Below are 54,688 nucleotides of genomic sequence, written 5' to 3'. Positions count from 1 at the left end.
CTTTTCAATTTCCATCCAGGCTCCCGGGTGTGACACTTCGTCTCGCGTAGCCGCCTTGCGGTTCTAGCGACTCCACAATCCCAAGAACAAGGAGCCTGAGATGTCCGAGCTCGATACCCGCCGTTTCGTCGCCCGTGACCGGAATTGGCAGCCGAAAGGTTATACCCCGGATTACAAGACCACCATCGCCCGCTCGCCGAGCCAGGCCCTGGTCAGCATTCCGCAGTCCCTCTCGGAGACCACCGGTCCGGACTTCACCCATCTGAAGATGGGCAAGTACGACAACGACCTGCTGCTCAACTTCAACCACGGCGGTCTGCCGGTCGGCGAGCGCGTCATCATGTGCGGTCGGGTGATCGACCAGTACGGCAATCCGGTTCCGCATACCCTGGTGGAAATGTGGCAGGCCAACGCCGGCGGCCGCTACCGTCACAAGAACGACAGCTACCTGGCGCCGCTGGACCCCAACTTCGGCGGGGTCGGCCGTACCCTGACCGACGCGAACGGCTACTACTACTTCCGCACCGTCAAGCCCGGTCCCTACCCGTGGCGCAACGGCCCGAACGAGTGGCGTCCGTCGCACATCCACGTGTCGATCAGCGGCCCGTCGATCTCCACCAAACTGATCACCCAGATGTACTTCGAGGGCGACCCGCTGATTCCGAAGTGCCCGATCGTCCGCACCATCGCCAACCCGGACGCCATCGAGACCCTGATCGGCCGCCTGGACCTGAGCAGCAACGTGCCCATGGACTGCCTGGCGTACCGTTTCAACATCGTGCTGCGTGGCCAGCGCCAGACCTGTTTCGAAAATCAGTGAGTGAGAAGGAGCCGACCATGAAATACGAACTGCTGCCGGAAACCCCCTCGCAGACCGCTGGTCCCTACGTGCACATCGGCCTGGCCGGCGCCGCCGCCGGCAACCCGACCCGCGAACAGGAAATCTGGAACGAAATGGCCAAGGAGGGTGCGCCGGGCGAGCACATCGTCCTGATCGGCAAGGTCCTGGACGGTAACGGCCACCTGGTCCGCGACTCCTACCTGGAGCTCTGGCAGGCCAACCACGAAGGCGTCTACGACACCGCCTACGACCTGGAGAAGTCCTTCAACGGCTTCGCCCGCACCGCGACCACCTTCGATGCCGGCGAGTGGACGGTGAAGACCGTCAAGCCGGGCGTGGTGAAGAACGCCACCGGCAAACCGATGGCGCCGCACATCAGCGTGTCGCTGTTCGCCCGCGGCATCAACATCCAGCTGCAGACCCGCCTCTACTTCGACGACGAAGTCGAAGCCAATGCCGTCGATCCGGTGCTGAACCTGATCGAGCAGCCGGAGCGTCGCAAGACCCTGATCGCCAAGCGCTGCGAAGTGGACGGCAAGACCGCCTACCGCTTCGACATCCGCATCCAGGGCGAAGGGGAAACGGTGTTCTTTGACTTCTGAGGTCATGCACCGACCGGCGCCCGCGCAAGCGGTGCGCCGGCACTTTGCACAACGACTGGCGAATAACGGCCTCTACTTGTAGTTCGCTTTGGCGAACTTCGCGCGCATGCCGATAAAAGTAGACTGATAGTGTGGTCGGCTCGTGCGGATATCGAACGGAACCGACTTGTACGATATGCAAGATGGTAAGTTTGGCGAGCGCTTATCGCTCGAGTGTGGTTGAATTGAGAGGCTTGTTGCCCACTTGATGTCCTCCTTCTTGGAGGACTTTTTTTATCGGGCGGCTTCTGTTTTTCGTTGTTCGCCTTGATATATGAGTTGGTTGTGACGACTGCCGTGAAATAGCAGTAACTGATTGATAAATAATGAAATATAGCCACTCAAGGATTTTTTGTTTTGCGTGGGGAGCTGCAGTGTGAGTGGGGGTTTCCCGTTTGGCTTTGAGGGGGCAGGCTGTTTTGTTCAATGGCCAATAATGGGGTGCTGCTACGCCAAAGAGCCTTGCTTTGTTCTATGGCGATTGCGTTATTCGAAGTGGATGAGCCAAAGGAAATCCTGAACAGAATTTTCCGGGTCTGTTGAAATACGCCCATCCCGCCCTGCGAGTTGTCCGCTGAAGCCGTCGTCCTTCACCGATGCCGAGCGCGGCTCGCCGCAGCACCTACCGAAAACATGGCAAGGGCGGCGTCCTGTACCGAGTCAAATGCCGGATCGAGAAGGCCAAGGCGCAAGTACGGGCCAGAGTCGAGCACCCGTTCCGAGCGATCAAGCGCCCGTTCGGTTACGTCAAGGCGCGCTTTCGCGGTTTGGCGAAGAACAGGGCTTAGCGGGTGACGCTGTTCGCCCTGTCGAGCTTGTGGATGGCGCGAAAGCATCTGCTGGTGGCAGGAGAGGCGCGTCCGTATGTGGGGAGTCTCCCCTGCAAGGCACTCCTCAAGGGCAAAATCATGGATTTGCAGAGCGGTATTGGCCTGAACTTCCGCAGAGCTGCCGTTTTTTGAGCAATTAGGCAGGGAGGCAGGAAATGGCGTGGCTTTTTCAGGCCTACCTTAATGCTATGTCAATAGCAATCCATGATGGCCCCGACAACCTCTCGTGACTGTTCTAGAACTTTCTCCAGAGGTTCTCTTGAGTCAAGGTCAATGATGGGGGCCCCGTTGAAAGATAACTTGGGTACGACCTGGATTTTTTTCTCTAGAGAGGAAATTCGGTGGTCAGGTTTGCGTCTGGCTGCCGTTTCAAGATCGACATTCAGTCGCAGCACAACATCGGGACGAAGTGCCGTCATCTTCCTGTAAAGCCAGAACTCCAGATGCATAAGCATCTTTGCTCCGACGTCCGCAAGCTGCCGGCCGGTTAAAAGTGGGCCGTCCATAGCTCCGGGCTCGGCTATTTGCGGGTAACGATCTGTTAGAATCGCGCGCCCCATGCAATGAAAGAAAAACATTTTCGTGAATCGGAGCACACGTCTCATGGACGCTATGAACATGACCAACGCGACCGGAAAAGATATGCCATTTTGTCGTGCGGATACTCCCGCTTTTCTGATGCGGCTATCAACCTTCTTTCCTAGAGAATGTTGGCGCATCGCTCTTCGCAGGTTGCCCGTCTGTTTGCCTAGATGACACAGGGTCGTAGGGCGATAAGATGACATGAAGCGCAATATTTCGTGGCTTACGGTCGTTTTTCCGCTGCCATCCGAGCCGACGATTGCAATGATCGGAGCCTTTCGCCCCGGTATTCTACGAAAATGCATACTTTTATAGCTCGCCAATTATAGATACCTCATCGCCCAGCGATGTATTTCGTGGCAGCACCTACCGAAAGCGAGTACGGTGCGGTCTGGTATGAGTGGAGTTTAGTCTGGCTGCTGGCAGCGAGACTCAATGAGTCGCACGCGGAAGGAGCAGTGCACCCGCCGGCAGCGTTTCGAGCGCCTGCAACATACCGGTCGGGTGATGATCGGCGATTGGGTCCGGTTCTACAACCGCCAGCGACCGCATCGGGCGCTGAGTACGAGAGCGCCGGCCGAGGCCTGTGCTTTAGACGCATAACTTGTGCGGATTTCGCTGGGTCATTACAAAAGTCCGAATCCTGCTGGCAATTTCATCTGGCAACTTGAATAACTGTTTATCATAGTCGAGCTCATTCCGGATTCGTTTCAGAACGAGGTCGTCATGCATGTCTCCCATGAGGCCATTTATGGTGGCCAGGTAGAAAGAAAGGGCATCAAGCTCGGGAGAGGGATAGAGCGCGCGGCGCGTATCATTCAACGCTGTGCGGCGACTTATGATTTTACGTAGGTCATGAAACTGCCGGGCCGTAAGATATGCCCCTTCTTGCGTAGCATCGGCGAGATGCTGGTTTTCTGCCGCAAGATAGCGCTGGAAGCTTTCGATGGTAGAGGTCTGAGCATCCGCAATGTTCTTACGCAAAGCCTCGAAGAAACCAGTCTGAAGCCGGTACCAAAGCTTGATGCCCAGCTTGAGCGTTCGAATCCTTCGGCCGTGCTTGAAGGCGTCCTGGAAGTCGCCCATGAGCCGGGTAGTGGAATGAAGCATTTCCGGGTAGGAGTGTTGCTCGCTACAGTTAGTGCAGGCAAAACGCATATGCTTGAAGCGTGCGCGTATGAGCTTGAAGCTGGTGGCCTGTTCGGGAGTGGCCGAGCAGCGAATGGCGATGCTAGCAACAAGGCGGCGGGCAGAAGACGCACTCACGCCGGAGGCCAGAAGCTGCCAGGCTAGACGGTAACAGTCAGCCAATTCTGCCGCTGTAAACTCAGGCACGGGCTTTGTTGGGCAATAGGCCTCCAGATCGATATCATCATCATCCAGGATGTTTTGCATTAAAGCCGCAAGCTGAGCTTGGGTGGCTTTTGGGGACTCAAGAGAAAAAGAAGAGCACGACATTAGGGAGCGCTGCCTGTCTGCTTGAAATAGGAATGATTTGACCTGGTAACTTTTTCGGCAGATATTCGAGGTTTATGGATCAAGTGGTCCACGATGCCAAAATCCTGACCGCCGTACCTGCAGGTGGCGATAAGTTTTCTCGGTCGAGAGATGTTGAGTTGGCTGAGCAGTGGATGCTTGATGGCGTGCCTCCAGAATAACCTTGGCCTTTTTCTATAGCTTCAGTGCTGGCAAAATATGATCACCAATTAAAGTTGGTGAATTTGACTTTACCGGCTTTGATTTGTTCTCTAGTATGCTTGATACTTATTCCGTTAGAGTGGTAAAGCTTTACAAAAGATTATCTCATGATTACTTTCAATCATAGTCAGCTTAATGTAAATTTTTATTAAAAATTAGTAATTTTTTAGTGAAACCCCGAAGAAGACTTTCCGGATCTGTTGAAATACGCCTGTCCCGCCCTGCGAGTTGTTCGATGAAGCAGCCGTCCTTCACCGATGCCGACCTGCCGGCAAGCGCAAGCCGGTCCGACGCGAGCGCTTTGTCGTGCCGGCCACCGTCGCGCATGGCAAAGCCCGGTCTTATCGGTACCGGGCTTACGCCAGCGGAGCCTAATGTTCCCGTCGTGCCTGGCTGCGGAATTCGCTGGGCGTCAGGCGGGTGTGGCGGCGGAAGAAGCGGCTGAAATAGCCCTCGTCGGAGAAGCCCAGCTCGTGGGCGATCTCCTTGATGCTGCGACCGGAGTAGGCCAGCTCGCGCTTGGCCTCGAGCAGCAGGCGAGCGTTGATCACCGTCAGCGGGGTCATGCCCAACTGCTCCTGGCAGAGGCGGCCGAGGGTCGCCAGGGTCATGCCGAGTAGGTCGGCGTAGTCGCTGACCGGCCGGTGGCTGCGAAAATGAATCTCCACCTGCTCGCGGAACTGCCGGACCTGCTGGCTGCGCCGGCCGTGCGTCTGCCCCGGAGAGGCTTCGGCCGACTCGCCGAGGCGGAAGATGTTGACGATTAGCGCCAGGAGCAGGGCGGTGCTGCAGGCCGGATGTTCTCGTCCGCGGGCGAGGTACTCCTCTTCCAAGGCGGCGAACAGGGGCTGCAGCGGGTCCTCCGCCGCTCTCCAGCGTGGCAGCTCGATCACCTGGCGGCTGCGCAAGAGCGGCAGCAGGCCGGGGGAGAGGACCTCGGCGACCGATTCCAGCGGCTGCTGCAGAGCGGTGATCACCTTGCCCTCCACCGGGCCCTGCCAGTCGAAGCCGTGCACGCTCTGCGCCGGGATATGGATGATGCAGGGCGCGCGGGCCGCCAGGCGGACGCTGTCGCAGAGCACCTGACCGCTGCCCTGCTGCAGGTAGAGGATCTGCAGCAGGCTGTCGTGGCGGTGTGGCTCGATCGACCAGTCGTGGGCGCCGGAGCGGTTGGAGATGGTTTCCACATGCAGGGATTCGTGCCAGATCGGCTGGGGGGCCTCGCCATAGAGGGTGTAGCTGGGGATCTTGCTCATTGTTGTGGACTCCTTGCCCTCCCTGATTAGCCCGAAGCGGCCGGGCGGGTCAATTCGCCGTTCACCGGCTGTGGACTTTTGCCGCAAATGTCGGGGTGGTTGTCGATTTCGTCCATTCTGGAACGCCGCCGCGTCCTCCTAACATCCGCCTCACGTGCAGAGCCAGCAGGCTCGACGCGCCAACAACAATAAAACGCGGCGCCACGGCGCGCCGCCCTGCGTGAGTGCCGGAGATGGTCATGAACAACAACAACGACAACTGGCTGGGACTCGACTCGGCCGTCTGTGTGGTCACCGGAGCGGCCGGCGGCATCGGCCGCGAAATCGCCGCCGCGCTGGTCGGGCAGGGCGCCCGGGTGGTGCTGCTGGATCGCGATGCGGCCGGCTGCGCGCACCTTGCCGAGCAACTGTCCGCCCGTGCCGCCGAACCCGTCCAGGCCATCGCCTGCGACATCGCCGACCCGGCGAGCGTGCAGCAGGCGGCCGCCCAGGTGGAAAGCCGCTTCGGCCACTGCGACGTGCTGGTCAACAATGCCAGCGTGCTGCAGCCCGGCGGCATCGAAGAGATCACTTTGGAAAAGTGGAACCAGGTGCTGTCGGTCAACCTGAACGGCTACCTGCTCTGTTCCCAGGCGTTCGGCCGCTCGATGCTGGCCCGCCGCTGCGGGCGCATCGTGCACATCGCCTCGATCGCCGCGCATTCGCCGCAGACCTGGAGCGGCGCCTACAGCGCGGCCAAGGCCGGGGTGAGCATGCTCTCCCGGCAGATCGCCAGCGAGTGGGGGCCGCGCGGTGTGCGCAGCAACGCCGTCTGTCCGGGGCTGATCCGCACGCCCCTGTCCGCCGCCTTCTATGCCGACCCGCAGATCGAGCGCCAGCGCTGTGCGATGACCGCCAACGGGCGGATCGGCGAGCCCAGCGACATCGCCGACGCCGTGCTGTTCCTCGCCAGCCCGCGCGCCGACTACATCAACGGTGCCGAGCTGACCGTCGACGGCGGCCTGGAAAGCATGCTGATGGCACTGATCCCGCGTCCCGGCTTCGAATCCCCCGCGACCGCCCGCCAGGGCTGAACCCCGCCACCCTTATCGGCGTGCGCCGCTGCCCGCGCCCCTGCCTGTCCGGCAAGGAGACTGCTCATGACTGTGCAAACCCAAATCCCCACCCTCCAGTGCGACGTGCTGGTCGTCGGCTCGGGAGCCGGCGGCCTGTCGACCGCCATCACCGCGAAGAAGCACGGCCTGGATGTGGTCGTGGTGGAGAAGGAGGAGCATTTCGGCGGCACCACGGCCTTTTCCGGCGGCGTGCTGTGGATTCCCGGCAACCACCTGGCCAGGGCCTCCGGTGTGCGCGATAGTCGCGAGGCGGCGCGCACCTACCTGCAGAACGAGGCCGGGGCCTTCTTCGACGACCGGGCGGTGGATGCCCTGCTCGAACACGGCCCGGAAATGCTCGAGTTCTTCGAGCGCGAGACCGAGGTCAAGTTCGTCCCGACCCTTTACCCGGACTACCACCCGACGCTGCCCGGCGGCGTCGATATCGGCCGTTCGGTGCTGGCGGCGCCCTACGACATCCGTCGGCTCGGCAAGGACATGGCGCGCCTGCGTCCGCCGCTGGAGACCATCACCTTCATCGGCATGATGTTCAACTCGTCTAACGCCGACCTGAAGCACTTCTTCAACGCCACCCGGTCGCTGACCTCGTTCGTCTACGTGACCAAGCGCCTGGCCACCCATCTCAAGGAGCTGGCCCTGTACCGTCGCGGCATCAACGTGACCAGCGGCAACGCCCTGGCCGCGCGCCTGGCCCAGTCGGCGCTGGATCTGAGCATCCCGATCCACACCCGTACCCCTGCCAGCGAGCTGCTGCTGGAGAATGGCCGGGTGATCGGCGCCCTGGTCCGCGGACCGCAGGGCACACAGCGGATCGAGGCGCGGCGCGGCGTGGTACTGGCCAGCGGCGGCTTCTCCCATGATCTGGCACGTATCCACCAGGCCTATCCGCACCTGCGCCGCGGCGGCGAGCACCTCTCGCCGGTGCCGGCCGGCAATACCGGCGACGGTGCCTACCTGGCCGAGTCCGTCGGCGGCAAGCTGGAGCTGCGCTTCCCCGAGGCCGCGGCCTGGATGCCGGTCTCCCGGGTGCCGCTGAGCAAGGGCCGCCACGGGGTCTTCCCGCACCTGCTCGACCGCTACAAGCCGGGCGTGATCGGCGTGCTGCGCGACGGCCGGCGCTTCACCAACGAGTCGGAGTCCTACCACGACGTCGGCGCCGCGCTGATCCAGGCCTGCGAGGGGCAGCGCGAAACCGCCATGTGGCTGATCTGCGACCGCACCGCCATCGGCAAGTACGGCCTGGGCTATGCCAAGCCGTCGCCGATGCCGCTGCGGCCATTGATTCGTAGCGGCTATCTGCTCAAGGGGGCGACCCTCGCCGAACTGGCGCGTCAGGCCGGCATCGATCCCCGCGGGCTGGAGGAGACGGTGCGCCAGTACAACCTCGGCGCCGAGCGCGGGGTGGACAACGAGTTCGGCCGCGGCACCACCGCGTTCAACCGTTACCTGGCCGACCCGGAGCACAGGCCCAACCCGTGCGTGGCGCCGATCGGCAAGGGGCCGTACTACGCGGTGAAGGTGATCATGGGCGATCTCGGCACCTTCGACGGTCTGCGCACCAGCCTCGAGGGCGAGGTGCTGGGCGAGGGCGGCGCGGCCATCCCCGGCCTGTACGCGGTGGGCAACGACCGCGCCAGCGTCATGGGCGGCAACTATCCGGGCGCCGGCATCACCCTCGGCCCGATCATGACCTTCGGCTACCTCACCGGCCGCCATCTGGCCCGCGCCGAGGCGCTGCAACCCGCGACCCGCTACCGGGAGGCCGTGTGATGAACCACAAGCCAATCGTCGACCACCGCATCTACACCATCAAGCCGCGCGGCATGGCCGAGTTTCTCGAGGTCTTCGACCGCCTGGCGATGCCGGTGCTGCTGCGCCACCTGGGCAGGCCGCTGGCCTTCTACACCAGCTGCATCGGGCCGCTGAACCAGGTGGTGCACCTCTGGGGCTACGACAGCCTGGACGACTTCGAGAAGCGCGCCCTGGCCCGCGACGGCGACCCGGAATTTCGAGAATACCTGCAGGCTTCGGCGCACCTGGTGATCGCCCAGGAGACGCGGATCATCCGGCCGGTGCAGTTCAAGAGCCTGCAGTAGACGAGAGCCCTGGCGTCGCCGGTTGCCTTGCCGGCGCCGCCTCATCCGAAAACCTACCGGTTGCGCGCGTCCGGCAGTGCGTGCGCAGCCCCATGCCCGGAGAAAGACCGTTCGCCCTCTGCCAGCCAAGACTCGCCTTCGACAATAAAAACTGAGCCCCAAGGCTCGAGGTGACTTCAAGTGAGCGCAATAAAAACCATGGATGTGCGTGAACTGATCAACGACCGCCCCTTCGGCGGCTTCCAGAAACTGGTGGTGTTCTTCTGCTTCGTCATCATCGCCCTGGACGGCTTCGACGTGGCGGTGATGGGGCTGATCGCGCCCCAGCTGCGCGAGGACTGGGGGGTGACGCCGCAGGCGCTCGGCCCGGTGCTGAGCGCCGCGCTGGTCGGCCTGGCGGTCGGCGCGCTGGTCGCCGGTCCGCTGGCCGACCGCTACGGGCGCAAGATCGTGCTGGTTTCCAGTGTGCTGTTCTTCGGCCTCTGGACCCTGGTCACGGCCTTCTCCAGCGATGTCACTCAACTGGTGGCCTTCCGCTTCCTCACCGGCCTCGGCCTCGGCGCCGCCATGCCCAACGCCGCCACCCTGACCGCGGAGTTCGCCCCGGAGCGCAAGCGCGCCTTCCTGGTCACCGTGGCTTTCTGCGGCTTTTCCTTCGGCGCAGCCGGCGGCGGCTTCCTGTCCGCCTGGATGATTCCCCACCTCGGCTGGCAGAGCGTGCTGATCATGGGCGGGGTGCTGCCGATCCTGGTGGCGCCGCTACTGATCTGGAAGATGCCGGAGTCGCTGAGCTTTCTGGTCAGCCGGCGGGCACCGCGGGAAAGCATCCGGCGGATCGTCGAGCGGATTGCCCCGGGGGTCAGCGATAGCCGCACGGACTTCGTGCTGCCGCGTGCCGTGCAGGGCGAGGGTGGCGCGCGGCTGGTGCTGTCCGCTCACTACCGGTTCGGCACCCTGATGCTCTGGGTCGGCTATTTCACCGCACTGTTCCTGGTCTACCTGTTCAGCAGCTGGTTGCCGACCCTGGTCAAGTCGGGCGGCTACAGCGTCTCCGAGGCAGCCATCGTCACGTCCCTGTTCCAGGTCGGCGGGCCGCTCGGCGCGCTCTGCGTCGGCTGGGCGATGGATCGTTTCCGGCCGCACGGGGTGCTGCTCGTGACCATGCTGGTGGCGGCGCTGGCCATCGGTGCGATCGGCCAGGCGACCCACGATCTGCTCCTGCTCGGCGCCATCGCCTGCGCGGTGGGCTTCTGCCTGAACGGCGGCAGCGTCGGCATGAACGCCATGGCTACCTGTTTCTATCCCACCGAGGCGCGCGCCACCGGAGCCTGCTGGATGAGTGGCATCGGCCGTTTCGGCGCCATCCTCAGTGCCTTCGCTGGCGGCCAGATGATCGCCATGGGGCTGCCGCTCGGCCAGGTGTTCGCCCTGCTGGCGATTCCCGCCGTGCTCTCCGGGCTGGCCCTGGCCGCCAAGGGCCTGGAGCGGCGCGCCGCGCCGCAGCTGCAGGCCGCCTGAAACACCCGGACCGCGCCTGCGCGGCGGGTGCGGCTCCGTTCAGGGCTGGGGGCGTTTCTTTCATGTTCCAAGAGGAGATTCATCGATGCTGGAGGGGAAGGTTGCCGTCGTTACCGGCGGCGGTTCCGGGATCGGCGAGGCGATTGTCCGGCTGTTCGTGGCCGAGGGCGCCCGGGTGGTGATCGGCGATATCGACGCGTCGGCGGCGGCGCTGGCCGCCGAGCTTGGCGATGCGGCGATCTTCATGCGCAGCGACGTGACCTGCGAGGCGAGCGTCGCGGCCCTGATGCAGACGGCGCTGGATGCTTTCGGCCGGTTGGACATTCTGGTCGCCAACGCGGGAATCCCGGAGCAGAAGGCGCCGGTTCACCGGCTCGACCTCGCGGACTGGCAGCGGGTGATCGACATCGACCTGACCGGGGTCGCCCTGTGCAACAAGCATGCTGCCGTACACATGCTCGCGGGGGGCGGCGGCTCCATCGTCAACATGGCCTCGATCCTGGCGCACGTGGGCCAGGAGAACAGCACGGCCTATTCGGCGGCCAAGGCCGCGGTGGTCAACTTCACCCGCTCGGTTGCCCTGACTTATGCCCGCCAGGGCGTCCGTGCCAACAGCGTATCGCCGGGCTATGTCGACACGCCATTGCTTGCCCGGCTGCCGCAGGCGACCCGGGACGCGATTCTGGCCAGACAGCCGGTCGGCCGCCTGGCCCAGCCGCTGGAGATCGCCCAGGTGGTCGCCTTCCTGGCCAGTGATCGGGCCTCGATCGTGACCGGCGCCTGCTTCCAGGCTGACGGTGGCTATACGGCGATCTGACGGGGCCGGAACTGAAGAGGGGAGTTCCGTCTAGAATGACAGTCCTTTGCACCAATACGGGCTGACATCAAATGCACGGAGTCTCCTCCCCTGTTCACCTTGACCCCGATACGGTGCGCGGCCGGCAGTTCAACCGAATCGCAACGGCTTCCGTTCGCCCCGGTGCCCATGGCCCAGTTCGACGACCGGTGACTCGTCGCCTGCGAGCGATCGGCCTCCTCGGACTGTTCGCCCTGCTCGCCGCCTGCGCGCGCGCTCCGGTGTTGCCGCCGGAAACCGAGCGCCTGCCCGAGCGGGTCGAGCTGGTCGGCGTGCCTTTCTATCCGCAGGAGGACTACCAGGGCGGGCCGGCTGCGCTGGCGAGCATGCTCAACCAGCGCGGTCTGGACACCTCGCCGGGGCTGCTCAAGGATCAGGTGCTTTCGTCCGGAGGCAAGGGAGAGAGCCGGCAGGAGGCGATGGTGGCCGCCGCGCGCCGTCACGGAATGCTGGTCCAGCCCCTGGCGCCGCGGCTGGAGAGCGTGCTGAGCGAGGTGGCGGCGGGCAACCCGGTGCTGGTGCTGCAGAACCTCTCCCGCGGTTGGTGGTCGGACTGGCGTTTCGCTGTGGTGGTGGGGTACGACCGGCGCGAGCGGCAGCTCATCCTGCGTTCGGGGACCACGCGCCGGCTGACGACCGATTTCGCCGCCTTCGACCGGGGCTGGGCGAAGGGCGGGCGCTGGGCGGTGCTGACGCTGTCCGCCAACCGGCTGCCGGCGACGGCACAGACGCGCCTCTGACCCCGCCAGGCCCGCAGCGGTGTGCCGGTGCCAGTTTGCCCGTCATCTTGTTCAGACGCCTAGCCGGTCCCGCAGCGTGTAGTACCAAGCGCCGAGGGCGGTGAAGGGTACGCGTAGCAGGCGGCCGCCGGGGAAGGGGTAGTGGGGTAGTGCGGCGAAGGCGTCGAAGCGCTCGGCCTGGCCGCGCAGGGCCTCGGCGAGCAGCCGGCCGGCCAGATGGGTGTAGGTGACGCCGTGGCCGCTGCAGCCCTGGGAGTAGTAGAGGTTGTCGCCGATCCGCCCGACCTGCGGCAGGCGCGACAGGGTGAGGAGGAAGTTGCCGGTCCAGGCGTAGTCGATCTTCACCTTCTTCAGCTGCGGGAAGGTTCTGAGCATCTTCGGCCGGATGATGCCCGCGATGTCCCGGGGATCGCGGGCGCCGTAGATCACGCCGCCGCCGTAGATGAGCCGCCGGTCGGCGGAGAGCCGGTAGTAGTCGAGCAGGTAGTTGCAGTCCTCGACGCAGTAGTCCTGGGGCAGCAGGCTGGCGGCCAGCTCCTCGCCCAGGGGCTCGGTGGCGATCACTTGAGTGCCGCAGGGCATCGACTTGGCCGCCAGCTCCGGAACCAGGTCGCCCAGATAGGCATTGCCGGCCAGCACGACGAACTTCGCCCGAACCCGCCCCTGCGGGGTGTGCACCAGCGGATCGGCGCCGCGCTCGATGCGCACGGCGGGCGACTGTTCGTGGATCGTCCCACCCAGGGCTTCCACGGCGGCGGCCTCGCCGAGGGCCAGGTTGAGCGGATGGATGTGCCCGCCGCTCCTGTCCAGCAGGCCACCGACATACTGCCGGCTGTCCACCACCTCGCGGATGCGTTGGGCATCCAGCAGTTCCAGTTGGCTATGCCCGTAGCGCTCCCAGAGCTTCTTCTGCCCCTCCAGATGGGCCATCTGTCTGGGGGTGAAGGCGGCGAACACGCCGCCGTCCTTCAGGTCGCAGCGGATGCCGTGGCGGGTGACGAGTTCGCGCAGGATGCGTCCGCCCTCGAAGGCCATCTCGCCGATCCGGCGGGCCTGTTCGGCGGGGAGGCTGCGTTCGATCACGTCGATGTCGCGACTGTAGCTGTTGACGATCTGCCCGCCGTTGCGGCCTGATGCGCCGAAGCCGACCTTGGCCGCTTCCAGCAGGACGACGCGAAAGCCGTTTTCCAGCAGGAACAGGGCGGTGGACAGCCCGGTGTAGCCTGCGCCGACGATGCACACGTCGGTTTCGACTTCGCCGACGAGTTCCGGGCGCGCGGGCGTGGGATTGGCCGAGGCGGCGTAGTAGGAGAGAGGGTAGTCGGTGTGCGCCATCTTGCGGCTTCCTGTTCCGGATATTCGACGTCGGATCGATGCTACCGGAGCGGATTTTCCCCGGCTAGCGCGCCGGGAATCCGGTCTGGATTGGAAAAATCATCTTTTTCAGTCGGTTAGCAGAGAAATGTGTTGACAGGCCGGTGCAAGTCCGTAAAATGCGCGGCCATCGACAGGCACATAGCTCAGTTGGTTAGAGCACCACCTTGACATGGTGGGGGTCGTTGGTTCGAGTCCAATTGTGCCTACCAAATCAAAAAGGGTCGCTACGGCGACCCTTTTTTTATGGGGCGCTTGTCAGTGGCGCGGCTTTCTGAAAGCATCCCGCATCTTTACCTCCAGTGACTCCGCTTCGTCCGGGTCGGGCCTCAGGGCTCCTGCCACCGTGGGGCAGGTATATCCGGCGGACCGCTTTACTGGCTCATCCCAACCCATGTGGCCTTTGGTAGGGGTCACCACTAGGAGAGGAGGCGCCATGCCCACCATCACTCTTCCCGACGGCAGTCAGCGCACGTTCGATCATCCGGTTTCGGTCGCCGAGGTCGCTCAGTCCATCGGCGCCGGCCTGGCCAAGGCCACCGTGGCCGGCAAGGTCGACGGCAAGCTGGTCGATGCCTGCGATCTAATTGATCGCGATGCGGCCCTGCAGATCATCACGCCGAAGGACGAGGAGGGGGTCGAGATCATTCGCCACTCCTGCGCGCACCTGATCGGTCATGCGGTCAAGCAGCTCTATCCGACGGCGAAGATGGTGATCGGTCCGGTCATCGAGGAAGGCTTCTACTACGACATCGCCTACGAGCGCCCTTTCACGCCGGACGACATGGCGGCCATCGAAGCGCGCATGCGCGAGCTGATCGATAAGGACTACGACGTCGTCAAGAAGATGACCCCGCGCGAGCAGGTGATCGAGGTGTTCAGGTCTCGCGGCGAGGAGTACAAGGTGCGCCTGGTCGACGACATGCCCGGCGAGCGGGCGATGGGCCTCTACTACCATGAGGAATACGTCGACATGTGCCGCGGTCCGCACGTGCCGAATACCCGTTTCCTCAAGGCCTTCAAGCTGACCAAACTGTCCGGTGCCTATTGGCGCGGCGATGCCAAGAACGAGCAGCTGCAGCGCGTCTATGGCACTGCCTGGGCGGACAAAAAGCAGCTGGCGGCCTATATCCAGCGCATCGAGGAAGCGGAGAAGCGCGATCACCGCAAGATCGGCAAGCGCCTCGATCTCTTCCACGCCCAGGAAGAGGCGCCGGGCATGGTGTTCTGGCATCCCAATGGCTGGACCGTCTATCAGGTGCTTGAGCAGTACATGCGCGGCGTGCAGCGGGAGAACGGCTACCTGGAGATCAAGACGCCGCAGGTGGTCGACCGCAGCCTGTGGGAAAAGTCCGGGCACTGGGCGAACTATGCCGAGAACATGTTCACCACCGAGTCGGAAAGCCGCGACTACGCGATCAAGCCGATGAACTGCCCGTGCCACGTGCAGGTGTTCAACCAGGGTCTGAAGAGCTACCGCGAGCTGCCGATGCGTCTGGCCGAGTTCGGTGCTTGTCACCGCAACGAGCCGTCCGGTGCGCTGCATGGCATCATGCGGGTGCGCGGTTTCACCCAGGACGATGCGCACATCTTCTGTACCGAAGAGCAGATGCAGGCCGAGTCGGCCGCCTTCATCAAGCTGACCCAGCAGGTCTATGCCGACTTCGGTTTCCAGGATATCCAGCTGAAGCTTTCCACTCGTCCGGAAAAGCGCGTCGGCTCCGACGACCTGTGGGATCGTGCCGAGGGAGCGCTGGCCGCGGCACTGGAGACTGCCGGCCTGCCCTATGATCTGCAGCCGGGCGAGGGCGCCTTCTACGGGCCGAAGATCGAGTTTTCCCTGAAGGACTGTCTGGGACGCGTCTGGCAGTGCGGTACCCTGCAGCTGGATTTCAACCTGCCGGTCCGTCTCGGCGCCGAGTATGTCAGCGAGAACAACGACCGCCAGCATCCGGTGATGCTGCATCGGGCGATCCTGGGTTCCTTCGAGCGTTTCATCGGCATCCTCATCGAGCACTACGAAGGCGCTTTCCCGGCTTGGCTGGCACCGACCCAGGCGGTGATCATGAATATCACCGACAAGCAGGCCAGCTTCGCTCTCGAAGTCGAGAAGATGCTCAACCAGAGCGGCTTTCGTGCCAAGTCCGACTTGAGAAACGAAAAGATCGGTTTTAAAATTCGCGAGCATACTTTGCTCAAGGTTCCCTATCTCTTGGTGATCGGAGATCGGGAAGTTGAGACGCGAGCCGTGGCTGTGCGCACCCGCGAAGGTGTCGATCTGGGCTCGATGCCCATCGATGAGTTCCGCGAGATGCTGGCGCAGGCGGTTGCCCGGCGTGGTCGCCAAGAATTGGAGTAATCATTATTAAGCGTGAAATGAGACAAGATAGAAAAGCTCAACCGAAAGCTCCGATCAACGAGAATATCTCGGCACGCGAGGTTCGGTTAATTGGAGTGGACGGTGAGCAGATTGGCATCGTCTCGATTGATGAAGCGCTTCGCGTAGCGGAAGAAGCCAAGCTGGACTTGGTGGAGATCTCCGCTGACGCAGTGCCGCCCGTATGCCGGATCATGGACTACGGCAAGCACCTGTTCGAGAAAAAGAAGCAGGTCGCGGCGGCGAAGAAGAACCAGAAACAGGTTCAGATCAAAGAAATCAAGTTTCGTCCAGGGACGGAAGACGGGGATTACCAGGTAAAACTACGCAACCTGGTACGTTTCCTTAGCGAGGGGGACAAGGCCAAGGTATCCCTGCGATTCCGCGGTCGTGAGATGGCCCACCAGGAGCTGGGCATGGAGCTGTTGAAGCGGGTCGAAACCGACCTCGCCGAATACGGCGCCGTCGAACAGCATCCGAAGATGGAAGGACGCCAGCTGATCATGGTCATCGCCCCCAAAAAGAAAAAATAACCCACCAGGGCACTGGCAGGCCTTGCGGTTATGCGTAATCACTCAATGCGGAGTATCCGAACATGCCAAAGATGAAAACCAAGAGCGGCGCCAAGAAGCGCTTCAAGCCGACTGCGAACGGCTTCAAGCACAAGCACGCTTTCAAGAGCCACATCCTGACCAAGATGACGACCAAGCGTAAGCGTCAGCTGCGCGGCACCTCGCTGATGCATCCGTCCGACGTCGCCAAAGTCGAACGCATGCTGCGCGTTCGTTAATCCCGGTCAAGATTCCAGAAGGTAACTATTCATGGCTCGTGTTAAGCGTGGCGTCATCGCCCGTCGTCGTCACAAGAAAATCCTGAAACTCGCCAAAGGCTACTATGGTGCGCGCTCCCGCGTGTTCCGCGTTGCCAAGCAGGCGGTGATCAAGGCCGGCCAGTACGCCTACCGTGACCGCCGTCAGCGCAAGCGTCAGTTCCGCGCCCTGTGGATCGCCCGTATCAACGCCGGTGCTCGTCAGAACGGTCTGTCTTACAGCCGCCTGATCGCTGGCCTGAAGAAGGCGGCCATCGAGATCGACCGCAAGGTGCTGTCCGATCTGGCTGTGAACGAAAAAGCGGCGTTCGCCGCGATTGTCGAGAAGGCCAAAGCCACTCTGGCTTGACTCCTCGACAATCACCGGGTTCGCCCGGTGTCGAACGTCACCGATAGGGGAAGAGCCCAGTGCTCTTCCCCTATTTCGTATCTGAGAAGGGGTTTTTGCAAAACTGAGTGTTGCGTTCCTGGCAGACCTCCTGCCGAGTGCGACAAGGTCGAAGCGGACGCCAGGACAGTTCTGCAAGGCCCCCTGGAGGTTGTACATGGAAAACCTGGATGCACTGGTCTCGCAAGCGCTCGAGGCCGTGCAACATAGCGAAGACGTCAACGCCCTGGAGCAGCTCCGGGTCCACTACCTCGGCAAGAAGGGCGAGCTGACCCAGCTGATGCAGACCCTGGGCAAGCTCTCGGCCGAGGAGCGCCCGAAGGCCGGCGCCCTGATCAATGCCGCCAAGAGCAGCGTTCAGGATGCCCTCAATGCGCGCAAGGCCGACCTCGAGTCCGCCGCGCTGGCCGCCAGGCTGGCCGCCGAGCGCATCGACGTGACCCTGCCAGGGCGCGGCCAGGCGTCCGGCGGCCTGCATCCAGTGACCCGTACCCTCGAGCGCGTCGAGCAGTTCTTTACCCACATCGGCTACAGCGTCGCCGAGGGCCCGGAAGTCGAGGACGACTACCACAACTTCGAGGCCCTCAACATCCCCGGCCACCACCCGGCGCGGGCGATGCACGATACCTTCTACTTCAATGCCAACATGTTGCTGCGTACCCATACCTCGCCGGTCCAGGTGCGCACCATGGAAAGCCGTCAGCCGCCGATCCGTATCGTCTGCCCGGGGCGGGTCTACCGTTGCGACTCGGATATCACCCACTCGCCGATGTTTCACCAGCTCGAGGGGCTGCTGATCGACGAGGGCATCAGCTTCGCCGACCTCAAGGGCACCATCGAGGAGTTCCTTCGGGTGTTCTTCGAGAAGCCGCTGGGCGTACGTTTCCGTCCCTCGTTCTTCCCCTTCACCGAGCCCTCCGCCGAGGTCGATATGCAGTGCGTGATGTGCGGCGGTCACGGTTGCCGCGTATGCAAGCACACCGGCTGGCTGGAGGTGATGGGCTGCGGCATGGTGCATCCGAACGTGCTGCGCATGTCCGGCATCGACCCGGAAAAGCACCAGGGCTTTGCCTTCGGTATGGGGATCGAGCGGCTGGCCATGCTGCGCTACGGGGTGAACGACCTGCGCCTGTTCTTCGACAACGATCTGCGCTTCCTCGCGCAATTCCGCTAGGGCCGCAACCGTAACCGAATTCTTTGGGAGAACAGGATGAAATTCAGCGAACAATGGCTGCGCGGTTGGGTCAACCCGCAGGTATCCCGCGACGAACTGGTGGCCCGCCTGTCCATGGCCGGTCTCGAGGTCGACAGCGTCACGCCGGTGGCCGGTGCTTTTTCCGGCGTGGTAGTGGGCGAGATCCTCTCCACCGAGCCGCACCCGGATGCCGACAAGCTGCGCGTCTGCCAAGTGAGCAACGGCAGCGAGACTTTCCAGGTGGTCTGCGGTGCGCCCAACGCCCGTCCGGGAATCAGGATTCCCTTCGCCATGATCGGTGCGGTGCTCGGCGAGGACTTCAAGATCAAGAAGGCCAAGCTGCGTGGCGTGGAGTCCTTCGGCATGCTCTGCTCGGCGGCCGAGCTCAAGATCAGCGAGGAAAACGATGGCCTGCTGGAGCTGCCGGCCGCTGCGCCGGTGGGGCAGGACATCCGCACCTACCTCAACCTGGACGATGCCAGCATCGAGGTGGACTTGACCCCCAATCGTGGCGACTGCCTCTCCCTGGCCGGCCTGGCCCGCGAGGTAGGCGCCCTCTATGGAGTTCCTGTCGCCCGCCCGTCGATCACCGCGGTGCTGCCAGTGCATGACGAAGTGCGTCCGGTCGAAGTGCTGGCCCCCCAGGCCTGTCCGCGTTATCTGGGGCGAGTGGTGCGCAATGTCGATCTGTCGCGTCCAACCCCGGCATGGATGGTCGAGCGCCTGCGCCGCTCCGATGTCCGCGCCATCGACCCGGCGGTTGACGTCACCAACTACGTGATGCTTGAGCTGGGCCAGCCGATGCATGCCTTCGATCTCGCCGAAATTCATGGCGGCATCCGCGTACGGATGGCGGAGGAGGGCGAGAAGCTGGTCCTGCTCGACGGTCAGGAGGTCAGCCTGCGTGCCGATACCCTGGTGATCGCCGACCACCAGCGCGCCCTGGCCATTGCCGGCGTGATGGGCGGCGAGCACAGCGGTGTCGCTACCGGTACCCGCGACCTGTTCCTCGAAAGCGCCTTCTTCGACACTATCGCCATCGCCGGCAAGGCCCGTTCCTACGGCCTGCACACCGATGCCTCGCACCGTTTCGAGCGCGGCGTCGACTGGCAGCTGGCCCGCGAAGCCATGGAGCGTGCCACCGCGCTGCTGCTGGAGATCGTCGGTGGCGAGCCCGGCCCCATCGTCGAGGTGGCCGATCAGTCGAGTCTGCCGCAGGTGGCGCCAATCACCTTGCGTGCGGAGCGCATCGAGCAGATGCTCGGCTTGCGGATGGAGGCTGCCGAAGTCGAGCGCCTGCTGGTCGCGCTGGGCCTGAAGGTCGGCGGCGGTGCGGCTGGTGAGTGGCAGGTCGAGGTGCCCAGCCATCGTTTCGATATCAGTCTCGAAGTGGACCTGATCGAAGAGCTTGGGCGCCTGCATGGCTACAACAACCTGCCGGTCCGCTACCCCCAGGCGCGTCTGGCTCCGCAGGCACGCGCCGAAGCCCGTGGCGAACTGCCGGTGCTGCGCCGTCTGCTGGTCGCGCGCGGCTACCAGGAGGCGATCACCTACAGCTTCATCGATCCCAAGCTGTTCGAGCTCTTCACTCCGGGCGTCGAGCCGCTGACTCTGGCCAACCCGATCTCCGCGGACATGGCCGCCATGCGCGCCTCGCTCTGGCCGGGACTGGCCAAGGCGCTGCAGTACAACCTGAACCGCCAGCAGTCCCGCGTGCGTCTGTTCGAGAGCGGCCTGCGCTTCGTCGGCCAACTGGGCGATCTCAAGCAGGAGCCCGTGCTGGCTGGCGCCATTACCGGCAGCCGCCTGCCGGAGAGCTGGAGCCATGGTCGGGAGGCGGTGGACTTCTACGATGCCAAGGCCGATGTGGAGGCTCTGCTCGCGGCTGTCGGGGCTGCCGACGAATACCACTTCGTCGGCGGCGAACATCCCGCGCTCCATCCGGGACAGACGGCGCGCATCGAGCGCGAGGGGCGTCTGGTCGGCTTCCTGGGCGCACTGCATCCCGAGCTGGGCAAGGCGCTGGGGCTGGATCAGCCGGTCTTCCTGTTCGAACTGGTCCTGGCGGAAATTGCCGCCGGTCGTTTGCCGGCCTTCCGCGAGCTTTCGCGCTTCCCCGAAGTACGCCGGGATCTGGCACTGATCGTCGATTCTGAAACCGCAGCGGAAGCCGTACTGCAGGCCATTCGCGAGGCGGCCGGGGAATACCTGAGCGACCTCCGGCTGTTCGACGTCTATCAGGGGAAAGGCATTGATCCACAACGAAAAAGCCTGGCGGTCGGCTTGACCTGGCAACATCCATCGCGCACTCTTAACGATGATGAGGTGAACACCACAACTCAGAACATCCTCACCTCGCTGGAAGAAAGGTTCAACGCGACGTTAAGGAAGTAACGTATGGGGGCTCTGACGAAAGCCGAGATGGCAGAACGTCTCTATGAGGAGCTTGGCCTGAATAAACGGGAAGCCAAGGAGTTGGTGGAGCTGTTTTTCGAGGAGATCAGGCAGGCACTGGAGCACAACGAACAGGTCAAGTTGTCCGGTTTCGGCAATTTCGACCTGCGCGACAAGCGCCAGCGGCCCGGCCGCAACCCCAAGACGGGGGAAGAGATCCCGATTACAGCGAGGCGTGTCGTCACCTTTCGTCCAGGGCAGAAGCTGAAAGCCAGGGTTGAAGCCTATGCTGGAACCAAGCCATAACGACGAACTGCCTCCCATACCCGGGAAGCGCTACTTCACCATCGGCGAGGTCAGTGAGCTCTGTGCGGTCAAGCCGCATGTGCTGCGTTACTGGGAGCAGGAGTTCCCCCAGATCAATCCAGTCAAGCGTCGGGGCAATCGGCGTTACTATCAGCGTCAAGATGTTCTGATGATCCGGCATATCCGGGCCCTGCTGTACGAGCAGGGCTTCACCATCGGTGGGGCGCGCCTGCGCCTCTCCGGCGACGAAGCCAAGGAAGATACGACCCAATATCGGCAATTGATCCGGCAGACGATCACCGAGCTTGAGGATGTCCTCTTGGTCTTGCGCAAATAGCTGGAACCGCAAAAAAAACTTCCACTTTTCAGATGCTTAATATATAGTTTGACCCGCTCCAGCAAGCTGGAGCGTCAAGTCGGGGCGTAGCGCAGCCTGGTAGCGCACTTGCATGGGGTGCAAGGGGTCGAGTGTTCGAATCACTCCGTCCCGACCAATAAATTCAATGACTTAGGCCGGTTGAGCAATCACCGGCCTTTTTCATGTCTGCGATTTGGCTGTTCTGGTGACCGTATGGTGACCGTTTGTACTTGGCTAGTAACAGCAGCACTTGGGGCTTGGCGCGGCTCTACAGGATGTTAGCTTGGCGTCACGGCTCACTGCTAGGAGAGAGCGGTGCGTCTGCCGAATGAGGCTTTAGGTGGGTCTGCAGCATGTAGCTGAACGGAACGGCGATCTCTTCTTCACGCATTGGGTCTGCTTGATGGTGTTGGGTGAGACGCAGAGTGGTTGTCTCGCTGCCTTCTGCCTGCCGTCGAATACGAAAAATGTGTCCCATCGATTTGGCTGATCAGCTTCATGAGCTGCCAAGTTTTTGTGCCGCTGGCGTAGAGTGCAGGAAACATGGCCTGCGACCGCTCGCAAGATCAGGGGCCGCGCAAGACCAGTGCACAGATCGCCCAGATGCTGGGCGTGAGCCAGCGCAAGATCGACAACCTCAAGCGGCGTCCTGATTAGCAATGATGCTCAGCCATCCCGAATCACCCGCAGGGGGTGTGGCGGGCAACGCGCGACCGCCACGAGGAGTCGCGCAGGCAGCGTGCGCAGATCGAATCGGCGGTTGAAACGGAAGGCTCCGGCCCAGCGAGCCCCTGCCAAAGCCACGCCATCGCACCCGGCAGCCGAATGCGCTCAACTTCGATGTGCGTACCTTGCTGTACCAACTGGTTGGCGTCGATTTGATCCAGATACATGGCATCGGCCCTTATCTGGCTTTATGGCTAATCGCCGAGTGCGGCACGGACCTGAATCGCTGGCATACCGCCCATCACTTCACGTCCTGGTTGACCCTGGCGCCTGGCAGCCGTATCAGTGGCGGCAAGGTCCTTTCCGCGCACACGCGAAAAACCAATAACCGGGTCACCGCGCATCTCCGTTTGGCTGCCGCTGCGATTGGGAGAACCAATACCGCGCTGGGTGCCTTTTATCGACGCTTGTCAGCGCGCATCGGCAAAGCCAAGGCAGTCACCGCTACCGCCCGCAAAATCGCCATCCTGTTCTACAACGCAATGCGTTTTGGTATGGCGTATCAAGATCCAGGCGTCGATCACTATGAGCAGAAGTACCGGGAGCGGGTGGTTAAGGGGCTGCACCGTCGAGCAGCGGAGTTTGGCTTCACGCTACAGCCGGCGCAGGGTGTTTCTTAGGAGGCTACCGCGCTCTTGATGTCCGACTCGCTCGATCGGTGAGCCTGATCGGCATGCTGAGCACGCAATTGCCGGTCATCGAGCTATGCCTGACCTTCGGCGTTGGACGTAGCAGCTATTACCAGCAACGCAGCCGGCAGGCCCGGCGCAATCCCCGCCGGGATCGCCTGCGGGCCAGGCTGGTCGTGCTGCACGAGCGTAGCCGGGGCTCGGCAGGAGCCCGCACACTGGCAGCCGCGCTACGCAGTGAAGGCCACGCCGTTGGCCGTTACAAGGCGGCCCGCCTGATGCGGGAGGCCGGTGTGGTCAGCACGCAGCAGCGTCGCCATCGTTATCGACTGGCCGTGGAGGAGTCCGTGATTGCACCCAATCATCTGCAGCGCCGCTTTGATGTGAGTGTCCCCAATCAGGTCTGGTGTGGTGATGTGACGTAGATACCGTCGGCGAATTCAAAGCCCTCCAGGAGCCAATCGCGCGAATCGGGAGGTGCGTGTGATGGCCTGCCCGCGACCGTCCAGCCATTGGACAACCCTTGCCACATTGATGCCTACCGCTGCCAGTGTCTGTTGCAGCGCAGGAGACGGAGGGCTATGGCGTGCCGTTCGGGTTCGAGCAGTATCGGGGGCTGGCCAGGCTCCTCTGCGAACTCAAGGGCAAGGCCATCATCAGCCTGAACGACCACTCTGCGATTCGGGAGTGCTTCGCGGCCTACCACATCGAGGCGACGGACACTCGATACGCGGTCGGTGGGGGGAAGGGAAGTGATGCGAAGGAGGTGCTGATTTTCAGCTGGGACATACAAGGCCGAGCTGGCGGGGCTGTTTTGAAATTCTTTTGTCGCACGAGCAATGAGGGGCGCGTCGTTTATCGCGCCAAACCGCGCCAAGTTTCGCGCGCCCCTACAGCTACAGTCAGTAGTTGACGGCTCGAGTCTCTTGAGGCGCGACCCATAAAATTTTTCATCTAACCCCTTGTGCAGGAAAACTTTTTCTGTAGAATGCGCGCCATCTTCGGAGCGTAGCGCAGCTTGGTAGCGCGTCTCGTTCGGGACGAGAAGGTCGCTGGTTCGAATCCAGTCGCTCCGACCATATCCCGCCTCTAGATTTGATACTAGAGGAACCGGTAAAGCCCGCCTTGTGCGGGCTTTTTCGTTTCCGGCAGGCCGTACTTTTGTGGCTGAAAGTTCCTCTGCACGTTGATCGCAGTAAACGAAACGACTGCCTCGAGACAAGCAGCGTGCTCGATGTCGTTTGACGCGAGCGTGGCAGTGCCGTCAGTTGTGGTGGCTTGCTTCGTTTTCCCCTTCGGCCAGCAATTGCGGTGTGTTCAGGTTGGCTAGCCGGGGGTCCTCTGAAGGGCATTGCAGGGCTGTGGCCTTGTGTGCCAGGAGGGCCCGGCGCGGACTGCGTTCGCCATCTTGCCAGGCTCGCTCAAGGGCTGGTCCCAAGCTCTTGGGCAACAGGCAGAACAGGGGTTCCCACTGTTCGCCTTGGCGTAGCAGCAGAGGCTGGCCTGGGTGGTCGGCGGCATTCTGGCGCATGCTGTACAGCAGCCCTGCATCGAGCCGTGGCGCATCGCAGGGCAGTACCAGCAGCCAGGGATTCCGGGCTGCCGCCAGTCCGGCGCGGATGCCGGCTAGAGGCCCGGGGAAGTCGGGGCTGTCGTCGTGCACCAGGCGGTCGGCATAGGCCGCATAGCGTTCGGTATTGCGATTGCAGGAAACGATCAGCTCATCGGTGAGCGGTCGGGTCAGCGCATGCAGATGGGCGATCAACGGTTTGCCGCGCCATTCCAGCAGCCCCTTGTCTCGACCGCCCATGCGCTGTCCGCGACCGCCGGCCAGCAGCAGCACGGAGCAGGGGGGCAGGGCAGTAGGGACAGTCATCGGATGGCTCCAGCGATGGCGTATGGTATAACTCCGGCCCGACTTCTCGACAACACTGGAAGGCAGCATGAGTCACAAGGTTGAGGCGGCCTTCGTGCCGTTGAACATCGCAGTATTGACTGTCAGCGACACCCGCACTCTGGCAACCGACACCTCTGGTCAACTGCTCGTCGAGCGCCTGAGCGCGGCCGGACACAGGCTGGCCGCGCGGCTGCTGCTCAAGGACGATTTGTACCACATCCGTGCTGTGGTCGCCGCCTGGATCGCCGACAAGGATGTACAGGTCGTGCTGATCACCGGCGGAACCGGTTTTACCGGCCGCGACAGTACCCCCGAAGCGGTGGCCTGCCTGTTCGACAAGCAGGTCGACGGTTTCGGCGAGTTGTTCCGGCACATTTCCATGGCCGAGATCGGTACCTCCACCGTGCAGTCCCGCGCGCTGGCCGGTCTGGCCAATGGCACCCTGGTCTGTTGCCTGCCGGGCTCGACCGGCGCGTGCGCAACGGCTTGGGACGGCATCCTGGCCGAGCAGTTGGACGCCCGCCATCGGCCGTGCAGCTTCGTACCCCATCTGAAACCGGTACCGCTCTGCGAGACACGTGGGTAGGACGATGAAAAAGTCCGCACTGATGTCCGTCGAAGAGGCTCTCGAATGCCTGCTGCAACTGGCCGAGCGGGAGCCGATCGGCGAGTCCGAGCGGGTTGCGCTGGATGATGCCGATGGGCGTGTGCTGGCCGAACCCCTGATCTCTCCCCTGGATCTGCCGCCCTGGCCGAATAGCGCTATGGACGGTTACGCCCTGCGTCTGGCCGACTGGACGGGCGAGCCGCTGACGGTCAGTCAGACGATTTTCGCCGGGCAGGCCCCGGAACCCTTGCGGCCCGGCACCTGTGCACGAATCTTTACCGGGGCCCCGGTACCGGAGGGGGCGGACTGCGTCGAGCTGCAGGAAAACACCGAGCTGCTCGAGGACGGGCGGGTATGCTTCGCCCAGGCCCTGCGTCCGCGGCAGCACATCCGCGAGCAGGGTCAGGAGACCCGCCGCGGCGACACCGTACTGGCCGCCGGCAGTCGTCTGGGGCCTGCGCAATTGGGGCTGGCCGCATCCCTGGGGGCCACAGAGTTGACGGTGCGGCGGCGGCCGCGAGTGGCGCTGCTGTCCACCGGCGACGAACTGGTCGAGCCGGGGCGGCCGCTGGGCCCGGGGCAGATCTACAACAGCAACCGTACCCTGTTGCACAGCTGGCTGAAGCGCCTGGGCTGTAATGTGCTGGATGCTGGCATCCTGCCCGACGACCCTCAGCTGACCCGCGCTCGCCTCGGCGAACTGGGGGGCGCCGACCTGATTCTCTCGACCGGCGGCGTGTCGGTCGGCGAGGCGGACTGCCTCGGTCAGATCCTGCGCGAGGAGGGCGAGTTGGCCTTGTGGAAGCTGGCGATCAAGCCGGGCAAGCCGCTGACCGTCGGTCGTTACCGGGGCATCCCGGTGGTCGGCCTGCCGGGCAACCCGGCCTCCTCGCTGGTCACCTTCGCCCTGCTGGCTCGGCCCTATCTGCTGCGTCGTCTCGGTGTACAGGCCGTGGCGCCGCTGACTTTTCCGGTGCCGGCCGGTTTCGTCTGGAGCAAGCCCGGCAAGCGCCGCGAGTATCTGCGCGCACGCCTGGGGGAGGGGCGGGCCGTGCTCTATCCGAACCAGAGCCCTGGCGTGCTGCTCAGTGCCGCCTGGGCCGATGGGCTGGTCGAGATCCCCGAGAACACGACCTTGGCCGAGGGGGATCCGGTGTGCTTCATCCCCTTGAGCGAAGTGCTGGGCTGACGCTCCGTACGGAACGGCACCGGCTATCCTCCGGCTGTCCATACCGGTAGGGAGCATTTCCGAGGTGGCGATGGGTGAGCGCAAGGCATGGCTGGTGCTGCATGGTCGGCAAGCGACGAACGAGGAGTTGCGGGCCGCCGTCCTCGCCCGGCGCAAGGCCGGCTGGGAGATTGCCGTGCGTCTGACCTGGGAGGCCGGCGATGCCCGCCGGCTGGTCGAAGAGGGGCTGGCGGCCGGCTATCCGACGCTCGTCGCCGGCGGTGGCGACGGCACCTTGCGCGAGGTGGCGGAAGCCATGGCTCTGGCCGGCACTGATGCCAGTCTGGCGATCCTGCCGCTGGGCACGGCCAACGACTTCGCCCGGGCGGCGGGCGTGCCCTTGTCTCCGGCGGAGGCCCTGGCCCTTCTGGAGGTCGCGCCCAGCCCGGTGGATCTCGGCGAGGCGGATGGCCAGCTGTTTCTCAACATGGCCACCGGCGGCTTCGGCTCGAAGGTCACCGCCAGCACCCCTGAAGAGTTGAAGAAGGCCCTCGGCGGGGCGGCGTACCTGCTTACCGGGCTGACCCGTTTCCCCGAACTGGGTGCCTCCTTCGGACGTTTCCGCGGGCCGGGTTTCCGCTGGGAGGGCGAGTTTCTCGCGCTGGGCATCGGCAACGGGCGCCAGGCCGGCGGTGGCAACCTGCTCTGTCCCGAGGCGCTGGTAGACGACGGTCTGCTCGATCTGTGCATCGTGCCGGCGCCGGAGGATGCGGGAAGTCCGCTCAGCACCCTCGGGACGCTGATTTCCCTGCGCATTCTCGGCGTGGAAACCATCTCCATCGGTGCGCGCCTGCCGTGGGTCGAGATCGAGGTGCCGGAAGGTCTGGACCTGAACCTGGACGGCGAGCCGGCAAACAGCCAAGCCTTGCGTTTCAGCGTTCGTGCGGGCGCGCTGCGGATGCATCTTCCGCCCGATTCGCCGCTCTTGCGCGGCAATGCCGGGTCGGCAATTGCAGGGGGCCGATAAGGCGCCCCTGCGTACTGACTGATCGCTATTGATCGTCGAAATAGCGCTCGTGCCACTCCACCAGGGGTTGCGGAGCGTTGAGCTTGTGTCCGTAGATCACCGAGTAGGACAGCACGTTCTGCACGTACTGGCGGGTTTCGTCGAAGGGGATGCTTTCTACCCAGACGTCGAAGGCCAGATGATCGGCGCCGCGCAGCCACTGGCGCACACGGCCGGGGCCGGCGTTATAGGCGGCGGAAGCGAGCACCCGGTTGCCGCCGAACTGGGCATGCACCTGGCTGAGGTAGGCCGCGCCGAGCTGGATATTGGTGTCCGGGTCGTAGACCTGGCTCGGTGAACTCAGCGGGATGCCGAACTTGCGCGCGGTTTCCTGGGCGGTGGCCGGCATCAGCTGCATCAGACCGCCGGCGCCGACACCGGAGCGGGCATCGTTCATGAAAGCGCTTTCCTGGCGGGTGATGGCGAACACCCAGCTCGAATGCAGGCCGCGACTCTGGGCGGCGCGGGTCATGCTGCCCTGGTGGGCCATCGGGAAGCGAATCTCCAGATCGTCCCAGTACTGCGCCTGGCTGATGGTGCGGATGGCCGGGAAGTACCAGCCCATGTCGTAGGCCAGCCTGGCCTGGGCGACCATTTCCTCGCGGCTGAACAGGCGACTGACGTGATACCACTCGCGGCGCGCGTCGACGATCTGTCCCCGGGCGTAGAACTCCAGGGCCCGGCGGATGCCCGCGGCGTTGCGGACCTTCTGCACCACCCGGGGATCCAGTGCCATCGGCTTGTGGTTCAGCTGGTAGGGCACCTGGAGGCGATCGGCGGCGAGAAAACCGTAGAAATCCCGTTCGCGGGCGACCGGCTGGTAGAGTCCGGTCGCCTGTTGGCTATGCGGCTGAGCCAGTTGCAGGCTGCGTGCCTGCCAGTAGCGCCAGCGGTTGCTGCTGGCGAGTTCCTGGGGCATCCGGCTGGTCAGGCGATAGGCCTCGTCCCAGCGGCCGAGGCGCAGCAGCAGGCGGGCGCGCCATTCGGCCACGATCTTGTCGCGCAGTTCCGGATCGTATTCGGCCATCACCTCGAGGGCCCGGCTGTCGAAGCGCTTGGCCAGGGTCAAACCGATTTCCCGGGCGATCGCCACCTTCTCTTCACCGGAGAACGGCATGCGCCGAGCGTAGCCGTCGAGCAGGGCCAGGGCCTTGTCCGGGTCCTGGCGGGCCATGCGGCGCAGGCCGAGCCCGACCACGTCGGCTATCCGCTCGCTCGCCGGCGCGAAGCGCGAGTCCTGGCTCAGCAGCAGTTGCGGCTTCTGCCCCACCTCCACCATCAACAGGCCTTCGCGCTCGAAGGCGGGGGCGCTTTTCGCCAGGTGGGTGGCCAGGCCGTAGTTGCCCGCGTCGGCGGCCAGCCGGAGGCGTTGCCAGCGCTTCTGGTCGGTCAGTTGGCCGTCGGCGGCCCAGAGTCCGAACAGTGTGTCGCAGGCTTCGGGTTGCGATTTGCCGACCAGCCAGAACTTCTCGGCGGTCGCATAGCCTTCGGCCTTATGGCCGTGGCCGAGCTGGTACTGGCCGTACAGGCAGTCCAGCTCGGTGAAGTTCAAGGCCGGGTCGTAGTAGTCGACGAAGGTCCGCCAGTCGCCGCGCTCGGCCAGCCAGCGCAGCCAGCGCAGTTTCATCCAGCCGACCTGTGGCAGGTCGCCATGTTCGGCGAGGAATTTCTCGATTTCCTCGTCGCTGGCGCTCTTCAGCCGGGCGGTCAGTTCGTCGTAGGCCAGATAGGGCTCCAGCGGATAGTCGCGCAGGGCCTGGCGGTTGCGCAGGTAGGGGCCGGCATCACCCCTGGCCAGCGCCTGCTTGGCCTGGTCGTAGAGGATGCGCTGCTCGCCGAGCGATGCTGCCTCGGCGCGAGTGGAGGCCAAGGGGATCAGGGACAGGCAGAAAAACAGGCTGAGCAATCGACTGCGCATGGCGCTTCTCGGGGAAGGAGTGGCGACGTAAGAAGCTAATGGAACTCTTATCTAGTTTAGCTGTAGCGCCCGGTGTATTGACAGCGTACCGAAAAGCCTTTCGGGGAGCGCGGTCGAATGGCCGGGCGTGGCCAGCGTCCGGGCCTGATAGAATGCTCGCCGATTTTTCTCGAGACCTTGCCCATGACTCTGCTCAAGTTCACCGACGTTTCCCTCGCCTATGGCGCCATGCCGTTGCTCGACAAGGTGTCCTGGCAGATCGCCCGCGGCGAGCGTGTCTGCGTCATCGGCCGCAACGGCACCGGCAAGTCCAGCATGCTGCGTCTGGTCAAGGGCGAGCAGAGCGCCGACGATGGCGAGATCTGGCGCGCGCCGGGGCTGAAGATCGGCGAACTGCCGCAGGAGCTGCCGCGTGCCGACGAGCGGACCGTGTTCGATGTGGTCGCCGAGGGCCTGGCCGGGGTTGGCGACCTGCTCGCCCAGTACCATCACCTGAGCCAGAGCATTCACAGCGACGCCGACCTGGACAAGCTCATGCACGTCCAGCAGGAGCTGGAGGCGAAGGATGGCTGGCGCCTGCAGCAACTGGTCGACAGCACCCTGAGCCGCCTGCAGCTGCCGGCCGACAAGACCCTCGCCGAGCTGTCCGGCGGCTGGCGCCGGCGCGTGCTGCTGGCCCAGGCGCTGGTGTCCGAGCCCGACCTGTTGCTTCTCGACGAACCGACCAACCACCTCGACATCGGCGCCATCGCCTGGCTGGAAGAGGCCCTGAGCGGCTTCAACGGCGCCGTGCTGTTCATCACCCACGACCGCGCTTTCCTGCAGAACCTGGCGACGCGTATCCTCGAGCTGGATCGTGGCCATCTGATCGACTGGAACGGCGACTACGCCAGCTTCCTGGTGCACAAGGAGCAGCAGCTCGCCGCCGAGGAGGCTGCCAACGCGCTGTTCGACAAGCGCCTGGCCCAGGAGGAAGTGTGGATCCGCCAGGGCATCAAGGCCCGCCGCACCCGCAACGAGGGCCGCGTTCGCGCACTCAAGGCGATGCGTGCCGAGCGCTCCGAGCGCCGCGAGCGCCAGGGCAAGGCCAGCTTCCAGGTGGAGACGGCGGAGAAGTCCGGCAAGCAGGTGATCGTCGTCGAGCACGTCGGCTTCGCCCACCCCGGTGGCGAGCCGCTGATTAGCGACTTCTCCATGGTTCTGCAGCGTGGCGATCGGATCGGCCTGCTCGGCGCCAACGGTACCGGCAAGACCACTCTGCTCAAGCTGCTGCTCGGCGAGCTGCAGCCCACCAGCGGCCGCATCGACGTCGGTACCAAGCTGGAGGTGGCTTATTTCGACCAGTTGCGCCACCAGCTGGAGCCGGAAAAGACGGTGATCGATAACATCGCCGAAGGCCGCGAGTTCATCACCATCAACGGTCAAAACCGCCATGTGCTGAGCTATCTCGGCGATTTCCTGTTCAGTCCGCAGCGCGCGCGCACCCCGGTCAAGGCGCTGTCCGGCGGCGAGCGCGCGCGCCTGCTGCTGGCCAAGCTGTTCAGCAAGCCGGCCAACCTGCTGGTGCTCGACGAGCCGACCAACGACCTGGACGTGGAAACCCTGGAGCTATTGGAAGAAATCCTGCTGGACTTCCCCGGCACCGTGCTGATGGTCAGCCACGACCGGGCTTTCCTCGACAACGTGGTGACCAGCACCCTGGTGTTCGAGGGCGAAGGCCGGGTCCGCGAATACGTCGGCGGCTACCAGGACTGGCTGCGCCAGGGCGGCTCGCCGCGCCTCTTGGGCGTCGGCGAACGCCAGGGCCGGGACGAGGCGTCGAAAAAGGAGGCTCCGGCTGCCGTCGCGGCGGAAACTGCCAGCCCGTCGACGGTCAGCAAGAAGAAGCTGAGTTATAAACTGCAGCGCGAGCTGGAGGCGCTCCCCGGCCAGATCGAGGCCGTGGAAGCGGAACTGACCGCGCTGCAGGGACGCATCGCCGATCCGGCCTTCTACCAGCAGCCGGCGGAGCAGGCCTCGGCCACCCTGGCGCGTCTGGAAAGCCTGCAGCAGGATCTGGACCGCCTGCTGGAGCGCTGGGCGGAGCTCGAGGAAAGCTGACCTGCTCGCCGGACCGGGCGCGCGGCGAGGCAGCCGGGCGCCGCGGTTTTCCTCTCAGCGACCGGCCGGAAGACAGTATGGCAATCGAATATCACATCACCCTGGATGAGCAGCACGCCTTCAGCTATCGCATCGAACTGGAGCGAGGCTATGACCGCACGCACGCCGAGGCTGCGCCCGGCTGGACGCGCCTGGAATACCAGCAGTGCAGCAACTGCCCGCTGAGTCCGGCGCAGTACAGCCACTGCCCGGCGGCGCTCGACCTGCAGGGGGTGATCGAGGACTTCCTGGGCCTGCCGGCGTTCCAGAAGGCGCAGGTCCGGGTGTGCACGCCGGAACGGGAGTATCGCAAGCAGGTCAGTCTGGAGGAGGGCGTGCGTTCCCTGCTCGGGGTGATCATGGCGACCAGCGCCTGTCCCCGGCTGGCTCGCCTGCGGCCCATGGCGCAGCAGCATCTGCCGTTCGCCAGCCAGCAGGAGTTCGCCCTGCGCGCGGTATCGCTCTACCTGGCGCGGCAGTATTTCAACTGCCGGGAAAGGCGCCACGCCGACTGGGAGTTGAAAGGCCTGGTGCGCCTCTTCCAGCAACTGCAGCTGGTCAACCAGGCGTTTTGGCAGCGCATCCATGCCACCTGCGGCGGCGACTCGAATCTCAAGGCCTTCCTGACCTTCTTCTCCATGGCTTCCAGCATGAGCTATTCGCTGGAGATCCAGCTCGCGAAGATCCGTCCGCTGGTGATGAGCGCCGACGAGGACTGAGCGCGGCCCCTCTCCCGGCCGGGAGAGGGGCGATTCTTCACTCGGGTTTCTTCAGGCGTACCGCCAGCACGTCGCAGGGCGCGCCGTGCAGCAGGTCGTTGGCGGTCGAGCCGAGCAGCAGGGCGAGGCCGTGGCGGCCATGGCTGCCGACCACGATCAGGTCGCATCCCTGCTCCCTCGCCAACTGGTGGATTTCCTGGCGCGGCTGGCCGAAGAGGATATGCCGTCGCTCGGGCAGCAGTTCGGGATACTGGCTGGCGAAGGCTTCGACCCGCTCGCGCGCCTGATCGGTCTGTTGCTGCTGCAGCGTCGACAGGTCCATCGGCACGTCTCCGCCGAAGGCCATGGCCATCGGCTCGACGATATGCACCAGCGACAGCCGGGCCTGGAAGCAGTTGGCTAAGCCGATGGCGCGGCGGATGACCGGATGGCACTCGTCGGTGAGATCGACGGCGGTCATGATGTGTTGGTAGGGCATGGTCGTGTCCTGTGCGGTGGGCCTGCAGCAAGTATGACGCCCGATCGCCAACAGAAAAGTCTCCGGCGGCACTAATGCGCGATTCCTTGAGCCATGGCAAGGCGGCGTGGGGGGCCGGCCGCCTCCGGCAAACGCGCAACGCAGTGTCCGGGCCAAACAGTGGAGGGGGCTGGTATCGTGCATGCCGTCCCTGCTGGCGCCGACCCAGCGCGGCATGCGGCGCTACGGCACCCGGAGGGGGGGATGGACATCCGGTGTTGCGGTTCTGGCAGACCTGACTGGCAGATAGCCTACGCCGCCTCGCTCAGCAGTTCGCATTCTTCGGCGCAGTGCTGGCAGGTCTGGGCGCATTCCTGGCACTCGGCCAGGCGCTGCCGGGCGCATTCCTCGGCGCAGGCTTCGCAGGTCCGCGCGCACAGGCGGCAGAGGATTTTCGCCCATTCGCTTTCCCGCACCATCAGCAGGGCGGTCAGGCGGCAGACGTCGGCGCAGTCCTGGCTGAGTTCCATGCAGCGGCTCAGGGTTTGCGGATCGGTTTGCCGGCAGGCCCTGGCGCACTCGTCGCAGGCGACGGCGCAGGCGCTGCAGGCCCGGATGCCGGTCGCGTAATCCACCATGGTCATGGCTACCTCCTCGCTGCGCTGACCCTACCCAAAAATCGACCAGCAGTCCGGCGCCGGGTTCATGGGCAGGTGACGGACGGCCATAGCGCTTCAGGCGTTCTGGATGGCGCCGGCGACGCAGCGCTGCCAGGCGTCGAGGAACTCCTCGGGCCGGCCGCCGGGATGGAATACGCGACCCCAGATCCGCGCTTGTCCCGGCAGGTCGTCGGCGCTGGGCAGGGGCAGTTGCTGCGCCTCCACCAGCAGCCAGGCGATGGCGGTGGCGTAGCGCAGGTTGACCGTCAGCTCCAGGTGCGGCGAAATCAGGAAGGCATGCTGGCTGGCCAGGCCGCGGACATGGCTGGCCAGGTCCGGGTTCAGGGCCAGGTAGCGGTCCCAGAGCTGCAGGTGGCTGGCTTCGCGGATGCCGTAGAGACCGTGGCCGTGGTGCCGGTGCAGGGCTGCGCCCAGCGCCGACTGGGTGGCCGCGATGCCCAGCAGCAGGGCTTCGGCGGCATCGGAGGAGCGCCCGAGGTAGAACAGGGTCGGGCGGATCACATGCTTGCTCAGTTCGCTGGCTGCAATGCCCATGGTGGATCTCGCAAGGAAAGGTGTCCGGCGGGGCTTTGGAAGAATTATCGGTCCGGATGAAGCGCCTCGCTGGAAGCGGGTGTGGAGCCTCGAGGTGCTCCGCCGACCGCTTGAGTTGAAGTCTAGTGCGATCTTTGGGCTGTAAATTACTGTTTTTAAATTATTTCCACTTGGGCTTTTCCGGGCCATATAGCGGCCGGTGCTTAGACCGGCCGCTATATGGCTCCCGACGGGACGGCTCAATCCCCCGTGGCGATGGGTCTGGAGTGATCGGTCAGCCACTCGCTCCAGGAGCCGGCGTAGAGTGGTGCCAGCGGGTAGCCGGCGAGGCTCAGGGCGAACAGGTTGTGGCAGGCGGTGACACCCGAGCCGCAATAGGCGACCAGTTGCTGGGGGGGGCGTTCGCCGAGAAGGTTGGCGAAGCGCTCGCGCAACTGCTCGGCCGGCAGGAAGCGGCCGTCGGCGCCGAGGTTTTCGGTGAAGGGCGCGCAGTGGGCGCCGGGGATGTGCCCGGCGACCGGGTCGAGGGGCTCCACCTCGCCGCGGAAACGGGGCAGGGCGCGGGCGTCGAGCAGGGTCAGTCGCACATCGCCGAGGCGCGCCAGGAGGTGCTGCGCCTCCACCAGCAGGTCGGGATCGGGCTGGCCCTGGAAGGTGCCGGCGGCCGGGGCGGGCAGCTCGGCGGTCAGCGGCAGGCCGGCGGCGCGCCAAGCGTTCAGGCCGCCGTCGAGGATAAACACGCCGTCGTGCTTGCCGAGCCAGGCGAGCAGCCACCAGGCACGGGCGGCGAAGGCGCCGGGGCCGTCGTCGTAGAGCACCACCGGGCTGGCGTTGTCGATGCCCCAGGCGCGCAGGCGTTCGACCAGCAGGAGCGGATCGGGCAGCGGATGGCGGCCGGTTACGCCCTTCTGTACCGGGCCGGAGAGGTCGCGTTCCAGGTCGGCGAAGCGGGCGCCGGGGATGTGCTCCTGGGCGTAGCTGCGCGCGCCGTAGGCCGGGTCTTCGAGGGCAAAGCGGCAGTCGAGGATGCGCAGGTCCGGCTGGTCGAGGCGGGCCGCCAGTTGGGCGGGGCTGAGCAATTGCGCGTGGGACATGGGGGGCTCCTTGTCGTTCGGTGGGGGAGTTTCCGGAGGCTGCGAGTCTGCGGTCCGCCGCGGAAAACGCCAAGCCGTTCGGGGTGAGCGCCGATGCCGTTTGGCCGGGCCCGGAGCGCTGGATATACTGCATGTCCTCTGGCGACCGTGCGCCGTATTTCACAGTATGGATGCTGCCGCGCCAGCCGTGTCCGACGCCGGGTTCGCCCCGCCACCGTCCGTGCGCTGCGCTGTTGCTGCGGCCAGTCAACAAGGAGCCTTCGTGGCCATCGATATTCATTGGATCCGCGACGACGCGAGCCTTGCCAGCCATTGCGCGAGCTGGCGGCAGTTGCCCTTCGTCGCCCTCGATACCGAGTTCGTGCGGGTCGACACCTTCTATCCGCAGACCGGCCTGGTGCAGGTCGGCGATGGCCGCAGCGCCTACCTGGTCGACCCGTTGACCATCGGCGACTGGCGGCCGTTGGCCGGGCTGCTGGAGGACCCGGCGGTGGTCAAGGTGCTGCATGCCTGCAGCGAGGACCTGGAGGTGCTGCTGCGCCTGACCGGCAGCCTGCCGCAGCCGCTGTTCGACACCCAACTGGCCGCCGCTTACCTCGACCTGGGCTTTTCCATGGGCTACTCCCGGTTGGTCCAGGCGGTGCTGGGCATCGAGCTGCCCAAGGGCGAGACCCGTTCCGACTGGTTGCAGCGCCCCTTGAGCGAGCTGCAGATCCGCTATGCCGCCGAGGACGCGGTGCACTTGGCGGAGCTCTATGTCGCGCTGGTCGAGCGGTTGCCGGAGGACAAGCGCGCCTGGACCCTGGAGGACGGCACCGAGCTGGTCGCCAACCTGCGCCGCGAGGTGGCGCCCGAGGAGCTTTACCGCGAGGGACGGCTGGCCTGGAAGCTGAGCCGCCAGCAGCTCGCCGTGCTGCGCGAGCTGTATGCCTGGCGCGAGCGCGAGGCGCGCCGGCGCGACCAGCCGCGCAACCGTATCCTGCGCGAGAACAGCCTGTGGCCGCTGGCGCGCTTTCAGCCGACCGATCTGGTCGGTCTCGGGCGGATCGAAGACATGCACCCGCGCACGGTGCGCCAGGATGGCGAGACCCTGCTCCGGCTGATCGCGGAAAGCGGCGCCACGCCGCCGGAGAGCTGGCCGGAGCCGTTGCCCGAGCCGCTGCCGATGGAGGCCTCGGCGCTGCTCAAGAAGCTGCGGGCGTTCGGCCAGGCCGAGGCCGCACGCCTGCAGATTGCTCCGGAGCTGGCACTGCGCAAGAAGATTCTCGAAGCCCTGCTGAAAAGCGGCTTCCCCAACGGCCCCTACCGGCTGCCCGATACGCTGCGCGGCTGGCGCCGCGAGCGTCTGGGCCAGGCCCTGCTCGACTGCCTCGGCGGAGAACGACCATGAAGTGCATCTGTTCCATCTACAAGAGTCCGCGGCGTCGGGAAATGTATCTCTACGTGGAGAGGAGGGACGCCCTGGAGCGGGTGCCCGAAGCCCTGCTGGCGGCTTTCGGCACGCCGCAGCACGCTTTCGACTTGGTGCTCTCGCCCGAGCGGACCCTCGCGCGCGAGGATATCCACAAGGTATTGGAGAACCTCGGAAAGCAGGGCTACCACCTGCAGATGCCGCCACCGGATGAGGTGGACGACTACATCGAGCACCTGCCGGACGAGCTGTTGCGGCTGAACGACCCGCTCTGAGGGCGCTACCCGACCGCTCGACGCCGTCCGGTCTTGGCCGGATCTCCGGTACTGGCTAGACTTCCCCCCTTTTCACGGTGGCGGTAGTTCCCATGGCGGCGAAAGTCGAACCCTTCTGGAAGCGCAAGACCCTCGACCAGCTCGACTCCGCGGAGTGGGAGTCGCTGTGCGACGGTTGCGGCCTGTGCTGCCTGCAGAAACTCGAGGACGAGGAGGACGGCGGCGTCTACTACACGCGCATCGCCTGCCGCCTGCTCGACCTGGAAACCTGCCGCTGCCGCGACTATGCCAACCGTCGCCGCTCGGTTCCAGACTGCATCCAGCTCACTCCGGCCCAGGCCGGCGCATTCCAGTGGCTGCCGCCGACCTGTGCCTATCGGCTGGTCGCCGAGGGGCAGGACCTGCCGCTCTGGCATCCGCTGGTCTGCGACGATCCCCAGGCGGTCCATCGCGAGCGGATCTCCCAGGCCGGGCGCATGCTCAGCGAAACCACGGTGTCCGAGGACGACTGGGAGGACTACCTGATCTTTCGCGCCGGCTGAGCCGGCGACCGGCGGGCTCGAGGGCCGACCCGCTGCGACGCTTCCCTCCGCGCCCGGCCAGGCGGCACACTTGCCCCGTCCGTCCCGCCAAGGAGCTTTCCCATGCCTGCCCGCCCGAACCTGCCGTTCTGCGCCGTCCTGCTGGTCGCGGCCGCCCCCTCCTGGGCGGCGAACAAGGTCGATCTGGACTACCACGTGCGCTTTCTGCCGCAGAGCGACCAGGCCGAGGTGCGTCTGACCCTGGAGCAGGGCAGCGCGGTTCGCAGCCTGCGCTTCGAGCTGGGTGAGCAGGGCCGCTACAGCGATTTCCAGGCCGACGGGCAGTGGCAGCAGGAGTCGCCCGGCACCGGTACCTGGCGGCCGGGGGAGGGCAAGAGCAGTCTGAGCTACCGGATGCGGGTCGACCACGTGCGCGCCTCCGGGCGCTTCGATGCGCGGATGACCGAGCACTGGGCGCTGCTGCGCGGCGACGACTTGGTGCCCAGCGCCCATCTGGAGCAGCAGGACGGCGTGGAGCTGGTGGCACGCCTGGAGTTCGAGCTACCCGAGGGCTGGAAAAGCGTCGAAACCGGCTGGCCGCGCATCGGCAAGAACCGTTTCCGCATCGACAGTCCGGCGCGGCTGTTCGACCGGCCGACCGGCTGGTTGCTCGCCGGCCGGCTCGGCGTGCGGCGTGCCACCCTGGGCGACACCGAGGTCAGCGTGGCGGCGCCGCTCGGCGAGGGCGTGCGGCGGATGGACATCCTGACCCTGCTGACCTTCGTCTGGGACGAATACCAGGCGGTGTTCCTGCGCGAGCCGGGCAAGCTGCTGGTGGTCGGTGCCGGCGATCCGATGTGGCGCGGCGGCTTGTCGGCGCCCAACTCCCTGTACATGCACGCCGACCGTCCGCTGGTCAGCGAAAACGGCACCAGTTCCCTGTTGCACGAACTGGTGCACGTGTTCGCCCGGATTCACGATGTCGACGAAAGCGACTGGATCAGCGAGGGGCTGGCCGAGTACTACGCCATCGAGCTGCTGCGCCGCGCCGGCGGACTCGGCCAGGATCGCTACGAGAGGGTTGCTCAGCACCTGGCCGACTGGAGTCGCAAGGTCCAGAGTCTGCGCGGCGAGCGTGTCAGCGGCGCGGAAACCGCCCGTGCCGTGCTCCTGCTGCAGCAGCTCGACGGGGAAATCCGCACGCGCAGCGAGAATCGCCATTCGCTGGACGATGTGGTGCGGGGGCTGATGCGCATGGAGCGGGCCGGTACCGACGACTTCATCGCGATCAGCGAAAACCTCATGGGTGGCAAGTCGCAGGTGCTGGATACGCCGCTGCTGGCGATCGAGAAGCAACCCTGAGAAAAATGTTCGATTTTGTGAGGTTCATTACAAATCGGTACGTCCATGTAATCTTTACCCCAGCCGCAATCTGCGAGGCAGCGGCTTGGGCGTCAAGAAATCTTTCCAGATCGGCCATTCTTCGTTGTATGGCAAAATGCCATGACAGGGCATGTGAATTGCAGCGTTTCGGCAGGCGTTATTGACTGTTTTCTTGTCTTGCCGAGGTACGTGCAAAAATGGCTTACAACATTACCTGGACGGCCGAGTTCGAAACCGGCATCGCGATCATCGACGATCAGCACAAGCACATTTTCGACTACCTGAACGAGATCGACCGGGCGATTGCCTGCAAGTCGGTCGAGGAAATCGAGCGGGTGATCAAGGCGATCATCGACTACTCCATTTCCCACAACACCTTCGAGGAAAGCCTGATGGAAAAGGCCGGCTATCCGCTGCTCGAGGCCCATCACCAGGTGCACGAGCGCTTCAAGGAGCGCGCCCACGCCTACGGTGCGCGCTTCGAGAAGGGTGAGGACCCAATCCGCCTGGCACGGGAAGTGCGAGGCGATATCGGCCTGTGGCTGACCAACCACATCAAGCGCGACGACAAGCACTACGTGAGCGATGTGAAGCGCAGCCTGGAGGGCGGCTTCGTCGCCCGGATGCTGGCCAAGTTCTTCTAAGCGGCGAGGCGCCCGGCGGCGCGAGGGCGTCCTGGCGCGACCCTCAGCGCTGGCTGTCGGCCAGACCCAGCACCTTGAGCAGGAAGGCATATTCCAGGGCCACGTCCTTCAGCGCCTGGTAGCGCCCGCTCATGCCACCATGGCCGGCGCCGAACTCGGTCTTCAGCAGCAGCAGGTTGTCGTCGGTTCGGCTGGCGCGCAGCTTGGCGACCCATTTCGCCGCTTCCCAATACTGCACCCGGCTGTCGTGATAGCCGGCCACCGCGAGGATCGCCGGGTAGGCCTGGGCGCGCACGTTCTCGTAGGGCGCGTAGGCCTTGATCCGCGCATGGACCTCGGGATCGTGCGGGTCGCCCCACTCGTCGTATTCGGTGACGGTCAGCGGCAGCTCGGGATTGTGCATGGTGTTCAGCACGTCGACGAAGGGCACCTCGGCGATCGCCGCGGCGAACAGCTCCGGGCGCCGGTTGAGTACGGCGCCGATCAGCAGGCCGCCGGCGCTGCCGCCGCTGATCGCCAGGCGGTCGGCAGAGGTAAAGCCCTGGGCGATCAGGTGTTCGGCCACGGCGATGAAGTCGCCGAAGGTGTTTTCCTTGTGCTCCAGCCTGCCGGCGCGATACCAGGCCTCGCCTAGCTCGCCGCCGCCGCGCACGTGGGCGATGGCGAAGACGAAGCCGCGCTCCAAGAGGCTCAGTCGGGCATGCGAGAACCAGGGGTCGAGGCTTTCGCCATAGGCACCGTAGCCGTAGAGGTAGAGCGGGGCGGGCCGGCCCAGGGTGTCGCGGCGGGCGACCAGGCTGATCGGGATGCGCGCCCCGTCCGCGGCCTCGGCCCAGAGCCGCAGGCTCTGGTAGTCGTCGGCATTGAACGGGCCTTCCACCGGGGTTTCCTTGAGCACCTGCTGGGCGCCGTCGACCAGGCTCAGTTGGCGGATCTGCGACGGGCGGTTGAGTGCCTCGTAGCGCAGGCGGATCGCCGCGCTGTCGAACTCCAGGCTGTCCTGGACGTCCAGGCTGTAGGCGGCGTCCGGCAGCTCGACGCGATAGGGTGTGGCCTCGGCCGGGTGTACCTCGACGATCGGCAGGCCCTGCTCGCGCAGGCTGAGAACGAAGCCGCCGGCATTCAGGCTGAGGTCCTCGATCATTCGCGCTGCGTCGTGGCCGATCCGCGGCCGCCAGTGCTCGCGGCTGGGCGAGCCTTCGGGCGCCTGGTAGACGGCGAAGTTGATGCCGTCCTGGTTGCTGCGGATCAGCCAGCCCCAGTCGCCGTCGATGCGACCGTGGTCGGGGTAGTACTCGTGGCCCTCCTGGCGCGGCGCCAGGCAGATGAAGGCTTTCTCTGGGCGCTCGGCGTCCAGCACCCAGGCCTCGCAGGTGGTCTTGCTGTTGCTGAGGAGAACCAGCTGGCGCTCGGAGCTGGCGCGGTAGCAGTGGATGAAGAAGCGCCCGTCCGGCTCGTTGAACACCAGCTCGGCTTCGTCGGCGCCGAGCCGGTAGCGGTACAGCTTGTGCGGGCGCTGGGTGTCGTCCAGCTCGGCGAAGAACAGCGTTTCGCTGTCGTTGGCCCAGGTCATGCTGCCGTTGCAGTCTTCGAAGGGCAGCTCGTGGAGCTCGCCGCCGTCCAGCTCCTGGACGAACAGTCGGTAGATCTCGTCGCCGCTGGTGTCCAGGCTGTAGGCCAGACGAGCATGGTCGGGGCTGATCTCGAAGGCGCCGAGCGACAGGTAGCCGCCGTCGGCCAGGGCGTTGGGGTCGAGCAGCAGTTCCTCGCATCGCTCGTCGGTCCGCAGCGAGCCGTCCGTCGGGCGCGGGCAGCGGTAGTGGCGCGGGTATTCGTCGCCGGCCGTGGTGCGCTGGTAGTACAGGTAGGGGCCCCAGGGCACCGGCAGGGAGAGGTCGGTTTCGCGAATGCGGCCCTTGATCTCCTGGAACAGGGTTTCGCGCAGCGCGCCGACATCCGCGAGCTCGGCCTCCAGGTAGGCGTTCTCGGCCTCCAGGTAGGCGAGCACCGGCGGCTTGTCGCGCTGCTCCAGCCAGCGGTAGGGATCGGCGGGATGGTTCCCGACACGGGCGAGGGGGGCTTGCGGCATGGTGGCTCCTGGCGTCCGACCGCGCGGCTTCCGGCAGTGGCGCCGCAGCGGGGAAATGTCGTTATCATAAGCACCCTTCCGCCAGTCTCACACCGCCATGATCGAGAACGACTATCTGCTTGCCTGGGCCGTCTACGGCATCGCCGCACTCGGCTGCCTGCTGGTCTGGTTCCGGCTGACCCGCTGGATGTGGCGCGGGTTGCGCGAGCCCTTGCGGCTGATCGTGGCGGTGCTGCTGCTGACCCCGACCATCGTCGATCCGGGCAAGGAACTGTTCGCCCCGGCCGTCGCCATCGCCGCCCTCGACCTGCTGTTTGGCGTCGGTAACAATGCCTGGCGTGCGGTGGCCGATCTGGCGCTCTACGGGATGATCGCCGTGGCTGCGTACCTGCTGCTGGCGGCGCTGCGCTGGGTGCTCTGGCGCCGCCGCGGGGCCGGGGTGTCCCCGGCGGTCGACGACGAGCCGACCGTGCGCGAACTGATGGCCCGCGGCGAGGCCGGCGGGAGCCCGGGGCGGCAGGGCCTGCGTGTCGAGCCGCGGCTCTGAAACCGGACCACAGGCGTCTGCGAGGGGGCCCGCGATGTGCGAACTGCTCGGCATGAGTGCCAACGTCCCGACCGATATCGTCTTCAGCTTCACCGGCCTGATGCAGCGCGGCGGGCGCACCGGCCCGCACCGCGACGGCTGGGGCATCGCCTTCTACGAGGGACGCGGCGTGCGGCTGTTCCAGGACCCGGCGGCGAGTGCCGATTCCGAGGTGGCCCGGCTGGTGCAGCGCTATCCGATCAAGAGCGAGCTGGTCATCGGCCATATTCGCCAGGCCAACGTCGGGCGGATCTGCCTGGCCAACACCCATCCCTTCGTGCGAGAACTCTGGGGCCGCAACTGGTGCTTCGCCCACAACGGGCAACTGGCGGACTTCCAGCCGCCGGCGGGGTTCTACCGGCCGGTGGGGGACACCGACAGCGAGCGGGCTTTCTGCGATCTGCTCAACCGGCTGCGCGAGGCCTTTCCCGAGCCGGTCGACGTCTGGACGCTGCTGCCGACCCTGGTGGGCGCCTGCAACGAATACCGCGGCAAGGGCGTCTTCAACTGCCTGCTGGGCAACGGCGACTGGCTGTTCAGCTTCTGCAGCACCAAGCTGGCGCAGATCACCCGTCGCGCGCCCTTCGGTCCGGCGCGGCTGAAGGATGCCGACCTGACCGTGGACTTCCAGGCCGAAACCACCCCGAACGACGTGGTGACGGTGCTGGCCACCGAGCCCCTGACCGCCAACGAGACCTGGCTCGCCCACCGGCCGGGCGAGTGGACGCTCTGGCGGCTCGGCGAGTGCGTTTCCCGCGGCGAGGTCGCGCCCGTCTGAGCCGAGCGGCGGGCCGGGCTCACTTGGCCAGAAAGCGCATGCTTTCTTCGAGGCCGCTCAGGGTCAGCGGGTACATGTGCTGTCCGACCAGCTCGCGGACGATCTGGATCGAGCTGCCGTAGTTCCAGACGCGCTCGGGGGACGGATTGATCCAGACGAGCTTGCGGTAGGTTTCCGTGAAGCGTTGCATCCACGCTAGGCCGGGTTCCTCGTTCCAGTGCTCGACGCTGCCGCCGGGCTGGAGGATTTCGTAGGGCGACATGGAGGCGTCGCCGACGAACACCACCTTGTAGTCCGGGCCGTACTTGTGCAGCAGGTCGTGGGTCGCGATGCGCTCGGAATGGCGCCGGCGATTGTCGGTCCACAGGCTCTCGTAGACGAAGTTGTGGAAGTAGTAGTGTTCCAGGTGCTTGAACTCGCTGCGGCAGGCGGAGAACAGCTCCTCGCAGACCTTCACGTGGGCGTCCATCGAGCCGCCGATGTCCAGCAGCAGAAGCAGCTTCACCCTGTTGTGCCGTTCCGGGCGCAGCTGGATGTTGAGCAGGCCGGCATCCCGCGCGGTGTGGGCGATGGTGGCGTCGAGATCGAGCTCCTCGGCGGCCCCTTCGCGGGCGAAGCTGCGCAGGCGGCGCAGTGCCATCTTCAGGTTGCGAGTGCCCAGCTCGACCTGGTCGTCGAGGTTGCGGTATTCGCGCTGTTCCCAGACCTTGACCGCCTTGCCCTGACGCGCCCCGGCCTCGCCGACGCGGATGCCTTCGGGGTGGTAGCCGCCCGAGCCGAACGGGCTGGTGCCGCCGGTGCCGATCCACTTGCTGCCGCCGGCGTGCCGCTCCTTCTGCTCTTCGAGGCGCTTCTTGAAGGTCTCGAGCAACTGTTCGAGGCCGCCGAGGGACTGGATCTGCGCCTTCTCCTCGTCGCTCAGCAGGCGCTCGAACTCCTTGCGCAGCCATTCCTCGGGAATCAGCGCCTCGAGCAGGGCATCGAGGTTCTCCAGCCCCTGGAAGTAGGCGGCGAAGGCCCGGTCGAACTTGTCGAAATGCCGTTCGTCCTTGACCAGGATGGTGCGGGCCAGGAAGTAGAAGGCATCCATGTCGGCGAACACCAGCGGCTGCTCGAGCGCCTCGATCAGGTCGAGCAGCTCGCGCAGCGAGACCGGCACCTTGGCCGCACGCATTTCGTTGAACAGGTTGAGCAGCATGAACAGGCTCCCGTGGGGGTTCCGGGCTACCGGTTGGCGCGGCGGGTCATGAAGGCCAGGCGTTCCAGCAGTTGCGTGTCCTGCTCGTTCTTCACCAGGGCGCCGGCCAGCGGCGGGATGGCTTTGGTCGGATCGCGCTCGCGCAGCGCCGCGAGGTCGATGTCGTCGGCCAGCAGCAGCTTCAGCCAGTCGACCAGCTCGGAGGTGGAGGGTTTCTTCTTCAAGCCGGGAATCTCCCGCACGTCGAAGAACAGGTCCAGCGCCTCGGCCACCAGTTGGCCCTTGATGCCGGGGAAGTGCACGTCGACGATCTTCTGCAGAGTCTCGCGGTCGGGGAAGGCGATGTAGTGGAAGAAGCAGCGGCGCAGGAAGGCGTCGGGCAGCTCCTTCTCGTTGTTCGAGGTGATGACCACGATCGGCCGCTGGTGGGCCTTGACGGTTTCGCCGGTCTCGTAGACGAAAAACTCCATGCGGTCGAGTTCCTGCAGCAGGTCGTTGGGGAACTCGATGTCGGCCTTGTCGATCTCGTCGATCAAGAGGACTACCCGCTCCCCGGCCTCGAAGGCCTCCCACAGCTTGCCCTTGCGGATGTAGTTGCGCACGTCGTGGACCTTGTCCACGCCCAGCTGCGAGTCGCGCAGGCGACTTACCGCATCGTATTCGTAGAGGCCCTGCTGGGCCTTGGTGGTGGACTTGATGTGCCAGGCGATCAGCCGGGTGCCCAGGGACTCCGCCAGCTGTTCGGCGAGCAGGGTCTTGCCGGTGCCCGGCTCGCCCTTGACCAGCAGAGGGCGCTGCAGGGTGATGGCGGCATTGACGGCGAGCTTGAGGCTGTCGCTGGCTACATAGGTGGAGGTGCCCTGGAACTTCATCGTGAATCCTCGCATGCTGGCGCCGGTGTGCGCCGGCCTTCCTTCGTTGAGCCTGGGGTCGACTATAGCGCGCAGGCGCCGGGGCGGGAACGACGGGATCTGGACGGCGTTTGTGCCGCGACTTAGGCTTGCGCATCCTAAGCGCATACATCAATAAGGAACGCGCCATGAGCCGCATCTATGCCGACAACGCACAATCCATCGGCAACACGCCGCTGGTCAAGATCAACCGTCTGGCCCCGCAGGGCGTGACCATTCTGGCCAAGATCGAGGGACGCAACCCGTCCTATTCGGTCAAGTGCCGGATCGGTGCCAATCTGGTCTGGGACGCCGAGGCCAGTGGGCGCCTGAAGCCCGGCATGACCCTGGTCGAGCCGACCTCGGGCAATACCGGCATCGGCCTGGCCTTCGTCGCCGCGGCGCGTGGCTACAAGCTGATCCTGACCATGCCGGCGTCGATGAGCCTGGAGCGGCGCAAGGTGCTCAAGGCCCTGGGCGCCGAGCTGGTGCTCACCGAGCCGGCCAAGGGCATGAAGGGGGCCATCGAGAAGGCGACCGAGATCGCCGCCTCGAATCCCGAGCTGTATTTCATGCCGCAGCAGTTCGACAATCCGGCCAACCCGGCGATCCACGAGAAGACCACCGGCCCGGAAATCTGGAACGACACCGATGGTGCAGTGGATGTGCTGGTCGCCGGGGTCGGCACCGGCGGCACCCTCACCGGCGTGTCCCGCTACATCAAGCAGACCTGCGGCAAGCCGCTGCTCTCGGTGGCCGTCGAGCCGGCCGGCTCGCCGGTGATCAGCCAGACCCTGGCCGGCGAGGAGGTCAAGCCCTCGCCGCACAAGATCCAGGGTATCGGCGCCGGCTTCGTGCCGAAGAATCTGGACCTGTCGCTGGTCGACCGGGTCGAGCGGGTCACCGACGACGAGGCCAAGAGCATGGCCCTGCGCCTGATGCGCGAGGAGGGCATCCTCTGCGGGATTTCCAGCGGCGCGGCGATGGCTGCCGCGGTGCGTCTGGCCGAAACCGAGCCGTCGCTGCAGGGCAAGACCCTCGTGGTGATCCTGCCGGACTCCGGCGAACGCTACCTGTCGAGCATGCTGTTCGAGGGGCTGTTCAGCGAGCAGGAACTGCTCCAGTAACGGCCGGCGAGGTGCAGTGGGGCCATCTTCCGCTGCGTTTGTGGGCGAAGCTGCACGATTCGCCGCTCTGCCTTTTTGATTCGGGTCAGGCCCCCGGAGGGAAACTGGGGCTATCCTGAAAAAAGATGGTGCAGGTTGCCCCTGCAGCCGCTGCCACACTTGGTCGTTACCGGAGGACTGGTCATGAACGCTTGGCTCAATCGTTTACTTGCCGATCTCGCTACCCTGTTCGGTCTGGATGCCGCCGGGCGCCTGCAGCCCATCCCCCTGGAAAGCGACGAACGTCGCCGTCTGGCCGAGGAGCGCGCCCGCCGCCGCTGATCGTCGACATGGCCAGGGCGCCGGCTGGCGCCTTGTCCCGTTTTCCGTGCCGCTTGAGCTGTGGCAGACTGCTCCGCCGAGGAGAGTCCATGCCGCGTTCCTGTTGTCCCCGTTGTGCACGTCCGCTGAGCCACTGCCTGTGCGCGCTCGTTCCCCGATTGTCCAGCCGTACCCGGGTGCTGATCCTGCAGCATCCGGCAGAGGCGTCCCATGCGCTGAATACCGCACGGCTGGCCGCGCTGGCGCTGAGCAATGGCGAGTTGCGGGTGGGCGAGACCTTCCCCGAGCTGGCGGCGGAGCTGGCGCACGGCACCTACCGCCGCTGCTTGCTGTTTCCGGGTACACAGGCCATGCCGCTGGCCGAGTTGGTGCAGGACGGGCGCCCCCTGCAGTTGATCGTGCCGGACGGCACCTGGCGCAAGGCGCGCAGGATTCTCCATGTCAATCCGTCGCTGGCGGCCCTGCCGCGGGTCGCCCTGCCGGAGGGGTTGCAGTCGCGCTACCGGCTGCGCAAGGCGCCCATGGCCGGGGCTCTGTCGACCCTCGAGGCCATCGTCTGCGCCCTGAACATTCTCGAAGGGGATGCGCGCTTCGATGCCATGCTGCGTCCCTTCGAGGCACTGATCGAGGGGCAGATCGCGGCGATGGGGGAAGCGGTCTACCGGCGCAACTATGCTGGCGGCCCGGAGAGGTAGGTCAGCCGGCCCGTACCGGTCGGGTCTTCTGCCTGAGGATGTAGCGCGTGACCAGCACGGCGCTGGCGAGCATGAAGAGGCGGGCAGAAGCCAGCGGGATCAGGTAGCAGGACAGCAGAATGCTCGTCCACATCAGGCCGACCGCGTAGACCTTGCCCTTGAGGGGAATGCCTTCGCCGTCGAGGTAGTCGCGGACCCAGGGGCCGAGGTGGGGATGGCCGATCAGCCAGAAATAGAAGCGCTGCGAGCTTCGCATGAAGCAGGCCGCGGCCAGCAGCAGGAAGGGCGTGGTCGGCAGCAGCGGCAGGAAGATGCCGATCACCCCCAGCGCCAGGCTGAGCAGGCCGATGGCCTGCAGGGCGTGGCGTACCAGGCGGGAGCGGCTTTCGCGGACGGTCCGCGGCATCCCCTCGCTCTCAGTGATGACGCGGCTTGAGCAGCGCGGGTTTTTCCTCGGGGGCGTGGCAGAGCAGGAACAGCGTGGTGAGCAGGTCCGGAATCTGCTGGATCATCTCGTCCACCAGCTTGCGGTCATGGGCGATTTCCGCGAAGTCCGGCTGGTCCTCGAACAGGCCGGAGGCGATCATGATCGGCAGCAGCAGCTCGCTGACTTCCTCCTCGGACTCCTCGAACCAGGCTTCCTCGCGCAGGAAGACCCCCTCCATGAAGCCGATGCACCAGCCGCGCAGGTCGGAGTCGTCGGGGCTGTCGCCTAGGTCGAGTTCGCAAGGCAGCTCGGGGTCTTCGTCGCTGGCCAGCTGGCGAGCGATGTGCGCCTTGAGCTGGAGCAGCGTGGCCTCGATCTCTTCCCGCTCGGCATCGCTGCGATAGTGCGGCGGCTCGGCGAACAGGGCGTCGATCCACTCCTGCTCGGGCACGGGGTCCGGGCAGATCGACAAAGCCGTCAGGTAGCCATGGGCAGCGACGTAGTCCAGAGCCTCTTCGTGCAGATCGTCGGCGTCGAGAAAGGCTTGCAGGCGGGACAATTGCTCGGCGAAGGACATGGCGCGACTACCTTGAAGGTTGGGGAGGCTGGATTTTAGCCCGGATAACGCCCGGCGGCGTGTCGCGGCGCGGTTTTTTTCGTGGCCGGTCGCAGGGGCAACGCGCGGTCGCCGCCGAAGCGAGGCCGCCAACCGGGCGCTCACGTATAATGCGCCGTTTCATGGCGGCCCCGTCCGGAGCCGTGCAGCCGACTCAACCCGACGAGCCGCCCGGCCTCGTTGCTCCGCTTGGAGTGTCCATGCTCGAACAGGCCCAACGCATCCTCAAGGACGTCTTCGGTTACGACGCGTTTCGCGGCAACCAGGCGGCAATCATCGAGCGCGTCGCCCGCGGCGACGACGCCCTGGTGCTGATGCCGACCGGCGGCGGCAAGTCGCTCTGCTATCAGGTCCCGGCGCTGCTGCGCGAGGGGCTGGCGGTGGTGGTGTCGCCACTGATCGCGCTGATGGAGGATCAGGTTTCCACCCTCGACGAACTGGGTGTGCCGGCGGTGGCGCTGAATTCCACGCTGAGCGCCGACGAGCAGCAGGAGATCGCCGAGCGGATCCGTCTGGGCGAGATCAAGCTGCTCTATCTGGCCCCGGAGCGTCTGGTGCAACCGCGCATGCTGGCCTTCCTGCAGCGTCTGCCGATCGCCCTGTTCGCCATCGACGAGGCCCACTGCGTGTCTCAGTGGGGGCACGATTTCCGGCCCGAATACCTGCAGCTGGGTCAGCTCGCCGAGCTGTTCCCGCAGGTGCCGCGCATCGCCCTGACCGCCACGGCGGACAAGCGCACCCGCGAGGAAATCGTCCAGCGCCTGCACCTGGAAAATGCCGAGCGCTTTCTTTCCAGCTTCGACCGGCCGAACATCTTCTACCGCATCGTCGCCAAGGATCAGCCGCGCAAGCAGCTGCTCGGCTTTCTCGCCGAGCGGCGCGGCGACGCCGGGATCGTCTACTGCATGTCGCGGAAGAAGGTCGAGGAAACCGCGGCCTTTCTCAGCGAACAGGGTTTTCCGGCGCTGCCGTACCACGCCGGACTGTCCAACGAGCTGCGTGCCCTCCACCAGAAGCGCTTCCTCAACGAGGAGGGGCTGATCATGGTGGCGACCATCGCCTTCGGCATGGGCATCGACAAGCCCAACGTGCGCTTCGTCGCCCACCTCGACCTGCCCAAATCGCTGGAGGCCTATTACCAGGAAACCGGCCGGGCCGGGCGCGACGGCCTGCCGGCGGACGCCTGGATGGCCTACGGCCTGCAGGACGTCATCTTCCTCAAGCAGATGCTCAGCAGTTCCGAAGGAGACGAGCGGCACAAGCGCATCGAGCAACACAAGCTCGACGCCATGCTGGCGCTGTGCGAGGAGACCCGTTGCCGCCGCCAGGCGCTGCTGGCCTATTTCGACGAGGAGCTGGCCAAGCCTTGCGGCCATTGCGACAACTGCGTCGACGGCGTGCAGACCTGGGACGCCACCGAGGCCGCCCGCCAGGCACTGTCGACCATCTATCGCAGCGGCCAGCGCTATGGCGTCGGTCATCTGGTGGACATCCTGCTCGGCCGCGACAACGACAAGGTGCGCGGCTTGGGCCATCAGCATCTGTCGGTGTTCGGCGTCGGCAAGGCGCGCGGCGAAGGGGAGTGGCGCACGCTGTTCCGCCAACTGGTCGCCCGTGGCTTGGCCGACGTGGATCTGGACGGCTACGGCGGCCTGCGCCTGAACCAGAGTTGCCGGGCACTGCTGCGCGGCGAGGTGAGCCTGGAACTGCGCCGTGACCTCAACAAGTCGCAGACGCCGCGGCCGACGGCCAGCGCCGCCAGCCAACTGGTCCGGCATGACGAGCGCGAGCAGTGGGAGGCGCTGCGCACGCTGCGCCGCAAGCTGGCGGAAGAGCACTCGGTGCCGCCCTATGTGATCTTCCCCGACGCCACGCTGCTGGAAATGCTGCGCAGCCGGCCGCGCTCGCTGTCCGAGATGGGGCGGGTCAGCGGCGTCGGTGCGCGCAAGCTGGAGCGCTATGGCGAGGCTTTCCTCGAGGTGCTCAACGAGGCCGGCGAGGCGCCGAAGCCGGTGACCGACCTGCGCCACGAACTGGTCAGCCTGGCCCGTGCTGGCATGACGCCGGCGCAGATCGCCCATCAGTTGGACTGTACGGAAAAGAACGTCTACAGCCTGCTGGCCGAGGCCATCGGCCGTCGTCAGCTGACCCTCGAACAGGCGCTCGACCTGCCCGAGGAGTTGCTCGGCGAGATCCACGATGCCTTCCTCGACGGCGACGGCGAGCTGCCGCCGGTCGCGGCACTGGCCGAGCGGTTCGGCGGGCGGGTTCCGCAGGGGGTGCTGCTCTGCGTGCGTACGGCCCTGCAGGCCGAGTTCGAGCCCTGAGCGGCGCGTTGCGCCGAGGCGGCCTTTTACATCTTCTGACTAAAAAGTCGCGTGGCATATTGTTCGGCTTGCGGTTACGGTTAGCTTACTAATAATTAGTCCAAGTACCGGTGCGAGCTTTTCTATGACCTACTTGAATCAGCATCGTTTTGCGATGCAACTTGCTCAGTTGTCGCGTGCCTGGCGTGCCGAGCTGGATCGCCGGCTGTCCGGAATGGGGTTGTCGCAGGCGCGCTGGCTGGTGCTGCTGCATCTGGCCCGCTTCGAGGCCCGCGTCGGCAAGTGGCCGACCCAGCGCGAGCTGGCCAAGAGCGTGGCGGTCGAGGGGCCGACCCTGGCGCGGCTGCTGGATACCCTGGAGGCGCAAGGGCTGGTCAGACGCCAGGCGGTGGCCGAGGATCGGCGGGCCAAGCAGATCGTGCTGGACCCGGTGGCGCTGCCGATGATCGAGAAAATCGAGGCGATCTCCTCCGAGTTGCGCCAGGAGCTCTTCGACGGCATCGATCCGGAGGAACTGCGCCTCTGCCAGCAGGTGCATGCGCGGATTCTCGCCAACCTGGAAAAGCTCTGAAGCGCCGCGCCCTGGCTGCGGCAGTCCGGGGCGCTCGGCCGGCAGGGACGCATACCCGTGCCGCGGCGCTATCCTGGTAGCTAGCCGTCACAGTTTCCCGGAGGCGCCATGAGTACGGCCAAGCCGGAAATCGTCATCACCTACTGCACCCAGTGCCAGTGGCTGCTGCGTGCCGCCTGGCTGGCCCAGGAGCTGCTCAGCACCTTCGGCGAGGATCTCGGCAGGGTCAGCCTGGAGCCGGGCCGCGGCGGGGTGTTCCGCATCGCCTGCGACGGCGTGCAGATCTGGGAGCGCAAGGCCGACGGCGGCTTTCCCGAGGCCAAGGTGCTCAAGCAGCGCGTGCGCGACCGGATCGATCCGGGACGCGATCTCGGCCACAGCGACCGATCCTGAGTCCCGCTGCGGCGCCTGGGCGGGCGCTGTCACCGAATCGACCCGGCACCGTCACGGCGCCTTCATCCCCGGCGCGGAAGATCGGTTAAACCCTGCCGGAGATCGCCCATGAGCAGCGCCCAATCCTTCCCGCCGAGCGACAAGCAATCCGTCCGCACGCTCTGGATTTCCGATGTCCACCTCGGTACGCGGGACTGCAAGGCCGAGCATCTGGCACGCTTTCTCAAGCGCTATCGTGCCGATACCCTCTATCTGGTCGGCGACATCATCGATGGCTGGCGGTTGCGCAGTGGCATCTACTGGCCGCAGGCGCACACCAATGTCATCCGTCGCCTGCTGACCCTGAGCAAGCGCGGCACCACGGTGATCTACGTCACCGGCAACCACGACGAGTTCCTGCGCCGCTATTCCGCACTGGTGTTGGGCAACATCCAGCTGGTCGACGAAGCCGAGCACGTCACCGCCGATGGCCGGCGGCTGCTGGTGATCCACGGCGACCAGTTCGACGTGGTCACCCGCTGCCACAGGTGGCTGGCCTTCCTCGGCGACTCCGCCTACGGCGTCACCCTGGTCCTCAACCGCTGGCTCAACCACTGGCGCGAGCGCTGGGGCTACGGCTACTGGTCGCTGTCGGCCTTCCTCAAGCACAAGGTGAAGACCGCGGTGAACTTCATCGGCGACTTCGAGGAGGCCATCGCCCATGAATGTCTGCGCCGCGGCTTCAACGGCGTGGTCTGCGGGCACATCCACCATGCGGAAATCCGTCGCCTGGGCGCGGTGGAGTACCTCAACTGCGGCGACTGGGTGGAGTCCTGCACGGCGCTGATCGAGCATTGGGACGGCACCATCGAGCTCTATCGCCTGGCCGATGAGCAGGCGCTCCTGGCACGGCGGGGAGCGGAACTGGCGAGCGTCGTCGGGACGGCCGCATGAGGATTCTGCTCGTCAGCGATGCCTGGCTACCGCAGGTCAACGGCGTGGTCACCAGCCTGCAGTCGCTGATCGGTGAGTTGCGCGAGCTGGGCCACGAGGTGAAGCTGCTGTCGCCTGCCGACTTCCGGGCCCGACCCTGTCCGACCTATCCGGAGATTCCGCTGGTCTGGGATCTCTGGCGGGTGGGGCCGGCGATCCGCGCGTTTCGCCCGGATTGCGTGCACCTGGCCACAGAGGGACCGTTGGGCTGGGCCGCCCGGCACTGGCTGACGAGACGCGGGATGGCCTTCTCCACGGCCATCCACACCCGTTTCCCGGAGTATGTCCATACCCGCTGGCCGTGGTTGCCGCTGCGCTGGGGCTATGCCCTGCTGCGCACCTTCCACCGGCCGAGCCGCGCGGTGCTGGTGAGTACCGCGCGCTTGCGCGAGGAGTTCCGGCACTGGCGCCTGCCGCGCCTGGTCATCTGGCGCAAGGGCGTGGATACCCGTCTGTTCGTTCCCCTGCGGGAGCGGCCGAAACCGGAGCGGCCGATCTTTCTCTATGTCGGGCGCATCGCCCCGGAGAAGAACCTGGAGGCCTTCCTGGCGCTCGACCTGCCGGGCGAGAAACGGGTGGTCGGCGACGGGCCGCAGCGCGCGGAACTCGAAGCGCGCTATCCCGAGGCGAGCTTTCTCGGCTATCGCCATGGCCGGGAACTCGCCGCGGCCTATGCGGAGGCCAGCGTGCTGGTGTTCCCCTCGCGTACCGACACCTACGGCCTGGTGATGCTGGAGGCGCTGGCCTGCGGCACCCCGGTGGCGGCGTTTCCGGTGCCGGGCCCGTTGGACGTGGTGGAGGCGGGGGTGAGCGGTGTGCTCGACGAGGATCTTGGCCAGGCCTGCCTGGCCGCGCTGACTCTGGACCGCACGCGCTGTGCCGAGCTGGCCGGCCGGCAGTCCTGGCGCGCCTCGGCACTCGAGTTCCTGGCCCATCAGGTGCTGCTGGATGGCGAACCGTGCATCCGGCCGCCGGCGCGGGCGGGATTCCACGCGGATGTCCTGGCCGATTAGGGGCGGCGCCGTATCGGTACCCCGAGCGCCGAAACTACCCTGTCGAAGCCAGCAGGCAGGTCGCTGAGTTCGCGGCGAAAACGGCCTGCGCCGCCCGGTACGTGTCCGCCTCGGGCCATGGCGAGGATGCCGGTTCGCTTCACGGACGCGGGAAAGCCTGCCGAGTACCATCCGGCTCATCGGAGCCTTCAGCTGCTGCCGGTTCGCCTGGCGCTTCCACCCGGGGGCGTCAGGTTGTCGGCTGCCTGTTCGGCAAGCTGAAGTATTATTGGCAGATCGTCACGCGTCATTGGACGAAGGCCCGTCATTTCAAGGGCGTGTGGCCTTCGCGGCTGTTCTGCCATGGCTACGCTGGTACGTCGACACGCCCTCGCATAAGGACACGCTCTTGATCCCCCGTTACGAACCGACCTTCGCCGAGCGCTATCCTGTTCCGCTGTTCGTCGCTCTGTTGGATCTGCTGATTGTCGTGGTGGCAGGCTTTGCGGCGTACTACCTCCGCTTCGACGATTTCGACATGTCCGGGCGCTACAACACCGCGACCTCGCTGGGGGGGATCGTCGTGGTGTTCTGTCTGGCGCTGGGCGGCGTCTACGGTTCCCAGCGAGGCCAGCCGTTCCTGCGTCAGTTCCGCGTGCTGACCATCGCCTGGCTCGCCGCATCGGGCATCCTGCTCTCGCTGTCCTTCCTGCTCAAGGTGTCGGAAAGCTACTCGCGACTCTGGTTCGTCAGCATGCTGCTGATCGGCTGGGGTCTGTGCCTGCTGCTGCGTTTTTCCGCCTTTCTGCTGCTGCGTCGCTTGCGGGGGGCCGGCAGGAACCTGAAAACCGTGCTGCTGGTGGATTCGGGCGGGCTTTCCGCAGGCCAGTTGAACAGCGGCCACATACGGGAAGAATACGGCTTCAAGGTGGTCTTTACCCTGCGCTTCAGCAATGACGAGGGGTGGCTGGACAGCCTGGTCGCCAAGGTGAACGAGCATGGGGTGCACGAGGTCTGGCTCTGCCTGCCGCTGAGCGAAGGGGGCGCCGTCCGTTCGGTCCTCTATGCGCTGCGCCACCATACGGTGGCGATACGCTTCATTTTCCATAGAAAGGGTTGAAACCACCGGCTTTCAGCCGGTTAGCTTTAGCCTCCGGAGGCGGATACGGAGGGCTGAGGGGTGGAATACCGATACGGGAGTCACACGGTCTACCAGATCGAATATCACTTCGTGTGGGTGACGAAGTATCGCTACAAGGTGCTGAGTGGTGAGGTGGCGGAGCGAGTGCGGGAGTTGGTGCGGCAAACGTGTGAGGCGTTTGAGATCCGGATAGTGAAGGGCGTGGTGAGCAAGGAGCACGTGCACATCTTGGTGAGTAGCCCGCCGGGTTTGGCGCCGAGCGAGATCATGAGGCGGATCAAGGGTCGAACGGCGAGCCGGTTG

General features: G+C 65.3%; 55 protein-coding genes, 3 tRNA genes and 4 pseudogenes. 46 read left to right on the top strand and 16 right to left on the bottom strand.

Annotated features, from left to right (window positions below; translation table 11 throughout):
* The first annotated feature begins 100 nt into the window (after positions 1–100).
* From pcaH to BMY22_RS14495, 3 genes and pseudogenes are all read left to right on the top strand, one after another.
* On the top strand, positions 101–820 hold the full coding sequence (gene pcaH / locus BMY22_RS14505; protein WP_090622044.1) for a protocatechuate 3,4-dioxygenase subunit beta: 720 nt from the start codon (positions 101–103) through the stop codon (positions 818–820).
* 17 nt (positions 821–837) lie between these two features.
* The gene (pcaG, locus tag BMY22_RS14500; protein WP_090622042.1) at positions 838–1,443 is read left to right on the top strand and encodes a protocatechuate 3,4-dioxygenase subunit alpha; all 606 of its coding nucleotides are present in this window, start codon (positions 838–840) and stop codon (positions 1,441–1,443) included.
* Between the two features lie 644 nt (positions 1,444–2,087).
* Positions 2,088–2,342, top strand: a pseudogene (locus BMY22_RS14495) (transposase); the annotation flags it as partial.
* A 161-nt stretch (positions 2,343–2,503) separates the two neighbouring features.
* Here the strand turns inward: BMY22_RS14495 and BMY22_RS24910 are convergent.
* Entirely contained in the window at positions 2,504–3,217 is a 714-nt protein-coding gene (locus tag BMY22_RS24910) for a nucleoside/nucleotide kinase family protein (protein ID WP_244158876.1), read from the bottom strand.
* A 112-nt stretch (positions 3,218–3,329) separates the two neighbouring features.
* Between BMY22_RS24910 and BMY22_RS25375 the strand changes: the two genes are divergently transcribed.
* Positions 3,330–3,497 carry an integrase core domain-containing protein gene (locus BMY22_RS25375; protein ID WP_090623223.1) on the top strand — a complete coding sequence of 56 codons (168 nt, stop codon included), beginning with the start codon at positions 3,330–3,332 and terminating at the stop codon, positions 3,495–3,497.
* Here the strand turns inward: BMY22_RS25375 and BMY22_RS14480 are convergent.
* Complete coding sequence (locus tag BMY22_RS14480; protein WP_244158875.1) at positions 3,486–4,289, bottom strand: hypothetical protein; 804 nt, start codon at positions 4,287–4,289, stop codon at positions 3,486–3,488. The genes BMY22_RS25375 and BMY22_RS14480 overlap by 12 nt on opposite strands.
* 674 nt (positions 4,290–4,963) lie before the next feature.
* A complete protein-coding gene (locus BMY22_RS14475; protein ID WP_090623219.1) occupies positions 4,964–5,848 on the bottom strand; it encodes a helix-turn-helix domain-containing protein in 885 nt (294 codons plus the stop codon).
* A gap of 239 nt (positions 5,849–6,087) precedes the next feature.
* Between BMY22_RS14475 and BMY22_RS14470 the strand changes: the two genes are divergently transcribed.
* The 6 genes and pseudogenes from BMY22_RS14470 to BMY22_RS14445 form a co-directional block, all read left to right on the top strand.
* Entirely contained in the window at positions 6,088–6,921 is an 834-nt protein-coding gene (locus BMY22_RS14470; protein ID WP_175559844.1) for an SDR family NAD(P)-dependent oxidoreductase, read from the top strand.
* An 84-nt stretch (positions 6,922–7,005) separates the two neighbouring features.
* Positions 7,006–8,733, top strand: a complete 1,728-nt coding sequence (locus BMY22_RS14465) for an FAD-dependent oxidoreductase (RefSeq protein ID WP_208599290.1) — start codon at positions 7,006–7,008, stop codon at positions 8,731–8,733.
* Positions 8,733–9,059 carry an NIPSNAP family protein gene (locus BMY22_RS14460; RefSeq protein ID WP_090623213.1) on the top strand — a complete coding sequence of 109 codons (327 nt, stop codon included), beginning with the start codon at positions 8,733–8,735 and terminating at the stop codon, positions 9,057–9,059. The genes BMY22_RS14465 and BMY22_RS14460 overlap by 1 nt, the downstream gene beginning before the upstream one ends.
* A gap of 180 nt (positions 9,060–9,239) precedes the next feature.
* A complete protein-coding gene (locus BMY22_RS14455) occupies positions 9,240–10,577 on the top strand; it encodes an MFS transporter (RefSeq protein WP_090623211.1) in 1,338 nt (445 codons plus the stop codon).
* An 85-nt stretch (positions 10,578–10,662) separates the two neighbouring features.
* Entirely contained in the window at positions 10,663–11,394 is a 732-nt protein-coding gene (gene chcB2, locus BMY22_RS14450; protein ID WP_090623208.1) for a cis-4-hydroxycyclohexanecarboxylate dehydrogenase, read from the top strand.
* Positions 11,395–11,627: 233 nt separating this feature from the next.
* Positions 11,628–12,158: pseudogene (locus tag BMY22_RS14445) on the top strand (PA2778 family cysteine peptidase); the annotation flags it as partial.
* Between the two features lie 66 nt (positions 12,159–12,224).
* On the opposite strand, the gene BMY22_RS14440 reads toward BMY22_RS14445, so the two are convergent.
* Positions 12,225–13,508 (bottom strand): NAD(P)/FAD-dependent oxidoreductase, encoded by a 1,284-nt coding sequence (locus BMY22_RS14440; protein WP_090623207.1) that lies wholly within the window; start codon positions 13,506–13,508, stop codon positions 12,225–12,227.
* 174 nt (positions 13,509–13,682) lie between these two features.
* Here BMY22_RS14440 and BMY22_RS14435 point away from each other — a divergent pair.
* The 10 genes from BMY22_RS14435 (at position 13,683) to BMY22_RS14390 (ending at position 21,530) form a co-directional block, all read left to right on the top strand.
* A tRNA-Val gene (locus BMY22_RS14435) sits at positions 13,683–13,759 on the top strand.
* Between the two features lie 224 nt (positions 13,760–13,983).
* Positions 13,984–15,906, top strand: coding sequence for a threonine--tRNA ligase (thrS, locus tag BMY22_RS14430; RefSeq protein ID WP_090623204.1), 1,923 nt, complete (start codon positions 13,984–13,986; stop codon positions 15,904–15,906).
* Complete coding sequence (gene infC, locus BMY22_RS14425; protein ID WP_170849397.1) at positions 15,906–16,457, top strand: translation initiation factor IF-3; 552 nt, start codon at positions 15,906–15,908, stop codon at positions 16,455–16,457. Before thrS ends, infC begins: the two co-directional genes overlap by 1 nt.
* Before the next feature lie 62 nt (positions 16,458–16,519).
* Positions 16,520–16,714 carry a 50S ribosomal protein L35 gene (gene rpmI / locus BMY22_RS14420; protein WP_039804765.1) on the top strand — a complete coding sequence of 65 codons (195 nt, stop codon included), beginning with the start codon at positions 16,520–16,522 and terminating at the stop codon, positions 16,712–16,714.
* A gap of 31 nt (positions 16,715–16,745) precedes the next feature.
* Positions 16,746–17,102 carry a 50S ribosomal protein L20 gene (gene rplT / locus BMY22_RS14415; protein WP_090623200.1) on the top strand — a complete coding sequence of 119 codons (357 nt, stop codon included), beginning with the start codon at positions 16,746–16,748 and terminating at the stop codon, positions 17,100–17,102.
* A 196-nt stretch (positions 17,103–17,298) separates the two neighbouring features.
* On the top strand, positions 17,299–18,315 hold the full coding sequence (gene pheS, locus BMY22_RS14410; protein ID WP_090623199.1) for a phenylalanine--tRNA ligase subunit alpha: 1,017 nt from the start codon (positions 17,299–17,301) through the stop codon (positions 18,313–18,315).
* 36 nt (positions 18,316–18,351) lie between these two features.
* Entirely contained in the window at positions 18,352–20,730 is a 2,379-nt protein-coding gene (pheT, locus tag BMY22_RS14405) for a phenylalanine--tRNA ligase subunit beta (RefSeq protein ID WP_090623196.1), read from the top strand.
* Between the two features lie 3 nt (positions 20,731–20,733).
* Entirely contained in the window at positions 20,734–21,036 is a 303-nt protein-coding gene (ihfA, locus tag BMY22_RS14400; RefSeq protein ID WP_011913482.1) for an integration host factor subunit alpha, read from the top strand.
* Positions 21,017–21,373 (top strand): MerR family transcriptional regulator, encoded by a 357-nt coding sequence (locus tag BMY22_RS14395; RefSeq protein ID WP_090623194.1) that lies wholly within the window; start codon positions 21,017–21,019, stop codon positions 21,371–21,373. The genes ihfA and BMY22_RS14395 overlap by 20 nt, the downstream gene beginning before the upstream one ends.
* Before the next feature lie 80 nt (positions 21,374–21,453).
* Positions 21,454–21,530, top strand: a tRNA-Pro gene (locus BMY22_RS14390).
* Between the two features lie 517 nt (positions 21,531–22,047).
* Here the strand turns inward: BMY22_RS14390 and BMY22_RS23830 are convergent.
* Positions 22,048–22,174, bottom strand: a pseudogene (locus tag BMY22_RS23830) (IS1595 family transposase); the annotation flags it as partial.
* Between BMY22_RS23830 and BMY22_RS14385 the strand changes: the two are divergent.
* From BMY22_RS14385 to BMY22_RS14370, 4 genes and pseudogenes are all read left to right on the top strand, one after another.
* Positions 22,174–22,740: pseudogene (locus BMY22_RS14385) on the top strand (transposase); the annotation flags it as partial. The pseudogenes BMY22_RS23830 and BMY22_RS14385 overlap by 1 nt on opposite strands.
* Positions 22,741–22,778: 38 nt before the next feature.
* A complete protein-coding gene (locus BMY22_RS14380) occupies positions 22,779–23,174 on the top strand; it encodes an IS3 family transposase (protein WP_090623192.1) in 396 nt (131 codons plus the stop codon).
* Positions 23,175–23,335: 161 nt separating this feature from the next.
* Positions 23,336–23,662, top strand: a complete 327-nt coding sequence (locus BMY22_RS24905) for a DNA adenine methylase (RefSeq protein WP_244158873.1) — start codon at positions 23,336–23,338, stop codon at positions 23,660–23,662.
* Positions 23,663–23,751: 89 nt separating this feature from the next.
* A tRNA-Pro gene (locus BMY22_RS14370) sits at positions 23,752–23,828 on the top strand.
* Positions 23,829–24,013: 185 nt separating this feature from the next.
* On the opposite strand, the gene mobA is transcribed toward BMY22_RS14370, so the two are convergent.
* Positions 24,014–24,625: a molybdenum cofactor guanylyltransferase MobA gene (gene mobA / locus BMY22_RS14365; RefSeq protein WP_090623190.1), complete on the bottom strand. Its 612-nt coding sequence runs from the start codon at positions 24,623–24,625 to the stop codon at positions 24,014–24,016.
* A gap of 67 nt (positions 24,626–24,692) precedes the next feature.
* Between mobA and moaB the strand changes: the two genes are divergently transcribed.
* The 3 genes from moaB to yegS all read left to right on the top strand — a co-directional run bounded on the left by moaB (position 24,693) and on the right by yegS (position 27,448).
* Positions 24,693–25,232: a molybdenum cofactor biosynthesis protein B gene (moaB, locus tag BMY22_RS14360; RefSeq protein ID WP_090623188.1), complete on the top strand. Its 540-nt coding sequence runs from the start codon at positions 24,693–24,695 to the stop codon at positions 25,230–25,232.
* A gap of 4 nt (positions 25,233–25,236) precedes the next feature.
* Positions 25,237–26,442 carry a molybdopterin molybdotransferase MoeA gene (locus BMY22_RS14355; protein WP_090623186.1) on the top strand — a complete coding sequence of 402 codons (1,206 nt, stop codon included), beginning with the start codon at positions 25,237–25,239 and terminating at the stop codon, positions 26,440–26,442.
* A 70-nt stretch (positions 26,443–26,512) separates the two neighbouring features.
* On the top strand, positions 26,513–27,448 hold the full coding sequence (gene yegS, locus BMY22_RS14350; protein ID WP_090623184.1) for a lipid kinase YegS: 936 nt from the start codon (positions 26,513–26,515) through the stop codon (positions 27,446–27,448).
* Between the two features lie 25 nt (positions 27,449–27,473).
* Here yegS and BMY22_RS14345 read toward each other — a convergent pair whose 3' ends face one another.
* Entirely contained in the window at positions 27,474–29,405 is a 1,932-nt protein-coding gene (locus BMY22_RS14345; RefSeq protein ID WP_090623182.1) for a transglycosylase SLT domain-containing protein, read from the bottom strand.
* Between the two features lie 183 nt (positions 29,406–29,588).
* On the opposite strand from BMY22_RS14345, the gene BMY22_RS14340 reads away from it, so the two are divergent.
* Positions 29,589–31,505 carry an ATP-binding cassette domain-containing protein gene (locus BMY22_RS14340; protein ID WP_090623227.1) on the top strand — a complete coding sequence of 639 codons (1,917 nt, stop codon included), beginning with the start codon at positions 29,589–29,591 and terminating at the stop codon, positions 31,503–31,505.
* A 77-nt stretch (positions 31,506–31,582) separates the two neighbouring features.
* Positions 31,583–32,263, top strand: coding sequence for a DUF6901 family protein (locus tag BMY22_RS14335; RefSeq protein WP_090623180.1), 681 nt, complete (start codon positions 31,583–31,585; stop codon positions 32,261–32,263).
* A gap of 37 nt (positions 32,264–32,300) precedes the next feature.
* On the opposite strand, the gene BMY22_RS14330 is transcribed toward BMY22_RS14335, so the two are convergent.
* The 4 genes from BMY22_RS14330 to BMY22_RS14315 all read right to left on the bottom strand — a co-directional run bounded on the left by BMY22_RS14330 (position 32,301) and on the right by BMY22_RS14315 (position 35,028).
* Positions 32,301–32,741: a universal stress protein gene (locus BMY22_RS14330; protein ID WP_090623178.1), complete on the bottom strand. Its 441-nt coding sequence runs from the start codon at positions 32,739–32,741 to the stop codon at positions 32,301–32,303.
* A 290-nt stretch (positions 32,742–33,031) separates the two neighbouring features.
* The gene (locus tag BMY22_RS14325; protein ID WP_090623176.1) at positions 33,032–33,364 is read right to left on the bottom strand and encodes a four-helix bundle copper-binding protein; all 333 of its coding nucleotides are present in this window, start codon (positions 33,362–33,364) and stop codon (positions 33,032–33,034) included.
* 90 nt (positions 33,365–33,454) lie between these two features.
* A complete protein-coding gene (locus BMY22_RS14320) occupies positions 33,455–33,934 on the bottom strand; it encodes a hypothetical protein (RefSeq protein WP_090623173.1) in 480 nt (159 codons plus the stop codon).
* Positions 33,935–34,173: 239 nt separating this feature from the next.
* Complete coding sequence (locus tag BMY22_RS14315) at positions 34,174–35,028, bottom strand: sulfurtransferase (protein ID WP_090623172.1); 855 nt, start codon at positions 35,026–35,028, stop codon at positions 34,174–34,176.
* A gap of 262 nt (positions 35,029–35,290) precedes the next feature.
* Here BMY22_RS14315 and rnd point away from each other — a divergent pair, with 262 nt between their 5' ends.
* The 5 genes from rnd (at position 35,291) to BMY22_RS14290 (ending at position 39,262) form a co-directional block, all read left to right on the top strand.
* The gene (rnd, locus tag BMY22_RS14310) at positions 35,291–36,418 is read left to right on the top strand and encodes a ribonuclease D (protein WP_090623169.1); all 1,128 of its coding nucleotides are present in this window, start codon (positions 35,291–35,293) and stop codon (positions 36,416–36,418) included.
* Positions 36,415–36,714 carry a YcgL domain-containing protein gene (locus BMY22_RS14305; protein ID WP_090623166.1) on the top strand — a complete coding sequence of 100 codons (300 nt, stop codon included), beginning with the start codon at positions 36,415–36,417 and terminating at the stop codon, positions 36,712–36,714. Before rnd ends, BMY22_RS14305 begins: the two co-directional genes overlap by 4 nt.
* Positions 36,715–36,806: 92 nt before the next feature.
* Positions 36,807–37,256: a YcgN family cysteine cluster protein gene (locus BMY22_RS14300; protein WP_090623164.1), complete on the top strand. Its 450-nt coding sequence runs from the start codon at positions 36,807–36,809 to the stop codon at positions 37,254–37,256.
* A gap of 102 nt (positions 37,257–37,358) precedes the next feature.
* Entirely contained in the window at positions 37,359–38,597 is a 1,239-nt protein-coding gene (locus BMY22_RS14295) for a M61 metallopeptidase family protein (protein WP_090623161.1), read from the top strand.
* Positions 38,598–38,815: 218 nt separating this feature from the next.
* Positions 38,816–39,262 (top strand): bacteriohemerythrin, encoded by a 447-nt coding sequence (locus tag BMY22_RS14290; RefSeq protein WP_090623159.1) that lies wholly within the window; start codon positions 38,816–38,818, stop codon positions 39,260–39,262.
* 43 nt (positions 39,263–39,305) lie between these two features.
* Here the strand turns inward: BMY22_RS14290 and BMY22_RS14285 are convergent, their stop codons facing one another.
* Positions 39,306–41,351 carry a S9 family peptidase gene (locus BMY22_RS14285; protein ID WP_090623157.1) on the bottom strand — a complete coding sequence of 682 codons (2,046 nt, stop codon included), beginning with the start codon at positions 41,349–41,351 and terminating at the stop codon, positions 39,306–39,308.
* 97 nt (positions 41,352–41,448) lie between these two features.
* Here BMY22_RS14285 and BMY22_RS14280 point away from each other — a divergent pair, with 97 nt between their 5' ends.
* Together BMY22_RS14280 and BMY22_RS14275 are read left to right on the top strand one after the other, a co-directional pair.
* Positions 41,449–41,898: a hypothetical protein gene (locus tag BMY22_RS14280; protein WP_090623155.1), complete on the top strand. Its 450-nt coding sequence runs from the start codon at positions 41,449–41,451 to the stop codon at positions 41,896–41,898.
* Between the two features lie 34 nt (positions 41,899–41,932).
* Positions 41,933–42,715 carry a class II glutamine amidotransferase gene (locus tag BMY22_RS14275; RefSeq protein ID WP_090623153.1) on the top strand — a complete coding sequence of 261 codons (783 nt, stop codon included), beginning with the start codon at positions 41,933–41,935 and terminating at the stop codon, positions 42,713–42,715.
* Between the two features lie 19 nt (positions 42,716–42,734).
* On the opposite strand, the gene BMY22_RS14270 is transcribed toward BMY22_RS14275, so the two are convergent.
* Both BMY22_RS14270 and BMY22_RS14265 read right to left on the bottom strand, forming a co-directional pair.
* Entirely contained in the window at positions 42,735–43,913 is a 1,179-nt protein-coding gene (locus tag BMY22_RS14270; protein ID WP_090623151.1) for a vWA domain-containing protein, read from the bottom strand.
* Positions 43,914–43,939: 26 nt separating this feature from the next.
* Positions 43,940–44,785, bottom strand: a complete 846-nt coding sequence (locus BMY22_RS14265; protein ID WP_090623148.1) for an AAA family ATPase — start codon at positions 44,783–44,785, stop codon at positions 43,940–43,942.
* Positions 44,786–44,952: 167 nt separating this feature from the next.
* Here BMY22_RS14265 and cysK point away from each other — a divergent pair, with 167 nt between their 5' ends.
* From cysK to BMY22_RS14255, 3 genes are all read left to right on the top strand, one after another.
* Positions 44,953–45,930: a cysteine synthase A gene (gene cysK, locus BMY22_RS14260; RefSeq protein ID WP_090623147.1), complete on the top strand. Its 978-nt coding sequence runs from the start codon at positions 44,953–44,955 to the stop codon at positions 45,928–45,930.
* Between the two features lie 183 nt (positions 45,931–46,113).
* Entirely contained in the window at positions 46,114–46,251 is a 138-nt protein-coding gene (locus BMY22_RS24400; RefSeq protein WP_165493812.1) for a PA1414 family protein, read from the top strand.
* Between the two features lie 89 nt (positions 46,252–46,340).
* Positions 46,341–46,946 (top strand): tRNA-uridine aminocarboxypropyltransferase, encoded by a 606-nt coding sequence (locus BMY22_RS14255; protein ID WP_090623146.1) that lies wholly within the window; start codon positions 46,341–46,343, stop codon positions 46,944–46,946.
* Position 46,947: 1 nt separating this feature from the next.
* Here BMY22_RS14255 and BMY22_RS14250 read toward each other — a convergent pair whose 3' ends face one another.
* The gene (locus tag BMY22_RS14250; RefSeq protein ID WP_090623143.1) at positions 46,948–47,352 is read right to left on the bottom strand and encodes a YbaN family protein; all 405 of its coding nucleotides are present in this window, start codon (positions 47,350–47,352) and stop codon (positions 46,948–46,950) included.
* A 10-nt stretch (positions 47,353–47,362) separates the two neighbouring features.
* The gene (locus tag BMY22_RS14245; protein ID WP_090623141.1) at positions 47,363–47,950 is read right to left on the bottom strand and encodes a UPF0149 family protein; all 588 of its coding nucleotides are present in this window, start codon (positions 47,948–47,950) and stop codon (positions 47,363–47,365) included.
* Positions 47,951–48,189: 239 nt separating this feature from the next.
* Here BMY22_RS14245 and recQ point away from each other — a divergent pair, with 239 nt between their 5' ends.
* The 7 genes from recQ to tnpA form a co-directional block, all read left to right on the top strand.
* Positions 48,190–50,316, top strand: coding sequence for a DNA helicase RecQ (recQ, locus tag BMY22_RS14240; protein ID WP_090623139.1), 2,127 nt, complete (start codon positions 48,190–48,192; stop codon positions 50,314–50,316).
* A gap of 124 nt (positions 50,317–50,440) precedes the next feature.
* Complete coding sequence (locus tag BMY22_RS14235) at positions 50,441–50,887, top strand: MarR family transcriptional regulator (RefSeq protein WP_090623137.1); 447 nt, start codon at positions 50,441–50,443, stop codon at positions 50,885–50,887.
* A 108-nt stretch (positions 50,888–50,995) separates the two neighbouring features.
* Complete coding sequence (locus BMY22_RS14230) at positions 50,996–51,280, top strand: Rdx family protein (protein ID WP_090623135.1); 285 nt, start codon at positions 50,996–50,998, stop codon at positions 51,278–51,280.
* 108 nt (positions 51,281–51,388) lie between these two features.
* Positions 51,389–52,213, top strand: a complete 825-nt coding sequence (locus BMY22_RS14225) for a UDP-2,3-diacylglucosamine diphosphatase (RefSeq protein ID WP_090623133.1) — start codon at positions 51,389–51,391, stop codon at positions 52,211–52,213.
* Positions 52,210–53,265 (top strand): glycosyltransferase family 4 protein, encoded by a 1,056-nt coding sequence (locus BMY22_RS14220; protein WP_090623131.1) that lies wholly within the window; start codon positions 52,210–52,212, stop codon positions 53,263–53,265. The genes BMY22_RS14225 and BMY22_RS14220 overlap by 4 nt, the downstream gene beginning before the upstream one ends.
* Positions 53,266–53,653: 388 nt before the next feature.
* Positions 53,654–54,364, top strand: a complete 711-nt coding sequence (locus BMY22_RS14215) for a Rossmann-fold NAD(P)-binding domain-containing protein (protein WP_090623128.1) — start codon at positions 53,654–53,656, stop codon at positions 54,362–54,364.
* 60 nt (positions 54,365–54,424) lie between these two features.
* Positions 54,425–54,688 (top strand): IS200/IS605 family transposase (gene tnpA, locus BMY22_RS14210; RefSeq protein ID WP_143068498.1); only part of this gene is annotated, 264 nt, incomplete at its 3' end.

The organism is Azotobacter beijerinckii (assembly GCF_900110885.1).
GTDB classification, from domain to species: domain Bacteria; phylum Pseudomonadota; class Gammaproteobacteria; order Pseudomonadales; family Pseudomonadaceae; genus Azotobacter; species Azotobacter beijerinckii.
Note: the sequence above shows the minus strand (reverse complement) of the source record. Positions and strands in the feature narration are given on the sequence as shown.

Coding starts and splice junctions, on each gene's coding strand:
- BMY22_RS14235 (WP_090623137.1), top strand. CDS start 50,441: ATGACCTACTTGAATCAGCATCGTTTTGCGATGCAACTTGCTCAGTTG.
- BMY22_RS14250 (WP_090623143.1), bottom strand. CDS start 47,352: ATGCCGCGGACCGTCCGCGAAAGCCGCTCCCGCCTGGTACGCCACGCC.
- pcaH (WP_090622044.1), top strand. CDS start 101: ATGTCCGAGCTCGATACCCGCCGTTTCGTCGCCCGTGACCGGAATTGG.
- BMY22_RS14340 (WP_090623227.1), top strand. CDS start 29,589: ATGACTCTGCTCAAGTTCACCGACGTTTCCCTCGCCTATGGCGCCATG.
- BMY22_RS14335 (WP_090623180.1), top strand. CDS start 31,583: ATGGCAATCGAATATCACATCACCCTGGATGAGCAGCACGCCTTCAGC.
- ihfA (WP_011913482.1), top strand. CDS start 20,734: ATGGGGGCTCTGACGAAAGCCGAGATGGCAGAACGTCTCTATGAGGAG.
- BMY22_RS14280 (WP_090623155.1), top strand. CDS start 41,449: ATGATCGAGAACGACTATCTGCTTGCCTGGGCCGTCTACGGCATCGCC.
- BMY22_RS14305 (WP_090623166.1), top strand. CDS start 36,415: ATGAAGTGCATCTGTTCCATCTACAAGAGTCCGCGGCGTCGGGAAATG.
- BMY22_RS14245 (WP_090623141.1), bottom strand. CDS start 47,950: ATGTCCTTCGCCGAGCAATTGTCCCGCCTGCAAGCCTTTCTCGACGCC.
- pheT (WP_090623196.1), top strand. CDS start 18,352: ATGAAATTCAGCGAACAATGGCTGCGCGGTTGGGTCAACCCGCAGGTA.
- pcaG (WP_090622042.1), top strand. CDS start 838: ATGAAATACGAACTGCTGCCGGAAACCCCCTCGCAGACCGCTGGTCCC.
- BMY22_RS14460 (WP_090623213.1), top strand. CDS start 8,733: ATGAACCACAAGCCAATCGTCGACCACCGCATCTACACCATCAAGCCG.
- BMY22_RS14300 (WP_090623164.1), top strand. CDS start 36,807: ATGGCGGCGAAAGTCGAACCCTTCTGGAAGCGCAAGACCCTCGACCAG.
- rplT (WP_090623200.1), top strand. CDS start 16,746: ATGGCTCGTGTTAAGCGTGGCGTCATCGCCCGTCGTCGTCACAAGAAA.
- BMY22_RS14265 (WP_090623148.1), bottom strand. CDS start 44,785: ATGAAGTTCCAGGGCACCTCCACCTATGTAGCCAGCGACAGCCTCAAG.
- BMY22_RS14440 (WP_090623207.1), bottom strand. CDS start 13,508: ATGGCGCACACCGACTACCCTCTCTCCTACTACGCCGCCTCGGCCAAT.
- pheS (WP_090623199.1), top strand. CDS start 17,299: ATGGAAAACCTGGATGCACTGGTCTCGCAAGCGCTCGAGGCCGTGCAA.
- BMY22_RS14325 (WP_090623176.1), bottom strand. CDS start 33,364: ATGACCATGGTGGATTACGCGACCGGCATCCGGGCCTGCAGCGCCTGC.
- BMY22_RS14290 (WP_090623159.1), top strand. CDS start 38,816: ATGGCTTACAACATTACCTGGACGGCCGAGTTCGAAACCGGCATCGCG.
- moaB (WP_090623188.1), top strand. CDS start 24,693: ATGAGTCACAAGGTTGAGGCGGCCTTCGTGCCGTTGAACATCGCAGTA.
- BMY22_RS14255 (WP_090623146.1), top strand. CDS start 46,341: ATGCCGCGTTCCTGTTGTCCCCGTTGTGCACGTCCGCTGAGCCACTGC.
- BMY22_RS14345 (WP_090623182.1), bottom strand. CDS start 29,405: ATGCGCAGTCGATTGCTCAGCCTGTTTTTCTGCCTGTCCCTGATCCCC.
- BMY22_RS14295 (WP_090623161.1), top strand. CDS start 37,359: ATGCCTGCCCGCCCGAACCTGCCGTTCTGCGCCGTCCTGCTGGTCGCG.
- BMY22_RS14230 (WP_090623135.1), top strand. CDS start 50,996: ATGAGTACGGCCAAGCCGGAAATCGTCATCACCTACTGCACCCAGTGC.
- BMY22_RS14470 (WP_175559844.1), top strand. CDS start 6,088: ATGAACAACAACAACGACAACTGGCTGGGACTCGACTCGGCCGTCTGT.
- BMY22_RS14320 (WP_090623173.1), bottom strand. CDS start 33,934: ATGGGCATTGCAGCCAGCGAACTGAGCAAGCATGTGATCCGCCCGACC.
- BMY22_RS14225 (WP_090623133.1), top strand. CDS start 51,389: ATGAGCAGCGCCCAATCCTTCCCGCCGAGCGACAAGCAATCCGTCCGC.
- BMY22_RS24400 (WP_165493812.1), top strand. CDS start 46,114: ATGAACGCTTGGCTCAATCGTTTACTTGCCGATCTCGCTACCCTGTTC.
- yegS (WP_090623184.1), top strand. CDS start 26,513: ATGGGTGAGCGCAAGGCATGGCTGGTGCTGCATGGTCGGCAAGCGACG.
- BMY22_RS14475 (WP_090623219.1), bottom strand. CDS start 5,848: ATGAGCAAGATCCCCAGCTACACCCTCTATGGCGAGGCCCCCCAGCCG.
- BMY22_RS14270 (WP_090623151.1), bottom strand. CDS start 43,913: ATGCTGCTCAACCTGTTCAACGAAATGCGTGCGGCCAAGGTGCCGGTC.
- BMY22_RS14480 (WP_244158875.1), bottom strand. CDS start 4,289: ATGCAAAACATCCTGGATGATGATGATATCGATCTGGAGGCCTATTGC.
- BMY22_RS14275 (WP_090623153.1), top strand. CDS start 41,933: ATGTGCGAACTGCTCGGCATGAGTGCCAACGTCCCGACCGATATCGTC.
- BMY22_RS14395 (WP_090623194.1), top strand. CDS start 21,017: ATGCTGGAACCAAGCCATAACGACGAACTGCCTCCCATACCCGGGAAG.
- BMY22_RS14220 (WP_090623131.1), top strand. CDS start 52,210: ATGAGGATTCTGCTCGTCAGCGATGCCTGGCTACCGCAGGTCAACGGC.
- chcB2 (WP_090623208.1), top strand. CDS start 10,663: ATGCTGGAGGGGAAGGTTGCCGTCGTTACCGGCGGCGGTTCCGGGATC.
- rpmI (WP_039804765.1), top strand. CDS start 16,520: ATGCCAAAGATGAAAACCAAGAGCGGCGCCAAGAAGCGCTTCAAGCCG.
- mobA (WP_090623190.1), bottom strand. CDS start 24,625: ATGACTGTCCCTACTGCCCTGCCCCCCTGCTCCGTGCTGCTGCTGGCC.
- BMY22_RS14355 (WP_090623186.1), top strand. CDS start 25,237: ATGAAAAAGTCCGCACTGATGTCCGTCGAAGAGGCTCTCGAATGCCTG.
- recQ (WP_090623139.1), top strand. CDS start 48,190: ATGCTCGAACAGGCCCAACGCATCCTCAAGGACGTCTTCGGTTACGAC.
- thrS (WP_090623204.1), top strand. CDS start 13,984: ATGCCCACCATCACTCTTCCCGACGGCAGTCAGCGCACGTTCGATCAT.
- BMY22_RS14330 (WP_090623178.1), bottom strand. CDS start 32,741: ATGCCCTACCAACACATCATGACCGCCGTCGATCTCACCGACGAGTGC.
- cysK (WP_090623147.1), top strand. CDS start 44,953: ATGAGCCGCATCTATGCCGACAACGCACAATCCATCGGCAACACGCCG.
- BMY22_RS14315 (WP_090623172.1), bottom strand. CDS start 35,028: ATGTCCCACGCGCAATTGCTCAGCCCCGCCCAACTGGCGGCCCGCCTC.
- BMY22_RS25375 (WP_090623223.1), top strand. CDS start 3,330: ATGAGTCGCACGCGGAAGGAGCAGTGCACCCGCCGGCAGCGTTTCGAG.
- BMY22_RS14285 (WP_090623157.1), bottom strand. CDS start 41,351: ATGCCGCAAGCCCCCCTCGCCCGTGTCGGGAACCATCCCGCCGATCCC.